General features: G+C 34.0%; 48 protein-coding genes and 4 pseudogenes (2 of these 52 cut by a window edge). 18 read left to right on the forward strand and 34 right to left on the reverse strand.

The window, feature by feature from the left end; genetic code table 11:
- The 5 genes and pseudogenes from OK414_RS12740 to OK414_RS12760 all read right to left on the reverse strand — a co-directional run.
- Positions 1-805 carry the 5' portion of an iron-containing alcohol dehydrogenase gene (locus OK414_RS12740; protein ID WP_263045776.1) on the reverse strand. It extends 362 nt beyond the left edge of the window, so the window shows 805 of its 1167 coding nt (coding positions 1-805); it begins with the start codon at positions 803-805; its stop codon lies off the left edge, out of view.
- Positions 806-913: 108 nt separating this feature from the next.
- Positions 914-1417, reverse strand: a complete 504-nt coding sequence (locus tag OK414_RS12745) for a hypothetical protein (protein ID WP_263045777.1) — start codon at positions 1415-1417, stop codon at positions 914-916.
- A gap of 78 nt (positions 1418-1495) precedes the next feature.
- Positions 1496-1678: pseudogene (locus OK414_RS12750) on the reverse strand (6-phosphogluconate dehydrogenase (decarboxylating)); the annotation flags it as partial.
- Between the two features lie 578 nt (positions 1679-2256).
- Positions 2257-3108, reverse strand: coding sequence for a YitT family protein (locus tag OK414_RS12755; RefSeq protein WP_263045897.1), 852 nt, complete (start codon positions 3106-3108; stop codon positions 2257-2259).
- A gap of 211 nt (positions 3109-3319) precedes the next feature.
- A pseudogene (locus OK414_RS12760) lies at positions 3320-3684 on the reverse strand (winged helix-turn-helix transcriptional regulator).
- 222 nt (positions 3685-3906) lie between these two features.
- Here OK414_RS12760 and hxlA point away from each other — a divergent pair.
- The 3 genes from hxlA (at position 3907) to OK414_RS12775 (ending at position 5973) form a co-directional block, all read left to right on the forward strand.
- On the forward strand, positions 3907-4554 hold the full coding sequence (gene hxlA, locus OK414_RS12765; RefSeq protein ID WP_016766128.1) for a 3-hexulose-6-phosphate synthase: 648 nt from the start codon (positions 3907-3909) through the stop codon (positions 4552-4554).
- Between the two features lie 7 nt (positions 4555-4561).
- On the forward strand, positions 4562-5119 hold the full coding sequence (hxlB, locus tag OK414_RS12770) for a 6-phospho-3-hexuloisomerase (protein ID WP_034655759.1): 558 nt from the start codon (positions 4562-4564) through the stop codon (positions 5117-5119).
- 137 nt (positions 5120-5256) lie between these two features.
- Positions 5257-5973 (forward strand): 3-ketoacyl-ACP reductase, encoded by a 717-nt coding sequence (locus OK414_RS12775; protein ID WP_263045778.1) that lies wholly within the window; start codon positions 5257-5259, stop codon positions 5971-5973.
- A 126-nt stretch (positions 5974-6099) separates the two neighbouring features.
- Here OK414_RS12775 and OK414_RS12780 read toward each other — a convergent pair.
- Positions 6100-6189 (reverse strand): annotated as a pseudogene (locus OK414_RS12780) (IS3 family transposase); the annotation flags it as partial.
- 597 nt (positions 6190-6786) lie between these two features.
- On the opposite strand from OK414_RS12780, the gene OK414_RS12785 reads away from it, so the two are divergent.
- Entirely contained in the window at positions 6787-7149 is a 363-nt protein-coding gene (locus OK414_RS12785) for a winged helix-turn-helix transcriptional regulator (protein ID WP_034655752.1), read from the forward strand.
- A gap of 767 nt (positions 7150-7916) precedes the next feature.
- Here OK414_RS12785 and OK414_RS12790 read toward each other — a convergent pair.
- From OK414_RS12790 to OK414_RS12825, 8 genes are all read right to left on the reverse strand, one after another.
- Positions 7917-9404: a glycoside hydrolase family 1 protein gene (locus OK414_RS12790; protein WP_263045779.1), complete on the reverse strand. Its 1488-nt coding sequence runs from the start codon at positions 9402-9404 to the stop codon at positions 7917-7919.
- Positions 9405-9407: 3 nt separating this feature from the next.
- Positions 9408-10265 carry a BglG family transcription antiterminator LicT gene (licT, locus tag OK414_RS12795; RefSeq protein ID WP_263045780.1) on the reverse strand — a complete coding sequence of 286 codons (858 nt, stop codon included), beginning with the start codon at positions 10263-10265 and terminating at the stop codon, positions 9408-9410.
- A 38-nt stretch (positions 10266-10303) separates the two neighbouring features.
- A complete protein-coding gene (locus tag OK414_RS12800) occupies positions 10304-12187 on the reverse strand; it encodes a beta-glucoside-specific PTS transporter subunit IIABC (protein WP_263045781.1) in 1884 nt (627 codons plus the stop codon).
- Between the two features lie 651 nt (positions 12188-12838).
- Positions 12839-13306, reverse strand: coding sequence for a pyridoxamine 5'-phosphate oxidase family protein (locus OK414_RS12805; RefSeq protein WP_263045782.1), 468 nt, complete (start codon positions 13304-13306; stop codon positions 12839-12841).
- A gap of 178 nt (positions 13307-13484) precedes the next feature.
- Entirely contained in the window at positions 13485-13709 is a 225-nt protein-coding gene (locus tag OK414_RS12810) for a non-oxidative hydroxyarylic acid decarboxylases subunit D (protein WP_097825029.1), read from the reverse strand.
- Positions 13709-15136: a non-oxidative hydroxyarylic acid decarboxylases subunit C gene (locus tag OK414_RS12815; RefSeq protein ID WP_263045783.1), complete on the reverse strand. Its 1428-nt coding sequence runs from the start codon at positions 15134-15136 to the stop codon at positions 13709-13711. The genes OK414_RS12810 and OK414_RS12815 overlap by 1 nt, the downstream gene beginning before the upstream one ends.
- A gap of 277 nt (positions 15137-15413) precedes the next feature.
- Complete coding sequence (locus OK414_RS12820; RefSeq protein WP_263045784.1) at positions 15414-15770, reverse strand: hypothetical protein; 357 nt, start codon at positions 15768-15770, stop codon at positions 15414-15416.
- Positions 15771-16008: 238 nt separating this feature from the next.
- Positions 16009-16596 carry a non-oxidative hydroxyarylic acid decarboxylases subunit B gene (locus OK414_RS12825; protein ID WP_263045785.1) on the reverse strand — a complete coding sequence of 196 codons (588 nt, stop codon included), beginning with the start codon at positions 16594-16596 and terminating at the stop codon, positions 16009-16011.
- Positions 16597-16736: 140 nt separating this feature from the next.
- Here OK414_RS12825 and OK414_RS12830 point away from each other — a divergent pair, with 140 nt between their 5' ends.
- From OK414_RS12830 to OK414_RS12840, 3 genes and pseudogenes are all read left to right on the forward strand, one after another.
- A complete protein-coding gene (locus OK414_RS12830) occupies positions 16737-17612 on the forward strand; it encodes a LysR family transcriptional regulator (RefSeq protein ID WP_263045786.1) in 876 nt (291 codons plus the stop codon).
- A gap of 327 nt (positions 17613-17939) precedes the next feature.
- Positions 17940-19403 (forward strand): aldehyde dehydrogenase family protein, encoded by a 1464-nt coding sequence (locus OK414_RS12835; protein ID WP_404932072.1) that lies wholly within the window; start codon positions 17940-17942, stop codon positions 19401-19403.
- 68 nt (positions 19404-19471) lie between these two features.
- Positions 19472-20560 (forward strand): annotated as a pseudogene (locus OK414_RS12840) (NAD(P)-dependent alcohol dehydrogenase).
- Between the two features lie 598 nt (positions 20561-21158).
- Here OK414_RS12840 and OK414_RS12845 read toward each other — a convergent pair.
- The 13 genes from OK414_RS12845 to OK414_RS12905 all read right to left on the reverse strand — a co-directional run bounded on the left by OK414_RS12845 (position 21159) and on the right by OK414_RS12905 (position 37456).
- Positions 21159-21857: an alpha/beta fold hydrolase gene (locus OK414_RS12845; protein WP_263045787.1), complete on the reverse strand. Its 699-nt coding sequence runs from the start codon at positions 21855-21857 to the stop codon at positions 21159-21161.
- A gap of 550 nt (positions 21858-22407) precedes the next feature.
- A complete protein-coding gene (locus tag OK414_RS12850) occupies positions 22408-23037 on the reverse strand; it encodes a DsbA family protein (RefSeq protein WP_263045788.1) in 630 nt (209 codons plus the stop codon).
- A gap of 14 nt (positions 23038-23051) precedes the next feature.
- Positions 23052-23690 (reverse strand): FMN-dependent NADH-azoreductase, encoded by a 639-nt coding sequence (locus OK414_RS12855; RefSeq protein WP_263045789.1) that lies wholly within the window; start codon positions 23688-23690, stop codon positions 23052-23054.
- Positions 23691-24527: 837 nt separating this feature from the next.
- Positions 24528-24959, reverse strand: coding sequence for a YfmQ family protein (locus OK414_RS12860; RefSeq protein WP_263045790.1), 432 nt, complete (start codon positions 24957-24959; stop codon positions 24528-24530).
- A 113-nt stretch (positions 24960-25072) separates the two neighbouring features.
- Entirely contained in the window at positions 25073-26548 is a 1476-nt protein-coding gene (locus OK414_RS12865; protein ID WP_263045791.1) for an aminotransferase class I/II-fold pyridoxal phosphate-dependent enzyme, read from the reverse strand.
- Positions 26549-26588: 40 nt separating this feature from the next.
- On the reverse strand, positions 26589-27332 hold the full coding sequence (gene hemQ / locus OK414_RS12870; RefSeq protein WP_263045792.1) for a hydrogen peroxide-dependent heme synthase: 744 nt from the start codon (positions 27330-27332) through the stop codon (positions 26589-26591).
- Positions 27333-27339: 7 nt separating this feature from the next.
- Positions 27340-28635: an aminotransferase class I/II-fold pyridoxal phosphate-dependent enzyme gene (locus OK414_RS12875; protein ID WP_263045793.1), complete on the reverse strand. Its 1296-nt coding sequence runs from the start codon at positions 28633-28635 to the stop codon at positions 27340-27342.
- Between the two features lie 31 nt (positions 28636-28666).
- Positions 28667-29779, reverse strand: coding sequence for a histidinol-phosphate transaminase (gene hisC, locus OK414_RS12880; protein ID WP_263045794.1), 1113 nt, complete (start codon positions 29777-29779; stop codon positions 28667-28669).
- A 568-nt stretch (positions 29780-30347) separates the two neighbouring features.
- Entirely contained in the window at positions 30348-31787 is a 1440-nt protein-coding gene (locus OK414_RS12885; protein WP_263045795.1) for a PLP-dependent aminotransferase family protein, read from the reverse strand.
- A gap of 52 nt (positions 31788-31839) precedes the next feature.
- Complete coding sequence (locus OK414_RS12890) at positions 31840-32646, reverse strand: uroporphyrinogen-III synthase (protein WP_263045796.1); 807 nt, start codon at positions 32644-32646, stop codon at positions 31840-31842.
- A 254-nt stretch (positions 32647-32900) separates the two neighbouring features.
- Entirely contained in the window at positions 32901-34613 is a 1713-nt protein-coding gene (cysI, locus tag OK414_RS12895; protein WP_263045797.1) for an assimilatory sulfite reductase (NADPH) hemoprotein subunit, read from the reverse strand.
- A 417-nt stretch (positions 34614-35030) separates the two neighbouring features.
- A complete protein-coding gene (locus tag OK414_RS12900; protein ID WP_263045798.1) occupies positions 35031-36491 on the reverse strand; it encodes a sodium/proline symporter in 1461 nt (486 codons plus the stop codon).
- Between the two features lie 89 nt (positions 36492-36580).
- On the reverse strand, positions 36581-37456 hold the full coding sequence (locus OK414_RS12905; protein WP_263045799.1) for a LysR family transcriptional regulator: 876 nt from the start codon (positions 37454-37456) through the stop codon (positions 36581-36583).
- Positions 37457-37585: 129 nt separating this feature from the next.
- On the opposite strand from OK414_RS12905, the gene OK414_RS12910 reads away from it, so the two are divergent.
- Positions 37586-38281, forward strand: a complete 696-nt coding sequence (locus tag OK414_RS12910) for an L-2-amino-thiazoline-4-carboxylic acid hydrolase (RefSeq protein ID WP_263045800.1) — start codon at positions 37586-37588, stop codon at positions 38279-38281.
- 5 nt (positions 38282-38286) lie between these two features.
- Positions 38287-39498: a Zn-dependent hydrolase gene (locus OK414_RS12915; protein ID WP_263045801.1), complete on the forward strand. Its 1212-nt coding sequence runs from the start codon at positions 38287-38289 to the stop codon at positions 39496-39498.
- A gap of 385 nt (positions 39499-39883) precedes the next feature.
- Here the strand turns inward: OK414_RS12915 and OK414_RS12920 are convergent, their stop codons facing one another.
- Positions 39884-40840, reverse strand: coding sequence for a carbon-nitrogen hydrolase family protein (locus tag OK414_RS12920; protein WP_263045802.1), 957 nt, complete (start codon positions 40838-40840; stop codon positions 39884-39886).
- Positions 40841-41023: 183 nt separating this feature from the next.
- Here OK414_RS12920 and OK414_RS12925 point away from each other — a divergent pair, with 183 nt between their 5' ends.
- Positions 41024-42457: a PLP-dependent aminotransferase family protein gene (locus tag OK414_RS12925; protein WP_263045803.1), complete on the forward strand. Its 1434-nt coding sequence runs from the start codon at positions 41024-41026 to the stop codon at positions 42455-42457.
- Positions 42458-42644: 187 nt separating this feature from the next.
- Here OK414_RS12925 and OK414_RS12930 read toward each other — a convergent pair whose 3' ends face one another.
- Positions 42645-42842 (reverse strand): IDEAL domain-containing protein, encoded by a 198-nt coding sequence (locus OK414_RS12930; RefSeq protein ID WP_263045804.1) that lies wholly within the window; start codon positions 42840-42842, stop codon positions 42645-42647.
- 761 nt (positions 42843-43603) lie between these two features.
- On the opposite strand from OK414_RS12930, the gene OK414_RS12935 reads away from it, so the two are divergent.
- The 4 genes from OK414_RS12935 to OK414_RS12950 all read left to right on the forward strand — a co-directional run bounded on the left by OK414_RS12935 (position 43604) and on the right by OK414_RS12950 (position 46242).
- Positions 43604-43786 carry a hypothetical protein gene (locus OK414_RS12935; protein ID WP_263045805.1) on the forward strand — a complete coding sequence of 61 codons (183 nt, stop codon included), beginning with the start codon at positions 43604-43606 and terminating at the stop codon, positions 43784-43786.
- Between the two features lie 83 nt (positions 43787-43869).
- Complete coding sequence (locus tag OK414_RS12940) at positions 43870-44208, forward strand: VOC family protein (RefSeq protein WP_263045806.1); 339 nt, start codon at positions 43870-43872, stop codon at positions 44206-44208.
- A 406-nt stretch (positions 44209-44614) separates the two neighbouring features.
- Positions 44615-45469, forward strand: coding sequence for a hypothetical protein (locus OK414_RS12945; RefSeq protein WP_263045807.1), 855 nt, complete (start codon positions 44615-44617; stop codon positions 45467-45469).
- Between the two features lie 14 nt (positions 45470-45483).
- Entirely contained in the window at positions 45484-46242 is a 759-nt protein-coding gene (locus OK414_RS12950) for a hypothetical protein (protein ID WP_263045808.1), read from the forward strand.
- 889 nt (positions 46243-47131) lie between these two features.
- On the opposite strand, the gene aspA is transcribed toward OK414_RS12950, so the two are convergent.
- The 4 genes from aspA to OK414_RS12970 all read right to left on the reverse strand — a co-directional run bounded on the left by aspA (position 47132) and on the right by OK414_RS12970 (position 51910).
- Positions 47132-48574, reverse strand: a complete 1443-nt coding sequence (aspA, locus tag OK414_RS12955) for an aspartate ammonia-lyase (RefSeq protein ID WP_263045809.1) — start codon at positions 48572-48574, stop codon at positions 47132-47134.
- A 35-nt stretch (positions 48575-48609) separates the two neighbouring features.
- Entirely contained in the window at positions 48610-49881 is a 1272-nt protein-coding gene (locus OK414_RS12960; RefSeq protein WP_071277120.1) for a cation:dicarboxylate symporter family transporter, read from the reverse strand.
- 351 nt (positions 49882-50232) lie between these two features.
- Positions 50233-51108 (reverse strand): LysR family transcriptional regulator, encoded by an 876-nt coding sequence (locus OK414_RS12965; protein ID WP_071275960.1) that lies wholly within the window; start codon positions 51106-51108, stop codon positions 50233-50235.
- Between the two features lie 97 nt (positions 51109-51205).
- Complete coding sequence (locus OK414_RS12970; protein WP_071275958.1) at positions 51206-51910, reverse strand: aspartate/glutamate racemase family protein; 705 nt, start codon at positions 51908-51910, stop codon at positions 51206-51208.
- Between the two features lie 890 nt (positions 51911-52800).
- On the opposite strand from OK414_RS12970, the gene OK414_RS12975 reads away from it, so the two are divergent.
- Together OK414_RS12975 and OK414_RS12980 are read left to right on the forward strand one after the other, a co-directional pair.
- Positions 52801-53385, forward strand: a complete 585-nt coding sequence (locus OK414_RS12975) for a YitT family protein (RefSeq protein ID WP_080743222.1) — start codon at positions 52801-52803, stop codon at positions 53383-53385.
- Positions 53386-53920: 535 nt separating this feature from the next.
- Positions 53921-55270, forward strand: coding sequence for an NAD(P)/FAD-dependent oxidoreductase (locus OK414_RS12980; protein WP_263045810.1), 1350 nt, complete (start codon positions 53921-53923; stop codon positions 55268-55270).
- A 497-nt stretch (positions 55271-55767) separates the two neighbouring features.
- On the opposite strand, the gene OK414_RS12985 is transcribed toward OK414_RS12980, so the two are convergent.
- Positions 55768-56547, reverse strand: coding sequence for a hypothetical protein (locus OK414_RS12985; RefSeq protein WP_034651821.1), 780 nt, complete (start codon positions 56545-56547; stop codon positions 55768-55770).
- A gap of 267 nt (positions 56548-56814) precedes the next feature.
- Here OK414_RS12985 and OK414_RS12990 point away from each other — a divergent pair, with 267 nt between their 5' ends.
- The gene (locus OK414_RS12990; RefSeq protein ID WP_034651818.1) at positions 56815-57138 is read left to right on the forward strand and encodes an ArsR/SmtB family transcription factor; all 324 of its coding nucleotides are present in this window, start codon (positions 56815-56817) and stop codon (positions 57136-57138) included.
- A 20-nt stretch (positions 57139-57158) separates the two neighbouring features.
- Positions 57159-57671: the 5' portion of a TIGR03571 family LLM class oxidoreductase gene (locus tag OK414_RS12995; RefSeq protein WP_034651815.1), read on the forward strand. Its footprint extends 453 nt past the window's final position; 513 of the gene's 966 nt are visible here — the first part of the coding sequence; its start codon is at positions 57159-57161; its stop codon lies off the right edge, out of view.

A 57671-nucleotide genomic window follows, 5' to 3' on the forward strand; every position in this document is an offset into this window, starting at 1 on the left:
AAATGGCTCCGCTCTTATGGGCTAAGCTGTGGACAATTCCTAAAAATCCGTTGGAAAAGGCCATGCCGGCTATGGCCTGGGCATAATGCATTTCTGCCCTTGCCTGTTTGTCACCTACTGCGGATTTTTCAATATTTTCTACCACTTGCCTAATCGACTGCATAGCCAGCGGATCAGTAAAAGAGTTGTGCAGGGTGGATACATATGCCTCAATCCCATGTGTCAAGGCATCCATCCCCGTATAGGCTACAATCGAAGCAGGCATGGAATACGTCAGTTCAGGATCAACGATTGCAATGTCAGGCGTGATTTCATATCCAAAAACCGGATACTTCACGCCCTTATCATAGTCCGTAATAACGGAGAATGGAGATACATCACTGCCTGTTCCGCTAGTAGTTGAAATGGCAATAAAGCGAGCTTTTTTACGTAATGTTGGCAGTACATTTGGAGCTTTGATTTGGTCAAACGGCAGTTCGGGATTTTCATAAAAAATCCACATCAGCTTAGCCGCATCAAGCGGAGATCCGCCGCCGGCAGCAATGATCCAATCCGGCTGGAATTCTTCCATCTTCTTGCCGCCGTTTTGAGCGGTTGTAATAGATGGATCGTTTTCAACACCTTCGATTAGTTGGGTCTCAATGCCTGCCTTTCGTAAATAAGTTTGGATTTTATCGAGATAACCGGATTTTTTAATCGATTGACCGCCAATAACAATCGTCGCTTTTTTCCCTTCAAGGTTTTTTAAAACTTCTAGGGATCCTTCACCAAAATAAACATCTCTCGGAATAGTAAATCGATTCATATGTGTAAATTCTCCTTTTCTGTGGTGAAATTAGCAACTTTAAGGTTCCTTTATTCATTTTTTGAAAATAGAGTACGTCATAAGTGTTTCCCATCATCTTAAATGTTACTAGTGAAAATACTCAGGTTCTCTCTTAACAATGGCCCTTACTATATCTTCTGCTTCGATTTCGAGTAATTTCTCCAAGAACCTTATGGTTCCTAATACTACTTGAATATCCCCCTCTGTTTGAACGTCTTCCATTTTTTTTTGAACAATCAGTTCATTTATAACTTGTTTGAAAGCCTGAGTCTTTATAAGCCATTCTCCAATCAGTTCCTTTGTTGCGTCTTTCTCACCTGCATTTTTCACTGCAAATAAACTTTCCATTTTTGTTTCTACGAGCGTTAAGGAACCAAAATCGGAATCCATACGGATACGAAAATAATTCTTTCTACTGTCATAATATCTTTCTTCTTTTAATAGAAAATACTCTATCCCTACTGTGATTTGAAAAAAGGGTTCTGTCTCTGTAGGATAATGTAGACCTCTTACATCAACACTTTTTACAATGTCTAAATAGGTCTCCAAACCATATTGGGTACTAATGATTTTTGCATCCATTACGTTCATGGTTTCACTCCCTTTTTCACCTTGCGGATTCTTTTAATATTTAATCATCTTGTTTACTAAAATCCATCTCATATTAACTTAATCGCTTTTTTCAACTGCATGTCCACCGAACTCGTTCCGAAGGGCAGCAACCACTTTCCCTGTAAAGGTGTCATGATCTAAAGAACGGTAGCGCATCAAAAGAGACATAGCGATCACGGGAGTGGCTGCCTGCAGATCCAAGGCCGTTTCCACTGTCCACTTTCCTTCTCCTGAATAATGCTGTATAACTTCCACCTAAAAACTGTATTTTATATCGTTACAGTTTATAAAGATTAGATTTATCTTAAATCCGATTTTATTTTCAAAATACAAAGGAGAATTCTTCAATCCCCCTATTAAATAAAAGGCCTAATGTATATGTGCCTTTTCATCTTAACAATTGCCGCTTAAAAAAGATTGGTTGCGGCATTGATGTTAGTATAATATCTACAACAAATAATTAAAAGTACGCACTTTTTTGTTATATAATGTTTAAAAATTCACTTAGTATACTTTTATATACTATATGGTGTTGTTAGATTTTCAGTTAGAGGATTTAAAATAAAAAGATCTTCGTTATTTACGAGGATCTTTCAAAATTTCCTTAGAGTCATTATTTTAAAAATAGTTTTATCGACTCATGATAAATAAAGGAATATCCTTGGGGTCACGACTCGTTGTAATGTTTTTGCTCACTGCTGACTCTTTGCCCTTTCGTTTGCACAGGCATTTATCAAACCTTTGTGAATTGGTTTATAATGGGGATATACACAAGTATCAACATGAGGCTAACTAATATAAGCAAATATTAAGCTTTATTATTTAGAAGGATTTGCTTTCGGTAGTATAAGCGACCTATCTATACCAGATGTTTCACAAACATAGGACGCCTCCATAATAGCTGATGGATCTGTTGCTAAAACGACACTTTTTAATTTAGAAAAAAGAAACCTGTTTGTAATACAATAAATAACCCTCTTTTTTTTTCCTAAAAAACCGCCTTCTCCATATAAAAATGTGATGCTGATATTTAAATGATTGATAATACTATCTCCAACTTCATCAGGTTTTTCTGAAATGATCATGACAGATTTTCCATGATTTAATCCATCTAAAACATAATTAATCATTTTCGTCACTATATAAAAAACTGCCAGAGAAAGCATGGCCTGTTCTAATGTATAGACAACCGCCGCAATCGTAAATATAAAAGCATTTACGACTAATAAAAATGAGGCAATCGGAAATTGATAGTGTTGGTTAAACCAAATCGCCAGCATTTCAGTGCCATCTATTGCACCGCCAAATTTTACAACGATTCCTATCCCAACTCCCAGGATTACCCCACCGTATAGAACAATTAATACTTCAGATTGAGTAATAGGAGGAATCGATTTAAATAGTACTAAACCAACGGTAGTAATGATATTTGCATATAGAGTTCTAATGACAAAGGTTTTACCCACTTCTTTAGCTGTAAAAATTAAGATAGGAATATTTAAGCCCAAAAATACAAAATAAATTGGGATTCCCCATAAAGCATTGGCCATAATCGATAAGGCTGTTACACCACCATCTACTAGCCCGTTTGGTGCTAACATCGTTTCTAATCCCATAGCAACGATTGACGCTCCAAAAGTTAAAAAAACATACTCAACAAATTTTTTCATCATCTCACCTCAAAATATGTATTATTCTTGATTCCTTACTATAAAACAGTTCAGCTATAATCCTTTACAACACAGGAATATTATTTACCTTTTTCCAGATTGTACTCCTTTATTTCCCTTATGCACTGGATCATTGCAAATAAAAAGACCACAGGTCTTGACTTATTAAAAGTCTACTTGTGGTTTTAATCCCCTCTTTTTAGAACGATTGCTATTTAATAGACGCACTTTTATTGGCAGGAGTATCCATTACATTCTCCATATAGTTTTTACCCCATTTATACATGGAATCGAGTATTGGCATTAAGCTTTTTCCTTGTTCGGTCAATGAATATTCTACTTTTGGTGGAACAATAGGATAGACTTTTCGTTCAACAATGAGGTCTTCTTCTAGCTCGCGTAATTGGTTAACAAGCATTCGTTGAGTAATGCCCGGCATAAGAGCCTTCAGCTCACCAAATCGCTTCGTTCCCTCTTTTCCTAAATGCCACAAAATCAGCATTTTCCATTTACTGCCAATAACATAAAGCGTTAATTCTTTTCACAATTAAACATTTTGTCCTTCATACGTGACATTTGTTTCACCTCCACTTCTATATAGAATAACCCATAGTATACTTTTTAACACTATGTAAAAATAAAGTGCGTACTTTCACACTTTCAATATACGCATTATACTAACATGGTACCATCGTTAACAAGAGCATTGGTTACAGTTGCCAGGAGAAATGAAAGTGAGCAATGGGCATTATTACTACTGTGCAACAAACTTAAAAAATTATGAGGAGTGAAACATAGATGGAATTACAATTAGCATTAGATTTAGTCAACATTCCAGAAGCAATCGAATTGGTAAAAGAAGTAGAGGAGCATATTGATATCGTAGAAATCGGAACACCGGTTGTGATCAACGAAGGTCTCCATGCTGTAAAGGCAGTAAAAGAAGCATTCCCTAACTTAAAAGTATTAGCAGACCTGAAAATTATGGATGCTGCTGGATATGAAGTGATGAAAGCTTCCGAAGCAGGTGCTGATATCATCACTATTCTTGGAACGGCTGAAGATATGTCGATTAAAGGTGCTGTAGAAGAAGCGAAAAAACAAGGTAAAAAAGTCCTTGTCGATATGATTGCGGTAAAAGACCTTACTGGACGTGCTAAAGAAGTGGATGCTATGGGCGTGGATTATATTTGTGTTCACACGGGCTACGATCTTCAAGCAGTCGGAAAAAATTCTTTTGAAGATCTACAAACCATCAAAAGTGTGGTTAAAAACGCTAAAACGGCCATCGCAGGCGGCATTAAGTTAGAAACACTTCCAGAAGTCATTAAAGTAAATCCAGACCTTGTCATTGTAGGCGGTGGGATTACTGGACAAGCTGATAAAAAAGCTGCTGCTGCCAAAATGCAACAAATGATCAAAGAACAAACGGTTACAGCAGGTTAATCCTAAGATGCAGACGACTCAATATTTAGCAGAAATCTTAAAAGAGCTTAATCATTCAGCTGACTTAATCGCAGATGAAGAAGCTGAAAAACTCGTCAATGGGATACTTGAATCGAAAAAGGTTTTTGTCGCCGGTGCAGGCAGATCAGGCTTCATGGCCAAATCCTTCGCCATGCGGATGATGCATATGGGAATTGATTCTTATGTAATCGGTGAAACGGTAACTCCCAACTTTGAAAAAGAGGATATCTTAATCATCGGATCCGGATCCGGTGAAACAAAAAGCTTAGTCTCCATGGCTGAAAAAGCAAAAAGCATTGGTGGTAAAATTGCAACTGTCACGATATTCCCTGATTCCACTATTGGACAGTTAGCAGATGTCACCATTAAATTGCCTGGATCACCGAAAGACCAATCAAAGGGTGATTATAAAACCATCCAACCAATGGGCTCACTATTTGAGCAGACCCTTTTACTTTTTTATGATGCCGTCATCTTGAGATTCATGGAGAAAAAGGGATTAGATACTAATAAGATGTATGGAAAACATGCCAATCTTGAATAAAACATAGTCCTAAGAATGTAATAACCAAAAGACCGCAGACATTCTAAAGAAACTTTGCGGTCTTTTGGTTAGTCTTTAAAACATCATTTTGTTATTATTAACAATTATTCTAAAATTTTTTAATAAGGAATGATATCATGATTTCACTAAAAGGAAAAACTGCTTTAATTACTGGGGCAGGCAGAGGAATCGGTCGTGCTACTGCGATTGCTTTAGCAAAAGAAGGAGTTCATCTAGGATTGATTGGATTAACGATGTCAAATCTTGAAAAGGTAACTGCAGAACTGGAGCAATATGATGTGAACGTTTCAGCAGCAACAGCAGATGTAGCCGATCTTGAAGCAGTCCATCATGCTGTTGAACACATCAAATCAGACCTAGGTTTTATTGATATTTTAATCAACAATGCAGGTATAGCTAAATTTGGCGGTTTTCTTGATTTAACTCCTGAAGAATGGGAAAAAATCATCCGAGTAAACTTGATGGGTGTATATAATGTAACAAGAGCCGTTTTACCTGATATGATTGAAAGAAAATCAGGAGATATTGTGAATATCTCCTCAACTGCGGGTCAAAAAGGAGCACCTGTTACAAGTGCTTACAGCGCTTCTAAATTTGCTGTTTTAGGACTAACAGAATCACTCATGCTAGAGGTAAGAAAGCATAATATCCGTGTAACGGCTTTAACACCAAGTACAGTTGCAACTGATTTGGCAATTGAAGCCAATCTTATCAGTGGAAATCCTGAAAATGTTATGCAATCAGAAGATTTAGCAGAGCTGCTTGTAGCCGGGTTAAAGCTTCATCCAAGAGTCCTAGTAAAGACTTCAGGATTATGGTCAACTAATCCTTAATTTGAGAAGCGATCGACTCTTCTTGTCTATATTGGGTAAGAAGCAGGAACCTAGTTGTACAGTGTAGCCTTTGTAAAGGATATTTTCCAAAAAATATTAGGTAGCCTGAAGAAGATGATCTCTGTATTATACAGGGGCCATCTTTTTTAGGTTCCATTGATATCTGTTATGGTTATAGTAAGTAATGTAATTGTCTATTTTACGTTTTAGTTCATCTAAAAACTCAATTAAGGAAAAGAGAATAGAATTATATCCATTTTCTAAAACTTATATATTTAGATGATGGTAATTTATAATAAATTCCAAACCATCTAAATATATACCAATAATACTACTTGTTCTATAAGCGCTTCCCACGTAATGAAAAAGTTTACAAAGCTCCTAAAAAGACGCCTATAGATGAATTCTCTCGAAAACGATTAAGTATAACAAATTATGTTTTGTTAGAGAAAGAAGAACAGGGAAATAGCCGAATAGTTAAGGAAGCTTATGAATCACAAGGTATATTTACACTGAGTGATTTTACAGTAGACAAGAAAGAAAACCTTATTTATCCAGAATCTCAAAGTGATATTCATTTAAATTAGTGGGAAGCTGAGAAGATACTAGAATATTTTCTCCTTTTAATATGATTTTATATTGTGCTAATAGGCTGTCATTATACCGGTGTAAATGTTTCCTTTCGAAAAGCTATTTACTCACTAGCACGTTTCTTAGTATACTGAGTATGTTAATTAATTAAGAGTACATACTTTCACTACATATAGTGATAAAAAGTATACTATTGGGTAAAATAAGGGGGAGGTGAAGTAAATGCCAAATTTAGGAGAGAAAACATTTAACTGTGAAAAAGAATTGACACTTTCAATAATTGGTGGTAAATGGAAAATGTTAATTTTATGGCATCTAGGTAAAGAAGGAACTAAACGATTTGGTGAATTAAAATCCCTTATGCCAGGTATTACCCAACGAATGCTTGTTAATCAATTACGCGAACTTGAAGATCATTTAATAGTACATCGAAAAGTTTATCCTGTAGTTCCACCTAAAGTTGAATATTCATTGACTGAGCATGGAAAAAGTCTTATACCGATTTTAGATGCTATGTATGAATGGGGTAAAGGTTATATTGTGAATGTATTGGAAGAGGAAACTGAAGACAAATCAGCCACTTAGTAGAAAAAAGTTTCTTTTCATGATTTAAGACAATAATAACTTACCACGGTTAGCCATTATTAATCGTGGTTTTTCCCCATCTATTTAAAGAGTAGAAACTATAATTCCTTATAGAAATAGTATTAAAAAGCCTTGAACAGTGACGGTTACATACTCGCTGTCCAAGGCCTTTTTACTTGTATAGTCATAGTATTAATTCCCACACTAGCTTACTTCGATATAACTATATGCAAATAAAGTGTGTACTTTTAAAGATGAAATATACGTATTATAATGTTTTAGCAAAGCAATGCGAATCCTCGTTAGCAAGTTGATGGATGGTACAAAAGGAGAGATTCTAATGGAAAATCTCAAAGGGAAACATCGTTGGGGTTGTGAAAGAGGTTTAACATTTACCCATTTAAGTAAAAGTAAAATTTGCTAAATAAACAAAATGCACTTGTGAAAACGGGGTAATGATAATCCTTGTATTTAGTTGATTAGAACTAGTTCAAGAAATTGGTGTATTCATTTTCACTAAATAGAAAGTATATATAATCATTCGGTGTTAGTATGTTTGTTATACGATAAATCTAATTAAAAATACAATATAAACATATTTTATTTAAAACTATAAATGTACAAACTGCATTATAAAAATAATAGTTTATACATTTACTCTAAATGACGACAAATAGCGCCTTTTTCACTACTTTTGCTAAAATGTTTTGCAAAGATAAATGAGAAAAACATAAAGAGGAAGTGGAGATTCTCCACTTCCTCTTTACTTAGCGAACTAAATGTTCTTTTTCTTTATATATTATTCCATTTTTCTTAATCACATCTTTGTACCAATAAAAACTTTTCTTTGGGATTCTATTTAGTGTTCCATTTCCATCGTTATCTTGGTCTACGTAAATAAAACCATATCTTTTTTCCATCTCAGATGATGAATAGCTAATTAAATCAATGATTCCCCAGCTTGTGTAACCCATTAACTCCACTCCATCTTCAATGGCTTCTAGCATTTGTTCTAAGTGTTGCTCATGATAATTTATACGGTAATCATCTTGAATATCACCATTTTCGTCAATCTTATCATAAGCTCCGAGCCCATTTTCAACAATAAATAGTGGTATCTGATATCGATCATATAAATCATTTAAAGCAATACGCAACCCAATTGGGTCAATTTGCCAACCCCATTCACTGACTTCTAGATAAGGGTTTTTTACACCTCCTATTGTATTTCCACTAACTGTTTCCATTCCTTCACTGTTTTCAGTAGCTACAAGGGAGTTGTAATAACTAAAAGAGATAAAATCCACAGTGTGCACCTTTAGTAATTCATCGTCTCCCTCTTGCTTATCAATCTTAACTTTCTTCTCTTTGAATAAGCGACTGATAAATCGTGGATATTCACCACGTACTTGAACATCTGTAAAGAAATGATTGTACTGATTGTTTTTAGAAGCTTTAAGGACGTCTTTAGGATTACAAGAATATGGATACGTCATTAGCTTGGTCAACATACAACCTACTTGTGAGCCTGGAATGATTTCGTGACAATATTTCACGGCTAAAGCACTAGCAATAAATTGATGATGTAACGCTTGATATACCGTCTGTTCTACATTCTCAAAACGTTCGGATACAATTCCACCACTTGTAAATGGATGACGGACAATACTATCAATCTCATTAAAAGTAAGCCAATATTTCACCTTTTTTTTATATCTAGTAAAAACAACTTTACTAAATTCCACAAAGTAATCAGCTACTATTCGATTTGACCAGCCCCCATATTTATTAACTAAGTATAGTGGCATTTCATAATGAGATAAGGTAACTAATGGCTCTATACCATTTTTATGCATTTCATCGAATAAACGGTCGTAAAATTCTAAGCCCGCCTCCTTGGGTTGTTCTTCATCACCATTAGGAAAAATACGAGTCCAAGCAATGGATACACGTAATGTTTTTAATCCCATTTCTTTAAAAAGTGCCATGTCTTCACGATAACGATTATAAAAGTCAATTCCTCTGCGCTTTGGGTATTCCTCAGTGCTCTTTGAACTCATCGCGTTTTGTATTTGTTCTTCATCTACTTTATTATGCTTTTTGTAATCTGATTTACTGACTCCTTTTTTGAAAACAGCAACATCAGCAGTTGATAAACCCTTTCCATCAACATTCCATGCTCCTTCTGCTTGGTTTGCTGCTATTGCTCCTCCCCATAAGAAACCTTCTGGAAACTTTCTAATATTGTTAGACATGCTTTATCCCCCTATTGGTTTTTCGTTAGTTCTCGATACAACTCTATTAATGTGAATAATTAAATACATTTTTTCGTCGTTAGAAATCGTGTATTCAAAATTGGTACGAATATATTTTTGAATTTTTTCAACACACTTGACTTCCTGTGGGTACTTTCGGTTAATTTGATCAAGTAGATCATTATCACCTGTGCTTAACATCTTATTATCAAGTAAACGTTCTACAAAAAATTGCAGGTGTGTAAGAAACCTAGAAAAATTGATAGTATCCGTAGGAATATCAACCTTATAGTGAAATTTAATAATGTTTAGAATGTCCTTAACCGTATTTGTCATTAGTAATATGTGGTTTGAATTATCTTCATTTTGCTGTGCATTTACTAGATGGAAAGCAATATTCGCTGCTTCTTCTTCAGGTAATTGAAGTCCGATTTGCCTTTCTATTAACTCTAGCGCATGCAAACCAATACTAAATTCTTCTGGATAAAATTTTTTCACTTCCCAAAGGAGCCGATTTTGTATAGTCAAATTCTCTTTAAAGCGCTTTGTAGCCATAAAAAGGTGATCTGTTAAAGAAATATAAAGATGCTCATTTAAGTGCTTAGATAACCGAACTTTTGCGTATGAGATAATTTCATCCGTTAAGATCAAGTATTCTTTTGGGGTTTCTTTCATTATCTCTACTAAATCATTCGATGTACTTTTATTTTCCGGCACGTATATTTTTTCTGCTTCTGCCTCATTAATAATATGTCCAGGCCTATTTTTAAAGCCAATACCTTTCCCCATAACAATGACTTCTTTTTCATCATCTCTTTTTGCCAGAACCACACTGGTATTCAGCACTTTAACAATTTTCATTACAGTCTCACCTTCCTGATTACATTAAAAATCTATCTTCATAAAATAGTTAATAGTGGCTGCTGTTTACCAGAAACAAGCTCTACCTTTTCTTCCTGTGAAAGAATTTCCAGATAGTCAGCTGAATTTGTAATCACAACCGGAGTTGTTGTATCATAACCAGCTTTTTGAATGTTTTTTAAATCAAAATCAATCAATAGTTGGCCTTTTTTTATATGGTCCCCACCTTGTACGTGAGAAGTAAAATATTGACCATTTAAGTTCACCGTATCAATTCCAATATGAATGAGAACTTCTACACCAAGGACAGATTTTAGACCAATTGCATGTTTTGTATGGAAAACCATTTCAACCGTTCCATCAAATGGAGCTACTACTTTACCTTCAATAGGTTTGATAGCCATTCCCTTTCCCATTACCTCTTCTGAAAACACCTTGTCTTGTACATGTTTTAAAGGGATTACGTCTCCTTTGATTGGTGAGTAAATCACTTTTCTATTCACTGTACTTTGTGTTTTTCCCTCGTCTAAATTCTTATCTTTTTGTTTATCCTCTTTTACATTTACATCATCAAAACCAATTAGGTACACCATTGCAAACGTAATCACTATAGAAATTATTGCCCCAATAACAGCATACGTAAAGTTTGATGTTCCTTTTTCGATGAAAATAGGCATTGTTGCAATTCCTGGTGAAACCATAACAAAAGCTTTTAATTTTACAATCCCCACGATAATACCTGATATTCCTGCCCCAATCATACAAGCGAATAAAGTTTTCTTAAGCTTTAAATGAACTCCATATAAAGCAGGCTCAGTTATACCAAATAGTGCTGAAATTCCACCAGATAGTGCAATTTGTTTTAATTTAGGGTCTTTTGTTTTAAATGATACTGCCAATGATCCTGCACCTTGTGCCATATTTGATACAAGCATAGCTACACCAATAAGGGAATCGTATCCTGGTGAGGCCAAGGAAGCAATGACAACTGGATAGAAGACCTTTTGCATCCCAAACATAATAATAAATGGTAAGAATACTGCTAGAAGAGCGACAGCTGCCCAACCTGCTGTTTGGTGGATCCATAACACTCCTGCTGCTAATCCTGCCCCAAGGTACATCCCAAGAGGTCCTAATACTATTAATGAAATTGGAGCAACAATAATTATGGTGATTAATGGTGCTAAAAATATTTTTACTGGTCCCGGCGATACCTTCTCAGCGAGTTTTTCTACATAAGACATAAGCCAAACGACAAGAATGATAGGAATAACGGAAGCTCCGTATGAAACAGCTTTTACTGGTATTCCAGCGAATAATACAGATTCTCCACTATTAAATAGTGTCGTTAGATTTGGGTGCAATAGCACTCCTGCTAAGGTAATTGAAACCATTGGATTTGTACCAAATTTTTGAGAACTCGTATAAGCCAATAACATTGGCAAAAAGAAAAAAGCAGCGTCCGAAATGATTTTTAACAACAGATATGTTTGACTATCTTCTTTCATAAGGTTGAGCATTGGTAGTAGAACTAAGAGAGCCTTCAACATCCCTGCCCCCGCAATAGCAGGAATAATTGGAGCAAATATACCAGTAATTAAGTTTGCGAACCGATTGAAATACCCTTTTAAACTGTTATCTTTCATTGTTTCAATATTTGAATCTGATTTTGGTACAATGTCAATAAGCTTAGCAAATTCCTTGTAGACATATCCAACATTACTTCCAATTATAATTTGATACTGTCCTGATGTACTTGCTACTTTGATAACCCCTTCAAGATCGCTAATTTCTTCAGAATTTGCTAAAGAAGGATTTTTTAGGGTTAATCTTAATCTTGTCATACAATGAATAGCATCTTGAACGTTGTCCTTTCCGCCAACATGTTTGAGTATCGACTGAGCTAAAGTTTTATAATTCATTTCTACCTCCACCTTCTTCCAGTAATAGACAACAAAAAAAGACCTGGATTAAGTGAAATTCACGTACTAATGAATTCCACCTAATCTAGGTCTTGCCTGCCGAACAGTAACACGCCTTGATAGATAGATTTAATTATTTTATTAATCGATTTAATGAAAACGCTTTAACTAGTTAATAAGATTATAATAAATTATTACTTTAGAAAAATCAATCTTTTTTTTGAAAGTGTTAATCTAAATTCAATTTATGTAAGTAAGGTGTTAACTTTAAAAGTATAAATTAATACTCTACTATTACTTTATTTTAAATAAGATTTAAAATTACCCATAAAAATGATTAGTTTAACTGTTTACTTTTAGTGCTGACAAATATGAGAGTTTTCTACAAATGCTTACACTTCAAAATCATACAGTATGAATACTCCTTTAATAGTTATTTCTTATGTGTGATTTTCGAGTTTCTAAAAGGTATACCTTTTAGAAACCATTAGAAAATGCATAGAAAATAGATTCAATAGTTTTTCACTAGCACTAAAAGAGATAATTTGAATAAAAATTTTTAGGATTAATTTACTTTTAGTTCATTTTAAATGTGAGTATCTTTCTTTTGATTTGCTTTTCATCGTAAAACAAGTCTTTTTTGTTTAATGATCAGCTCTCTCTAAGTATATCTTCAAGAGTCTTATGCCATCGTTCAACCACTTCTTTATCATTTTTTAGCTCAATTTTAATGCCAGAAGTAATATCTGCGTACTTTGCTACGTCTTCACGTGATGAAACAACCCTTGCAGAAAATCGTTCTCTTGGATAACAGGCAGTAGGCATCTCTTTTAATCTTTTTAAAGAAAATCGAATATAATGAGCTTTTCCTTTATAAATGAGCACCAATGTTGCTTTACTAGTGCGAATGATATTGTTGGTAGTCGAAGTATTCGGCCATAAACCAATTCTTAGTTCCTTGCGATTTATAGCAACGATTTCTCCCACACTAATCATTGCAGTATGTGGCCAGCCATCTTCTCCCACTGTTAATAACATCATTGCTTCATGCTGTTTGTGCATAAGATCTTGTCCATTTAACAATTCATACACTACATTTGACATTTCTACGCTCTTCATTTTTTCACCTTTTTCTTTAGTAACTAATTGTTCTATTTATATACGAATACTTTAAAACTTTCATTATTCTTCATGTTTAACTTTATTTATTGAAATTTTAATTGATAAGCATTTTAGACTCTTTTATAGATTCAAAAAGACCCCTATTTAATTCGTCAATAGGGATCTTTTTCAATAATTATTTTTTCAACTCAGGAATTGGAGGAATTTGATCCAATTCTTTGAATTCAGCAGGATTTAGCTTAAAACGTTTATCATATTTTTCTGGGTCAGTTACATTAGAACCTTCTGTATTTCTCCATGACAAAGTACAAGTCTCACAAATATATACTTCCCAAGCGTCATCCACTGGAGCTTTTGTTAATAGACTTACTTTTTCAGATTCACATCTAGGACATTTCATTATTTATTTCCTCCTTCTTTAACTAAATCGCGAAGAATTTTTGACCATTCCCCTGCTTTTTCTGGAACAGCTAGTAATTCGGTATCTCGAGCAAAGTCAGGTGCAACTGGAGTTGTAGCATCAATAATTAATTTTGTATGCATACCAGCAGGCTCAGAAGACGGATCGAGTGGCATACCAGGTGCATATGGAACCTTGAAAACATCTTTATCTGGACGAACTCGTGTTGTTAAAGCCCACATAACTTGTTCTAAGTTAAATGGATCAACAAATTCGTCTACGATGATTACAATCTTTGTATAAGGCATTCCATGAGGAGTAGATAATAATCTCATAGCAACTGCCTTTCCATATCCACCAAAACGAGATTTCGTCGAAACGATGGTTCCAATACCATGTGTATACATTGCATTTACAGCTTCAACTTCTGGGAAATCACGTTTTAATTGTTTATATAATGGTAGGCTTGTATTTAATGCCATTAAGTAGTCAATTTCAGTCCATGGCATTCCTAAGTATAAATTTTCAAAGATAGGGTTTTGGCGATGAGTAATTTTAGTGATTTTAACAATTGGTTGTAAGCGAGCACCTGAATAACTACCTGGGAACTCACCGAACGGTCCTTCAATTTCTCTTTCACGAGGCATGATATAACCTTCTAATACAATTTCACTGCGTGATGGGATATCTAAATTACCATTTTCACTTTTTGTTAATTCAATCGGCTCACCTTTTAGAGCTCCAGCAAAATCATATTCAGATTGAGCATATTCAATTGGCGTACTAGCCATAAAACTTAATACAGGATCGTTACCTAAGCAAATAGCAATTGGTAGTGGTTCATTCTTTTCTTCAGCATGTTTCAAATGAACGGCAATGTCGTGGAATGGAAGTGGTTGAATACCTACTTTATCTTTACCTTTAACTTGAATACGATACGTACCAGCATTTTGTTCTTCATAACTCTCTGGCTTATTTGGATCTTTACTTACAATTAAAGCTTTTGAAAGGTAAAAACCAGCATCAAATTCATTAATACGGAACAATGGTAAAACATCAAATAAATTAATATCATCTTCGATGACAACTTCTTTAACCGGCGCCTCTTTCTTATCAACCCAAACTGGTTTGATTGGATATCGATCCCAGATTTTTTCTAATTCAAAGAATTGGTCTTTAACTGGCGTGTCCTTTGGCATATTAAGCATTAAAGCATGATTCTGCCATGAACCGTGAACATTCATCACAACGGGTGTTTTGTACCCTTTTACTTTCTCTACAAGAACCGCGGGTGCACTCTCCATATCTGGAGCAGATCTTCCAATCGCACTTAAATCTGGTTCAGGCATAACCTCTTCTTTAATACGGACTAATTGATTCTCTGATTCAAGTAAATCTAAAAATTCTCTTAAATCTCTGTAAGCCATTAAGTATTCCTCCTACGTTGCATTATCTAATTTAATTTGCTTGTTTGCCTTACAACTACGAGTATACTCTCCTATTTTTAATATTGGAAATATCTATTATGTATTTATTATATACCTTAAAGGTATAATATTAGATGCTACAGTTTAATGAGAAATACACTTTCTTGTTTTATAAAGGTGATTGAAGAAAGAAAACAGTATAAAATTGTTAGAAACTTTTTTATACTGCTCTTATTAGGAATTTAATAAAAAAGGCAACTTATAAAAGCTGCCTTTTTTAATCATTATGGTTTCTTTTCCTTAAATTCTCCTCATACTCTTGTTTCTCAAAAAACTCTTGAAGCTTTTTGACAAGTCCTCCATGTCCAAATCGAAGAGAATGATGCTGATTTCGATTCATTTTACAGCTAGCAACAAAGGTCAAAAATTCAACAATACAACGCCTTCTAGATAATATATCTAGTGTATTAGATTTATAAAACCATAAGTCAATAGTGTTATAAATTCCTTTGTTAATGCCATAAAGGGATTGACACCATTTAAAGAATTCAGAATCCGGTAAATGAATTTTATTAGAATTTATCGTAATAACATACTTAGCTCCATCCCATTTTTGAGAATCTGACTTTAGCATATCTTTTATCCTCCAAAATTTGTTTGTCTCTTATTTTTAGAAAAGCTTCCATTCTAGTATATGACCATATAAATTATCTTCAAAATTAAGCAGATTCCTTCTTAGAATTCCTCCCGTTCTTTCTGTATTTCTCACCTTTCTACATTATCCTTCTCTTTAGTTAATTATTTAATGGACATATTTATATACAGATAAAAAAGGCTAGTCTCTTTGTTCAACGACTAACCTTTTCCATATATTAATTTAAGATTTTTTTATTTTTCCCTTTTTTTATGCCATCCCATCTTTTTGCTTCTGGTAGATGAATGTCGAACTGATCTAATGCTCTGTATATAATGTGGTTAATTAAATCATCAATGCTTTCAGGATGATTATAAAAAGCAGGCATCGGAGGGAAAATGATTGTTCCCATACGTGATAACGCCAACATATTTTCAAGGTGAATATCATTAAGAGGTGTCTCGCGTGTCAACAATAACAGTTTTTTCCGTTCTTTTAAAATTACATCAGCTGCACGTGTCACAAGGTTATCTGCTAATCCCATACGAATAGAAGCTAATGTTTTCATACTACAAGGAGCGACAATCATGCCATCCACTTGGAAAGATCCACTAGAAATTTTGGCTCCTAAATCTTTATAAGAATATGTGTAGTCGGCTAATTCTTCTACTTCCTTCGCTGTATAAGGGGTTTCTACTTGAATTGTTGCAGCTGCCCATGAGGACATCACTAAATGAGTTTCTATTTCCGTCTCTTTAAGAAGTTCTAAAAGGCGAATACCAAAAATAGCCCCCGTTGCTCCCGACATTCCTATGATTATTTTCATTTGTATTTCTCCTTTTTTCTATTATCGTTAGTCTAATGTTACCTCTAGAAATGATTATACTCTTCAGTGTATTATATTGATAATATCTATATTGTTTATATATAATACCTTAAAGGTATAATTATTTCTGGAGGGTAACCATGGACATTAGGCAGTTACGCTATTTTATAGCTATTGCAGAACAAGGAACTATTTCTAAAGCAGCAGAACATTTACATATGGCACAACCACCACTTAGTCGACAATTAAAAATGATGGAAGATGAATTAGGTGTTGTCTTATTTGATAGAAATAAAAAGAAAAAAGTAACCCTAACTGCTCAAGGAGAATTGTTTCTGAAAAAAGCAAAAAAATTATTACATGAAATGGAAGAAGCAATACTAGAAGTTAAAGAATTCAGTGAGGAAATAAGTGGAACACTCTCAGTGGGATCCACGATTTATTGTGCCCCTATTTTACTTTCTAATTTGAAGGAATTTCGGCAGAAATACTCACATATCAAATTTAACATTTGGGAAGGCGACTCTACTCATTTGATGAACTTATTGAAGAATCGTCAGATTGATATTGCTATTACAGGAGGACCCCTTTCTCAAAAAGATATCGAGATGAAAAAGTTGGATGTTGACCCATGTGTATTAGTTGTACCTAATGATTACACAATAGATGAAGAAATTATAAGCATCCATAAGATTTCTGAGATTCCTCTGTTACTATTACGTCCTACAGAAGGAGCTGGGTTATTTGATCAAATTATTAACGCGTTCCAGGAGTTGAATTTAACTCCAAATATCCTATGCGAGTGTCATGATTCTGCTATGTTGTTAAATCTGGTAGAAATGGGATTCGGAGCAACGATATTACCATTATCTATGGGAAACCAAAAATTAACCAAAGAGTTTAAAATCCTTTCAATTCAAGATAATCCATGGATATCAGAACCTGCCTTAGTTTGGAGGGCGAATAGCTACTTATCAGCTTCTACAAGAGAATTTTTACAATTTTTTAACCGTTAGTTTCCAATCTGCTTTTTATCAAACATATCATTCACATCCTAAAAATATTTTTAAACTATAAAACCTGAGTATAAAAGGCAAAGTATATGTATACTTTGTCTTTTATAAACTACACCTATCATAAAACCCTCTTATAAGAGTAACCACGAGAAATAAAACCCTACATTTCACAATGCATTCCAAGATTCGCTGGGTTATATGTTGTTTTAATATTATACCTATTAAGTATTAAACTTATATAAAACAAGTATTAGCTTGTATAAAAAATGAGAAATAAAATAGTAATGACATGCTTTTTTTATTCTAAAAGAAAATGGGGTATATCACATGAACAACATATTTATTAAACCAGTTAATCAATTTATTGGAGGTAGTTGGGAAGTTGGTTCGTCTAAAAAGAAAGGTACCATTCATAATCCCTTTAATAATGAGCTACTAGCTGAAGTAACATTAGCAAATGAAATAGATGTAAATGAAGCGTACGAAATTGCGAAAGAAGCTCAAAAATCATGGTTAAAAGTTTCCTCAACTGAGAAAGTGACTATTTTAAAGAAAGCAGCTACTTATTTAGAAAGAAATAAAGAAGAAATTATTAATATCTTGATTAAAGAAGCAGGTAGCTCTTTTATTAAAGCAACTATTGAATTTGAAGCTGCTTTAAATATATTGAAAGAGTCATTCAATTATCCAAGCAAAATGGAGGAAACTATAGAGTTACCTTCCCATACCAAACATAAAGAAAATTTGGTCTATAGAGACCCTGTTGGTGTAGTAGGAGTAATTAGTTCATTTAATTTCCCACTTCATTTATCAATGCGCTCTATTGTACCTGCCATAGCGATGGGAAATACAGTTGTACATAAACCCGATTTACAAACAGCTATTTCTGGTGGCGTAATTATTGCCAAAATGTTTGAAGAAGCAGGATTACCAGCCGGTGTATTCAATTTAATTGTTACAGATATTAAGGAAATTGGAGATTCTTTTATTGAACATCCCATTCCAAAAATTATCTCTTTTACGGGATCTACTGGAGTAGGTAAACACATTGGATCGATTGCCGGTCAACATTTAAAGAAAGTCGCTTTAGAATTGGGTGGTAATAATCCTTTTATCGTCTTGGAAGACGCTAATATTGAAGAAGCAGTGAATGCAGCTGTATTTGGAAAGTTCCTTCACCAAGGACAAGTTTGCATGATTATTAATCGGATGTTAGTTCATCGTAGCCTTTATAAAGAATTTGTTGCGAGATTTGTAGAAAGAGTGTCTAAATTACCTTTTGGAAATCCTGAAGATCCTTCTGTTATTATTGGTCCACTCATTAATGAAAAGCAAGTTCAAAAGGTAGAGGATTTGGTTCAAATAGCTAAACAAGAAGGAGCTACTCCAGTTCTAGAAGGAACTATAGAGGGAAATGTAGTTACTCCATTTGTCTTTGCTGATGTAACAAATGATATGAAAATTGCTCAAAGTGAGATATTTGGTCCAATCGCTACTATTATTCCTTTTGATAATGAGGAAGAAGTGATTAAATTTGCAAATGATACAGCTTATGGTCTAAGCGCTGGAATTTTCACAAAAGACATTGAGAAAGGTCGTAAAATGGCAAGACAAATTGAAAGTGGCATGGCTCATGTAAATGATCAAAGTGTAAATGATGAGAGCATGGTACCTTTTGGAGGGATAAAATCTTCTGGTTTAGGACGATATGGAGGACGTTGGGCGCTTGAAGAGTTTACAAATACCAAATGGATATCTATACAGAACAATCCAAGAAATTATCCGTTTTAAATATAATAAATGAATCAAGAATCTTTGCCTTTCACTTTAAATATTTTGAATAAGGAGTATAGTTTTCTATGAAAATTAAGGCAGCTGTAACACATAAGCAAGGAGAGAATTTTAAGATTGAACATGTGGATTTAGCTCCTCCAAAAGAAAATGAGGTATTAGTGAAGATTGTGGCTACAGGTGTATGTCATACAGATGCAGTTGCTCGTGATGCAGCCCTTGCACCCCTTCCAGCTGTATTAGGTCACGAAGGATCAGGAATTATTGAAAGTGTGGGTCAAAGTGTTACAACTTAAAAAAAAGGTGATCATGTTGTAATTTCATTTTCACATTGTGGACATTGTGAAAACTGTTTAACTGGCCATCCAACTGTATGTGAAACATTTAATGAACTAAACTTTGGAGGTAAAGCAACTGATTACACCCATCGATTAAGTCAAAATGGTGAAAAATTATCTACTTTTTTTGGACAATCCTCATTTAGTACATATGCAATTGCACATGAACGTAATGTTGTGAAAGTAGATAAAGATGTAGATATTACACTCCTTGGACCTTTAGGGTGTGGTATTCAAACTGGAGCAGGTACAGTATTGAATCGTATCCGCCCAGAATTTGGGTCAACAATTGCAATATACGGCGCTGGCGCTGTAGGTTTAAGTGCAATTATGGCAGCAAAAATTGCGGGATGTAAGTATATCATAGCAGTAGACATACACGATAGTCGCTTGGATTTTGCAAAGGAGTTAGGAGCTACACATATATTCAATGGGTCAAAAATAGATACTGTAGAAGAAATTAAAGCCTTAACGAACGGTGGAACGAAATATGCAGTAGAGACCACTGGAGTGCCATCTGTAGTTCGCCAAAGTTTACAAGGTTTGCGGCCATTAGGTACAGTTGCTATTTTAGGAGTCACTCCTAAAATGAATATTGATGTGCATAACGATTTAATGGTTGAAGGTAAAACTATGATGGGTGTTATTGAAGGCGATGTAGTGCCACGTGTATTCATCCCTCATTTGGTTAACTATTATAAAGCAGGTCAATTTCCTTTTGATAAATTAGTGAAATTTTATGACTTCGAACAAATTAACAAAGCATTTGAAGATTCTAAAAAAGGAATAACGATTAAACCAATCATTCGCATTCAGTGAGATTGAAATTCCTTTTATAGCTTCTATAAGAAAAAGTCAAACAACGCTCCCCTTAATATTAAGGGGCGTTATTTGACTTTTTCTTTATTTCTGCACATAATTACGTACTGAATAACTATCTAAGCCTTAGAATTTTTCCTCTAGTTATGTGTAATAAGGCGAAAGCTGCGCTGAAACCTCTAGACTCCTCATAATTGGAGAACATTCCTCTAAAACGCCAGTTTATGAAACTAATCCAAATAATTGATGGATAAAAAATTGGGATTTTGAACATTTCTCACCTTTGGTGAGTTTGCCTCTTTTTAATCAAAAGTAAGAGACTTTTCATAAATAGTGAAGTTGTTCATAACTTAGGATTTAAGGAAAGAGAGCAATGTTAGATCTACTTATTGCTCATTAGATAGTCCTAAACCTGAATTCACAATCGAGCAAATAAAAACCTAGATTTGGTATCTTTCAAGGTGGAATTTATGCGAACTTGATATTAATAATACTGATAGAGAATAAAAAAGGCTTAATACTACTAGAATATATCTTTAGGCATTAGTACCTTTTTAATATTTGAGTTCAAATAATATTCTCTTTATTAACCATTAATTTAATTCAATAAATGCTTAACTAATTCTTCTGGGTAAGATAAAAAAGGAGAATGGTCTGCATCCATACTGATAATTTTTTCAAAATCTAATTGCCTATGCATTTTTCTTTGAAAATCGATATGAATTGCATGATCTTTTGTTGTTTCAACATATATACGCGGCACCTTATCATACTTTTCTTTAGTCAGCTTCATTTCTTGTGTAAATGGTAACAAAGGTTGTGGGCGAACTTTTGCTTTTGCTTTAATTGCATCGTGTTCAGAACATTCATTAAAAAATGTATTGATAATATGTTCGTCAATTAAAGTAGAGGTTTTCTTACCTTTATCTACAATCATTTTAGGCCCTTCTTTTCCTTCAGTTAGGTTTCCTAAGCATTGTCCATTTTGAGGAACGAATGCGCATAAATAAATAAGCCTTTCAATTTTATCAGAGCAATATTCTGCTGTTTGAGTGATTACGGCTCCTCCCATACTATGACCCACTAAAATAACGGGACCTTTTGCTTGCACTACTGTCTCAAAAACTTTATCTGTGTAACTTTTTAACGTCACCTCCTGGGGAGATGTTTGATCATTTCCACTTCCAGGCAAATCGATTGTTATTACCGTATGCCCCTCCTTTTCTAATAAAGGAACCACTTTGTCCCAAATCCATCTTCCTTGCCATGCGCCATGGACTAATACATAAGTACTCAAATTATTTTCACTCCAATTCAAAATCAATAATATTGTGTATAGCATTAATTAAATTTATCTTTTCTCAATTGCTTTCTAAAGTCCATATATACTAAGGTTTCACTAAAGAATATAAATAAAAATTGATGTTTTTTTGAACTAGCAATTGAAGCGTAACGTATCTTTTATTAGTGACCATATATCTAAAAATCTTCAAATTCATATTAATACTTACCGTTTTAGGTTAATGAATTAATGGGAAAAATTTATGTAAAAATCCCCTATAGTGACTATTACTTTCTCTTGAAGACAACTTAACGTTAGAAATATAGCCAGTGGATGAACTTTGTGAGCAAAACGAATTGTATTTACGACTATTTAGGAAAGTCCTTGACCTTTCTTTCCTGAATTGATCCTTTACGGAGCAGCTGCTACCTCCTCAATTCGTGTCTTAAAAGGCAAGTCATGAGAAACAAAAATTAGATAAATAATAATTAATTTTCAAAAAGAGCACTCTTTATGCAATATAGAACTATCTAAATAAAGAGTGCTTTTATGTCATCCTGTTATTTTATGAATAGATATCTTGAAGACGAGCTTCGATTTTATCAGCCGTCATAGCACCTCCCCCAATGGGGATATAATTTTCTCCTCGTTTTAAAAGTAAAGTAGGGTAGCTATGAATGCCTAGCTCCTGAACTTTTTTAAAGTCATTATAGACATCCTGAAGAATTTCTTCTTTTTCAAATTGTTCTACAACTAATTCAGGATTAAGGTTATAAGCAATAGCTATGTCTCGATAAGTTTCAGGAGCACTTAAACTCTTGCCATCATAATAAAATGCATGTTGTATAGCTGAAGTAAATTCTAAACTACGCTCTGGTGCCAATGACCTTAATGTAGAAAAGCCGATTGCTGCAGCTTCTGAATCTAGCACAAAATTACCTTCTGACAATAAAGACTCGTAGGAAAATCCAAATTCTGCACCAGTAAGTTCACTAATTCTTTTATTTGCCTGTGGAATATGTGGAAAAGATTTTATTGATAGCTTTTTATCGTCTACAAATAAACCTCCTGATAAAACATTCAATGAAAGTTCAGGGTGTTTTTTATAAAAAGTATTAATGCTTTTCGAGAATCCGTAACACCAACCACAGTATGCATCCCACACATATATAAGAGTATCTTGTTTTTTATTCATTACATAGTACCTCTTTAAAAGTTCTGTGCTAACTCTGTAGCACGAGCAATTGCATTTTCTTTAATTTCTTGTGCTCTTTCAGGAGCCTTATTATGTCCCTCAACGAAGAGTCCTTCAAAAGAAGGAACGCCAAAGAAATTCATCATTACTTGAAGATGGCGATGTCCCATCTCAAGTTCTGCAGCTGGATCTTCGGAGTAAAAACCGCCTCGTGCTTGGATGTGCACTGCCTTTTTGTCTGTCAGCAATCCTACTGGTTGCCCGTTTTCTGTATATCTAAAAGATTTACCTGCTACAGAAACTGCATCCAAGTAAGCTTTCATAACTGGAGGATACGAGAAATTCCAGAAAGGGGTAACGAATATATATTTATCTGCTGAGATAAATTGATCACTTAACTCACCAAGACGTCCTACTTTTGCTTGTTCTTCTTGTGGTAGTTGTTCAAATCCTGAACCAGATTGAAGTTTCCCCCATCCACTAAACACATCTGCATCAATGTGTGGAATTTTCTCTTTATATAGATTAATATGAATAACCTCATCATGTGGATTTGTTTCTTTATATGTTTCAATGAATGCTCTTCCTACTGCCATGCTATAGGATTGAGACTCATCATAAGGATGCGCAGTAATGTAAAGGATTTTTGCCATAAATAAATACTTCCTTTCAAATTAGATAAAATTCAATTGATTTTTTCAACATTACAAAGTAACAAGTAAATACTTATTCAGTATATAGAGTAATAAGTGTAGAAAGGAGCTCCTCTTTACAAAAGATGTAAATCATCAGTTGTAACTAAACTTGTTACAACGATTGTATGTAACCATTATAGTTACATCATATTATTAAGTCAACTATAAAAATTAAACGATATAATTGATAAAAATGTTTATGTAACAACGCGTACATAGTGCTTGCATAAACGCTTCAATACTAACGAAATAGATACTGATTAATAAACCGAGTCGTGATTATTTAGATACTTAGTAGCTACTTCAGAAAATCATCGGCTCATTAAAAAGCGAGTAGGCTCTATGATGGGACTCAAGTCATTTATTAGATACTGTGTACTATAGAAGTCATACATAAAACAGATTCACTAGAGCATGATTTATACCCAAAAACAAAAAAATCATCCATACGAAAAGCGAATTTAAATCCTAATAAATAAAAATAATGGTGCAAGAATGTTGAAAAGCAAGTTTAGTTTAGTAGAGTAACAAAAAAACAAAGAAAAAAAGAAGAGGAGTTTATCCACTTCTTTTTTCTTAAAGAACTACCTGTTCTGAACATCCCCTCTAATTATTAGCTTTTGTCTAACAATTGGAGTGCAGCTCAAAATGGGTGACTTTTTACTATAAAATGCATCTGCAACTACATAGTAACTTATTTTCCCTAAGAAAATACTACATTTTAAATAACTAACATACTTGAATAGAATGAGAATTAGGTTGATGCCTAACTAAATCAGAAGCAATCTTTTTAAGTTAAGACACAGCTTCTTGTTGAAGAGGATCAGAAAGTAAACTATATGCTTCTATTCTCTTCTTATATTGCTTAACAACGTCTACACGGTCCTTATAAGTATAAACAGACAATTTAACATTGCTTTTACCTCTTTTAGCATCAATAACATATGGGTTTTTAGTGTTTTCAGGATGTAAAAAGTGTTGTTGGTTGCCTGAATGTACATAATATTTCTCTAAAAAAGTTGCTTCATTGAAATTAGCAATAAATTTATCTTTCTCTTCACCCTCTAATATTTTCCCGTTCTTTTTAATACTCACATGAGAGGGAGTAAGTTTAGAGTGTAGTTCAAATCTTCCGAGAAACCACTTAACTACTGGGGTTGGCATAGTTGTTATTAATAATTTTAAAGCACTTACAACAATTATTGAAAGTACTACAATCCATGTCATCTTCATTCATCTCCGTTAATTACATTCTAAATATTATTACATGACTTATTTTCTGGTAAGTTTCTCATTTAGCTTTATAAACTCTAGAGAACCTAAAAAGGTTGACGTTAATCTTATTTAAGAGCCCGATGCTCTTTTAAAACACGTATAGACTTTAAGTTAAGGTCTTCAGCACCTTGTACAGGAAGACCGGCTTCTATATTTTTTTTAGTATATAGCACATTCTCCTCTGTAATGATTTCACCAGGGATAAAAATCGGTATACCTGGTGGGTAAACCATCACAAATTCAGCAATAATTCTTCCAATTGATTCTTCAAAGGGAACCACTTCTGTTTCCGCATAGAAAGCATCCCTAGGTGTTAAAGCAAGTAATGGAATTTCTGGCAATAGAACATCAGTATTTATATCGGTATCTGATTGATGCTTAAACTCTCTCGAAAGTTCTTTTAAAGCATGGACAAGTCTTAAGACATCCTCTTCCTTGTCACCTGGTGTGATAATGCAAAGAATGTTATAAAGATCAGACAGTTCCACTTCTATATTAAACTTCTCACGAAGCCATTTCTCTACAGCATACCCTGTAACACCCAATTCTTTCACTGAAATAACAAGTTTTGTTGGATCTATGGCAAAGGTTGCAGATGTACCTAAAATTTCACTTCTTGCGCAATAAAGGTGCTCTATTCTATTAATTTGATTACGGGTTTTTTCTGCCATACGAATAGTATCTTCTAGTAATGCTTGTCCTTCTGTTACTAAGGATTTTCTTGCTGTATCTAGTGAAGCAAGTAATATATAAGAAGTAGAAGTTGTTGTCAACATACTTAAAATAGCTTGTATACGTTCTGTCGAAACAAGTGTCCCCTGTACATTTAATATAGAACTTTGTGTCATTGACCCTCCTAGCTTATGCACGCTGGTAGCTGCCATATCAGCCCCTGCTTGCATCGCAGAAGGAGGCAATTCATTATGAAAATGAATATGCACACCATGTGCTTCGTCTACAAGTACAGGAATATTATAGGAATGAGTAATTTCTACAATCTTTCTCAAATCCCCCGCGATTCCAAAGTACGTAGGATTAATAACAAGTACAGCTTTAGCATCTGGATGTTGTTTTAATGCTTTTTCAATAGATTCAGGCGGGACCCCATGTGAAATACCAAGGTCGGGATCTACCTGAGGGTGAATAAATATAGGTGTAGCACCTGAAAGTACAATTCCACTCATAATAGATTTGTGTACGTTACGAGGCACAATAATTTTATCGCCAGGCCCACATACAGACATAATCATTGCCATAATCACACCACTTGTACCTTGGATAGAAAAGAATGTATGATCTGCACCGAATGCTTCAGCCGCCAAATTCTGTGCCTGTTTAATAATTCCCCTTGGCTGATGTAAATCATCCAACGGAGCAATATTAATTAAATCGATAGAAAGTGCATTTTCACCGATAAATTCCTTGAATTCAGGGTCCATTCCATTTCCTTTTTTATGACCTGGAATATGGAATTGGATTGGATTTTTTTTTGCATGTTCTAGTAGTGCTGTAAATAATGGAGTTTGAAATTGAGAATACAATCTTTAATACACCTCTTAGTTTATCTAATGTTGTTTTTAATTATATGTGCAATAGACGTGTAATTTTTTCTTTAGAAAGTGTTTGTCCCACAAAAAAAGAACCAAATTCACCGTAACGGGCACTTACTTCATCAAACCGCATTTCATATATTAATTTTTTGAACTGAAGAACGTCATCAGCAAATAACGCTACTCCCCATTCAAAATCATCAAAACCAACCGAACCTAAAATAATTTGTTTGACTTTTCCAGCATAACTTCGCCCAATCATACTATGACTTCGCATCATCTGATTACGTTCTTCTATCGGTAGTACATACCAATTATCGTTCTCTTGACGACGTTTATTCATGGGGTAGAAGCATATATATTTAGTGTCAGGTAAGATAGGATATAACCGTGCCTGAATATTAGGATTCTCGTATGGATTTTCACCTTTAGCTAAATAATTACTTAGCTCTACTACAGATACATAAGAAGTAGCTGGTACCATATGCTCAGCTAATTTAGTCTTATTCAAAGAATTTTCAATATCATTAAGTTCTTCCATATTTGATCGAAGGAACATCAACATGATATCTGCTTTATGGCCAGTAACCTGGAATACACCAAAGCTACCTTCTTTTTTATGTTGAGTGATATGCCATTTTTCTCTCACCTTTATAAATTCATCAAGAGCAACTTGTCGTTCGTCAATAGGTAGTAATTTCCATGTTTTCCAATTTAATTTATAAAAAACTTGCAGACAATACCAGCCATCTAAAGTTTGAACTGACTGACTCATAATTGTCTCACTCCTTAGCTAAATCTTTAGCGCCTTTATATATTAGATTAAATAGCTCCTCTATTTCGTGTTCTTCTACACAAGAGAAAGCAACTCTTAAATCTGTTGAACTTATCGCAACAGTGCCTACCCCATATTGGTTTAATAAGTGCATTCTAAGCGCCTCTGCATTTATATTTTTAAGCTGTAAACACATGAAGTAACCAGAATTAAACGGATAATAAGACCAGTAATCATTATATTTTTTTTGACTCAATACTTCTTTTACTTTTTTAGCTCTTCGTTCCATCAATTGAAATTTCTGCTGTTTCTCTTTTTCAAATTCATGTGACTGCAGAGACTGTAAGATAACAGTTTGGGATAAATGAGAACTACTTGAAATAGTTCCCCGTATAAGCCCTACTGTTTTTTGCGCCAATGCATCTAGAATGCCAGAACTAGGGGAGGCATACGTAATGAAACCAACTCTTAGTCCCCAGACATAATTTTCTTTTGTTGCTCCATCCACCTTGATAGGCAAAATGTTTTGATGTAGACCAGCCAATTGACCAAATAAAGATTCTTTAATAGAGTTTTCATAAAATAATCCGAAGTAGGCATCATCTAAAATAGCAACAATACTAATCCCTGATTCAGCTGCTTCATTTAGAACAGCAATAATTTCTTCAGCTTCCTTGGCGTCTGGTGTATAACCTGTAGGGTTGTTAGGGAAATTTAAAAGTACAATAGCTTTACCTTTTGATTTTTGATTTAATAAGATTTCTTTAAAAGATGAAGTATTGAATCGTCTCTCCTTATTAAACAGTTGATAAGTTAATAAATTCGCCCCTCTTCGAACATGAAAGATTGATTGATAATTCCCCCAGTATTTATCCGGTACGATTACAGAATCCCCTGGATTTGCAAATAAATCCGCCGCAATACTAAGACCATGAGTCAAAGCGTTTGTGACAATTGGAAGTCCAAAATTTTGATGATGTAAAGATGGATTATCCAGTAGTAATTTTTCATTCCATAACTCTCTCAATATTTGCTTTCCAGCTGGGGGAGCATATGGATAGATATCTTCAGGAGCATATCCTATAAAATGATCTTGTATATGTTGAAAATGCATAGGTTCATGTTCTTCAGTTGCAATCCCAATCGTGGCATTAAATCGATAAGCTCGCTTGCTTGCTTCAGCACTTTGACTCAAAATACCTTTCTGGTTATATAAGTTTTTACCTAAGCCTGACAGCATGTCATAAATAAAAGGATTTTCACTTTTTATTACGTTGTTTAGGTTTTTAGCAATATCGTGCATGAAAACTTCCCCCTTACAAATAAAATTATTATTAACACGTCTCTTGTAAAACTGAAGCCATTGCTTTAAGTAAAATATCATTTTCTTTTGGCTTACCTACTGAAATTCTGATATATTCCTTCAGTCCCCATGTGTCTCCGTACCGAACGATAATTCCTTTAGAAAGAAGTTCTTCGTAAACGTCTTTTGCTTTTGGTCCAACCCTAACAAGTACGAAATTACTCATGCTCTCTGTATAAGATAATCCAAGTTTAGGAAAGCCTTCATACAATTGTAAGCGCCCTAGTGTGTTGGCTTCTTGGGAGGCTTCAACATGCTTATCATCATTTATGGCTGCTGTGGCAGCTGCTTGAGCTAAAGTATTAACGTTAAAGGGTTCTTTTACTTTTAGAATATTTTGGACAATAGCTTCTGGCGCAAGTCCAAAACCAATTCGAACGCCTGCAAGACCATATATCTTAGAAAAAGTTTGTAATACAATAATTGGATAGCCTAATTTAACATATTCAATTCCATCTGTGTAATCATCAGCTGTCGCGTAGTGACTATATGCTCCATCAAATACAACTAATACGTGCTTTGGTAAAGAATCTAGTAATATGTGTAAATGATTTTTTGATAAGTAAGTACCTGTTGGATTATTTGGAGAACAAAGATAAACAATTTTTGTTCGTTGAGTCACAGCTGAAAGAATGGATTCAACATTATATTGGTAGTGTTCTCCCAAAGGGACACCCACAACTTTAGCTCCCATTAAGTAGGCACCAAAGTCATACTCACTAAAAGAAGGAGAAGGAACAATGATTTCATCGTCTAAGTTCAAGAACGTTTCAGAAATCAAAGTAATTAATTCGTCAGCTCCATTTGTCACAATAATTTGCTCTGGTGATAGATTAGAACGAACAGCAATTTGCCTCTTAAGATCTGTAGCATTCGCGTCTGGGTAACGGTTAATTCCTGTTAGGCTTACTAAAATAGCTTCAAGTGCTTTAGGAGACGGACCTAAAGGATTTTCATTAGAGGCTACTTTAATTACTTGGTCTAGCCCTAACTCTTCTTGTACTTCCCAAATAGGTTTGCCTGGCGAATATGGCTGAATGTGTTCTAATACTTTACGTGCTTGGATAGTTTGATGAATGGACATTTTTAAAGCTCCTTCTAGAAAATTTACTCATTTTAAATTCATAAATAAGTGACAATTCACTTCGTTTTTAAATAAAATTATCTTTAAACTAATTTTAATGTGAAGTAATTCACATAATTTTGAAAGATATACTTTGGAACATACTTAACATAAGTGTGAGCGCAAGTTAAATAAAGCTCTCGCTAGAGTGATATAAGCTAAATAAACAGGCTTTACTATCACTCGATATAATCTATAGTTCCCTTTATTTCAATTCAGTTAGACTCCTGTAAATTACTTTGGGAAGGAGCGATAGTAATTAAACATTTATGGCCTTTCTTTTTATAATAAAGAATATAAATGAAAAAGAACCATCCAATTATGAGTTAATTTAACCAACCACTTTTTCAAAATCCCTTTTCAAAATTAATATTTTCGAGAAAAAAAATGACTCATGAATTTATCATGAATCATTTTGGCCTTTATATAATTTCTACGTGGCATATTTATTGGCTTGATTAATACTTTACATAAAAATATTATTGAATCAAGCCAGTGTTCATCTGAAAAATAACATGCTTAAGAAAATTTATGTGTTAGTTACGCTTTTTAATGCATCTGCAAATCTAAGAATACCTTCTCTAATTGATTCAACTTTTTCTCGTCCAAAAGTGAAGCGTACATATCCCTTTTGGGAACCAAAAATAGTCCCTGGAACAAAAGCTATGCCTTTCTTTAGCGATTCTTCGAGCAGACGCCCTTCATGGATTGGCTTATTTATTTTACACCACATATGGATCCCACCATTTGGCATATAAAATTCCATTTCATCACTTAAAAGTTCATGAAGACTTTTAGCTAGTTCATCTCTTTGAAGTTTAAGGTTTTTTCTAATAGTAAGAATATGCTCGGAAAAATATGATGAACTTAAAAATTGGTTTGCAACCCATTGTGGAAAAACACTGTGTCCAAAATCAACTTGTTGCTTAGCATCAGCGAGTCTTTGAATCACTGACTGAGGACCTATAATCCAACCAATTCTTAGCCCTGAGGCAACAATTTTGGATAAAGAACTAATATAAAGAACATTTCCATTAGAGTCCATTGACTTCAATGTTTGATTCACTTCTCCATCAAAAGTGGTCAACGTATAAGGGTCATCCTCAACAATAGGAATACCTAATTCAGATGACAGTTCTAATATTTTTTTACGACGAGGTGTAGAAAGAACCGTCCCTGTTGGGTTTTGATAATCAGGATTTAAGAAAATCATTCGAATGCGATGCTTTTTATGCAATGATATAAGATCATTAGGATTCACTCCGTCCTTATCTACAGGTAATAAAAAAGTTCGAAGCCCTGCGGATTGAAAAATAGGAAGAGAAAAGCAATAAGACGGATCCTCAATTGCCACAGCATCCCCTGGCTTTAATAAGCACTGAACAATAAGGTGAAGTGCTTGTTGTGCACCCGAAGTAATAAGAATAGAAGAAGAATTTGTATCTATATTTTTATACTGTTTTACATGTTGAGAAATCGTTTCCCTTAAAAGTTCATTCCCCTGAGGATGGTCATATCCTAAATTCTCTATGAATGGTTGTCGAGAAAGAATTTCACGAAATTGAATAGTTGGAAATAAATGAGATGCTAACTCACCACTTGCCAAATTAATAAAATTATCTTTTTGTGTTTCTGTACGAATTTTTTGAACTAACGGGAGATTAGGTAAAAATGAACCATCTTCTACATATCTTCCCCAATTTGGAATTCGTTTGTGAGAAATTCCCCAAATGTTTGTACTTATACGTGTTCCACTACCTTTTTTTCGCTCAACAATGCCTAAAGAGTGTAAGTATTCATACGCTGATATAATAGTACTTCTATTTACTCCTAATTCACTCGCAAGTGCTCGCTCTGATGGTAACGTACTATCCGGAGAGAAGATTCCTGTAGCAATTCCATGTTCTATATAATGAGCAATTTGTTTATAAATAGGTTTTTTATCTGAACGATCTGGTTTCCAATCCATTTTTACTTCATCCTTACTTTTAGTTCTCTAGTAAATCCCTACTATATAATAATTAGTTTGCATAAAACCGAGACAGTTCTATAATCATAGCACCCATTCTTTCCTTTTCTGGAACAATTATTCTTTGAATCCCTTCTTCCTTTAATGCCTCAGCTGTTACTTTCCCCACTGCAACAGCTACAACTTGTTCCTTAAATGCTTGCTGAATTTCTTGGTGATAATCATGTTCTTTAGCAAAATCAAAAAGAGATCGAACTTGAATAGCTGTGGTAAAGCAAACTGCATCTATTTCATTGTTGATTAATTCATTACATAGTTTCTTTACAATTTCTGAATTAGGAGCAATATGTTGATACGGTAAAACTTTAAATACATGGGCTCCCCTATCTTCAAGAAACTTAATTAATCTAGGCGCCTTCTCACCGTGAAGTTGTACCATGACTTTTTTTCCTTTAAAATCGAACTTCTCTAAAGAGTGTAGTAAGCTTTGAGTGGTACCATCCTCATCTGTTGCAACTGGATTAATGTCCATTTTTTTTAGGGTAGATAATGTTTTGTAGCCCCTCGTTGCTACATTAGCATGACGAATCATTCTAAGAAACTCAGTTTGAATACCCAACTCTTCAGTTGTAGTTAAAAGTGTCTCTACTCCAATTCCTGTCGTGAAAATGGTCCAATCTACTCCGGCACTTATAACCTGTTGTAATTCTACTTCTAATTCCTTTTTTGCTAAAAATACAGTTCCTTGAAGAGATCTTATAATAGGAGTTCCACCTTGCTTTTCAATTAACATACTTATTTCTTCTGTTTTACGCGACGCTCCAATAGCTACGTGTTTAGCTGATAATTTCTTTGTCACCTGTTTTCCTCATCTCATTTCAAATTCTCTGTCTTTAATATTTACTTTATACTGTCTTATTCTCTAAAATTATTTAGCCTTTTATTTCTATATTAAAGACTTTATAAGAAAAATAACCATCCAATTTTACTTTTAATAAGCCATCCACTTAATATATGTCATTAGTTAGTAATTTCACGAACATACCAAATCCCTCTTAAATAAGGTGAAACTATAAAGAAGAGACAGGATTAGATTCCTGTCTCTCCTTTATTTTACATATGAAAATTAGCACCATCTGTAGTTGCCTTGACAATGCCTGCACGAATAACGAAGTCCCCAAAGTGCTCTTCCTCATTACGCTCCTTTGCGTAATGAGAAAGAAGTATACGTAATTCGTTTAAAATCTCTTCTTCTCCAATATTTTCACGATAGATTTTACTTAGACGACTACCGTCAAAGGCTGCACCGAGATACATATTGTATTTGCCTGGTGCTTTACCGATAAACCCTATTTCACCTAATGCATGACGGGCACATCCATTCGGGCACCCAGTCATACGAATCGTAATTTCTTCATTGCGCAAGCCATTTTCATCAACAATAACCTCGATTTTATCGAGAAGAGTTGGTAAATAGCGTTCGGCTTCTGCCATTGCCAAACCACAGGTTGGGAGTGCTACGCATGCTAAGGAACTACGACGAAGTGCTGTAAAATACTTACCGTCTGTTAAACCATATTGTTCAATCAACTCGTTAATTTCTTTCTTGTTTGATACATTAGCAATGACTAGATTTTGATTAGCAGTTAAGCGAAAATCCCCGGTATGGACCTTAGCAATTTCCCGCAAACCAGTCATTAGTTTATAGTCTTCAAAATCCCCAATACGACCACCCTCAACAAACAGAGTGAAATTCCATTTTTCTTGTATACCTTTTGTCCATCCATAACGATCACCGTTACTATCAAATTTATACGGCCTTACCTTATCTAATGACCAGCCAAGGCGATTTTCTAACTCATTCTTAACGGTTTCTAATCCGAGGCGGTCGACTGTATATTTGAATCGGGCATTTTTTCGTTCAGAACGATTACCATAGTCACGCTGAATTGTAATGACTTTCTCTGCTACATCATAGATTTGTTCTGGCTTACAAAAACCTATTAATTTTGCAAGTTGAGGGTATGTTTCAGTGTCACCATGGGACATTCCCATACCACCACCAATAGCTATATTAAAACCTACTAGTTTCTCGTTTTCAACAATGGCAATAAGTCCAATATCTTGTGAGAAAACATCAATATCATTAGACGGTGGAACCGCAATACCAATCTTAAATTTTCTCGGTAAATAAAGTGGACCATACATTGGTTCTACTTCTTCTAACTCAGGTGTACCAGCAACTCTTTCCTCATCAAGCCAAATCTCATGGTACGCTCTAGTACGAGGTAGTAACTTATCACTTAATTGTTTAGCCCATTCATAAACTTCAGCATGAATTTCAGATTGATAAGGATTTGGATTACACATTACATTTCTATTTACATCACCACAGGCTGCAATAGTATCCATAAGAACTGAATCAATTTCTTGAATCGTTTTTTTCATATTCCATTTTAGAATCCCATGCATTTGAAATGCTTGGCGTGTTGATAATTTTAAGGTTCCATTGCCATACTTTTGTGCAAGTTCATCTAAGACCAGCCACTGTTTTGGTGTCGCCACGCCGCCTGGTCTTCGGACACGTATCATAAATTGATATGCCGGTTCAAGTTTCTGTTTTTGACGTTCATTGCGTAAATCTCTGTCATCCTGTAGATAGCTTCCATGGAATTTCATCAAACGATTGTCATCATCTGAAATCCCTGCGCTAAGTGGTTCTAGCATTGATTGTGCTAGAGAGCCACGCAAATAGTTACTCTCTCTTTTGATACGTTCTACATCACTTGGTGGGCCATTTGGCGCTTTTAATATTTGATTCACCATATTGAAAACTCCCTTCCATTTAAGTAGCCTGTCAATCACGTAGTGACGTTTTCTTTGTTTAGTTTCAATATACCCCTCTCTTTAAATAATAAAAGAAAAGGAATAAAATGGACCATCCAATAAGGAGATGTTTTTACCAACCACTTAAAATGAAGTTCTAAAAATAGTGAACTCCTTACAGGGAAATTAACTGATTAAGTTTTTAGCTTTGGTTCAAGTATCATTGACAAAGACAGAAAACCTGCATGGTCCATTCAGCTCAAAACAACCGATATATAAATTCAACTTTGTTTTGGCCATCCCTCTCTTTGTTGTTAGTGAGAAAAGTTGTCTGAAAGATAAATTTTAATTCTGAAAAAATAAAAATAAGGGATTTAAGAATGGTGTTAAGTCACCATTCTTAAATCCCTATTTTCGTTATTTTACTAATTTAGATTTGATCTGTACTTCTTTTTCTGTATCAGGATAAATTAGAGAGAACACAATGCCAACAATTAAGCAAATAAAGAATGTTGCAGCTTTTGCAGATACCATTGCTTCAAGTGGTGAAAGTGACCAACCAATTGCACTAACAAATCCTATAATAATCGTTGCGATAACACCAATACCTGAAACACGCTTCCAGAAGAAAATTAATAAGATAATAACTGAAAAAGTATTTCCAATACCCGCCCATGCAAAGGATACAAGACTATAAATAACAGAGCCGGATTTAAGCGAAATAATGACACCAACGATACCACTAATAACGGCTACAAGGCGTGAAAGGTGAACTAATTTTCTACTTGAGATATTCCAACGTAGTGTTTTGTGAATTATATCCTCACTAATGGAAGTAGTAATAACTAATAATTGTGATGAAGCAGTAGACATAATTGCAGCTAAAATGCCCGCAACGATTATCCCTGCAATCCATGGTGGTAAAATTTCGAATACCATGTGAGGTAAAATCATCTCTGGATCATCAATTGTTCCTTGTTTGTATAAAGTTGAAGCAAAAATTGCAGATGAAAAGGCACCTACGTAGACAATCAGCGTCCAGATAATCGCCATGTTTCGACCTGTAACACGTTCTTTTTCAGTGGTAATTGCCATAAAACGAGAGCTTAATTGAGGCTGACCACCTAACCAGCCAAAGAACCATGAGAGATTTGTAAATAGCATAGCTCCTAAGGCAACTCCATTTAAACCACCAACCCAGCTATCTGCACCATGTCCCATATTAGCAAGCTCAGTTGAAATACTTAATCCTTGATTTTTAATCTCCATGAAAGCTGCAATTGGCACGATAATGAATGAAGCAAGCATTAAAAAGCTTTGAATAGTATCTGTCCATACGACAGACATAAATCCACCCATGCAAGAGTATGCAATAATAATTGCAGCAATAATAATTGTTCCCCATGTGATATTAAAACCAGAAAACGAATAAATGGTTTTTCCCATACCTGAAAATTGGGCAGCTAAATAACAAACAAAGAATAATACCAAAACACCAGAAGCTAACCAACGAATAATATCTGCATGTTTAGGGAATTTAACAGCAATATAGTCTGTCAAACTATTCACCTTATATTTTTGCTGTTCTGTCATAAAACGTTTTGATAAAAATAACCATGAAGCAATAACTCCTAAAAACATTCCAGATAAAATCCAAATACCCGATAAGCCAGCTACATAAATAAATCCAATTGCTCCTAAAAACATATAAGCTGATTCTCCGGTAGCACGCTCAGAAAATGCAAGCGCCCAGCCAGGAAGCTTGTTTCCTCCTAGAAAATAATCACTGTGCGACAAATCCTTCTTGCTAAAATAAATACCTATTGCAAGCATAGCAATTAAGTATATAGCAATCTCAATATATACAACAGTTTGCATAACATTTTTCCTCCATATAATCAAAATAAACAATACCAATTGGTTTTATCAGATATTATGTCGGAAATTTTTATTTGTCAATAGTTATTTTACAAATGTGAAGCGAAATATTTAGCTATTTCTACAAATTTTAAAGCACCTGGAGAAAGGTGAATATTACGTTTGTGAGCAATTCCAACGCGTCTAACATATGATTCATAAAAATTTTTTTGAACGAGGTTATTAGGTGCATGAATCAATAAAGAAGTCGGCATAATCGAAATACCTAAGTTTTCATTTACCATCGTCAAAATTACCTGATCAACAGATAATTCATAAACAATATTGGGAAAAATCTTACTTTGAGATAAAATACGTGAAACATCACGATCAATTGTACGTTTTGGCATAATCCATCGTTCATCTTTTAATTGTTCTAGGTAAAGTTTATCCTCACTTGCTAACCTATGTTCTTTTGCCATAATACAAACGAGTTCATCACTAAAAACAAAATCAAATATAAGATTTTTTAAAGATGGGTCTACTAAGAAACCAACATCCACAACTCCATTATTTATCCACTCCTCAATTTGATCATAATCTCCCTCCATCAATCGGATATTTAAGTTAGGATAGTATTGTTCAAAATAAGCTAATATTTTAGGTAATAAAACAAGGGATACACTTGGAAGGGTACCAACGGATAAGGAGCCCCCGATGAGATTCTTTAAATTAGACACTGTGTTCTCTAGATGCTGTTGTTCTTGTAAGATTTTTGAGATATGTTCATAAACTATTTTACCTTCATTCGTCAAAACGATATTATTTCGATTGCGGACAATAAGAGACAGATCTAATTCTGCTTCTAAATTACTAATAGCATGACTAATAGAGGACTGTGTGAGATTCAACTTTAAACCCGTTTCTGTAAAATTACCTGTATCAATAAGTGTATGAAATGCAATATATTGAGCTAATGTAGCCATAATAAACTCCTTGTATTAATTTTTTTCATATTACTTTACAAAAATATTCATTCGATTTATTTTAGTCTACCCTCTATAATAAAATAAAATCCAAGTAAATCAATACGAATTTTAGGAGAGATAGAGACTATGGAAGAAGAAAAATTAATGATGAAGGCTTTATCTATGGATATTATTACAGCCAAAATGTTCACTGAACTGCATCTCTCTATTACAGAGGAATATGGTGAACATGGACGTGAATTAGTTCAAAAAGGGTTAGAGGTTTTTGGTTTAAAAGATGCTGAGATAATGGCGAAAAAGGCAACGGCAGAAGGTGAAAACCATACTTTCTTTGAATATTTACCACAAATCGTTGAAGGAGAAGAGAAATTTGCTGATTTGACAACATACGCACGTTTTTCAAAAATGTTTGCACAAATTGCAAAACAAGTTGTTGATGAATACGGTGAGCAAGGCGAACAGGTAATTATGCGAGCAGTAGAACGCTTTGGCAAGAAACGTGGTGAAGGTATTGCACAACGTGCTCGTACAAACGGTTTAGAAAATTCTGTTGAAAATTATCTAACGAACTATGATATGGGACGTAGTGATTTATTTGAAATTGATACAACTTACAAAAAGAATGAAGTTGAACAAACATTTACCCAATGTCCATTTGGTCAACAATGGGCGGATGACAATATGGGTAAATACGGTATTCTTTATTGTAAAGTAATAGATCCTTCCATTGCAAAAGGATACAATAAAAATTTTGAAGTTGTACATGATCAATTCGTATTACGTGAGGGTCAATGTCATTTCCAATTTCAAATGAAAGAGTGAGTATAATGATTAATGAAAACCGACTGCTACAGCGTCTTCACGTTTTAAGTCAAATCGGGCGGAATAAAGTAACAGGTGGGATAAATCGTTTCTCCTTTACATCTGAAGAACAACAGGCTATCGAGCTAGTAACATCGTATATGAAAGAAGCCGGAATGACTGTCAACGTTGATGGAGTCGGCAATATTATTGGAACATACGGTGAAAAAAGTGAAACGATTATGCTAGGCTCTCATATTGATACGGTGCCGGAAGGCGGAAAATATGATGGTGCTTTAGGTGTTCTTGCAGCAATCGAAATCGTACAAACGATATATGAACAACAATTACCACTTTCAAAAAAAATTGAAGTTGTAGCCTTTAAAGATGAAGAAGGGACTCGTTTTGGTTTTGGTTTAATCGGTAGTCGGGCGATGGCCGGTCTTTTAACATATGAGGAATTACAGAAAAGAGATGCATCGGATATTTCTATTCAAGAGGCGATGAAACAATTCGAATTATCACCTCTTCCTTTAGAAAAGGTAAAACGTAATGACATTCAAGCATACTTAGAAATGCATATTGAACAAGGTAAAGTACTAGAAAATGAAGAATTACCAGTAGGTGTAGTGGTAGGTATTGCAGCGCCATTATGGATAGAAGTGACGGTTGCAGGCGTGAGTGAGCATGCAGGTGCAACACCAATGCCAATTCGCCAAGATGCTTTAACTGCTGCAAGTGAAATGATTTTAGCAATTGAACAAATGTTAAATGGCACAACCAATTCTGTAGCTACTGTAGGTAAACTGAATGTAGAACCAAATGGTGTAAATGTCATCCCAGGTAGAGTAACCTTTACAATTGATATCCGTGATATTGATGAGCAAAAAATCAGTGCTTTAGAAAGTTCTATTTTAGAACAACTCCAAAAGGTTGCTGAGCGTAGAAATGTTACAGTGACATCGAAAGTTTTACAGCGCGTAAAACCTGCAAAGACAGCGCCTATGCTTCAACAGCAACTTGCAAGTAGTATTGAAAAATACGGTGTACAACCTTATTCATTAATAAGTGGGGCGGGGCATGATGCAATGAATATGGCGAATGTGGCACCAATTGGAATGTTATTCGTTCGTTCAAAAGGTGGGATTAGCCATAATCCGTTAGAGTATAGTTCAGATGAGGATATTGTCATTGCAACGAATATTTTTTATGATACAGTAGTGGAGTTTGCAAAGTAAAACTATATATATTTGCACATAAAAATAAAAAGTCAGAAACCTGTCAACCCTTAGGAGCGATGGGTTACTCATTTTTATAAACAGTTAGCAATAATTAGGTGTTCCATTTGCAGTAATAGAAAATAGTTTTGATAAAAATTCGTAAAGAAGTTATAAAAAACTCATCAAAAATAAGTTTTGATATATAAAAACAAGGGCTTCTTTTTGATGAGTTTCTTCTATTATATATATTGCTTATTTTATTAAGACACAGATTTAAATTTCTCTATTAAATATAAGCTTTTAATTTGGCATTATAAATAACAAGTACCAAAGAAAAAACTATCAGAGAATCTGTTCTTTGATTTAAAAAGACATGTTTAGATAGTGGCATTTTAAAACATTTTTAGTTTTTCCACTTTACGTTTTCTTTCTTCTCCTCGTTCACCACAAGTTGAAAGACATCGGGTCTGGAGTAGTGTCCTACTACGTCAAAATCAAACTGACTGTAGGCAATCTCACGTAAATCAAGATCTGTAATTAACAATTCCTCTTTCCCAAAAACTGGCTCCTTGATATACTCACCTAAAGGACCGACAATAGCGCTTCCCCCTGGACACATTTCATCAGGAGAAGAAGTCAAATCATCATAGCATGCCAAATCAGTGGGATACATATCTTTATTTACATATTGATTACAAGATAACACAAAGCATCTTCCTTCTACTGCAATATGACGAATCGTTGATTGCCATACATCTCGAGAATCTGCTGTAGGGGCAATATAAATTTGAACTCCTTTTGCATACATCGCTGCCCTTGCTAGTGGCATGTAATTCTCCCAACAAATTAATGCTCCTATCTTTCCATAGGGTGTATCAAAAACAGGAAGTGTACTTCCATCTCCCTCCCCCCAGATTAATCTTTCTGAACCTGTCGGTTTTAATTTACGATGTTTGCCAAGTAATGTTCCATCTGGTCCAAAGAATAATACTGAACAATAGAGAGTCCCACCACTAAATTCGTTATCTCTTTCAATTACACCAATGACGAGATAAACACCAGCTTTGCGTGCTGCCTCTCCTAATTTGTCCGTAGTTTCGCTAGGAACTGAAACCGAATTTTCCCAATAGCGAAGCCAATCTTTTCTTCCTTCTGCAGAACGACTTCCAACTGTAGCACCAAATGCTAGTCCCCTTGGATAAGCTGGGATAAAAGCTTCAGGAAATACCACGATATTAGCGCCTTTTTCTCCTGCTTCTAGAGTTAATGAAATAGCTTTTTCTGTACTTGCTTCTCGATCCATAATAACTGAAGCAGCTTGAATAACAGCTACTCGTACATTAGGTTGTTGTGTAGTCATGATAAATCCTCCTCTTTTTAATAAATCCATTTAATATAAATCTTAAATATGATGATAAATAAAAAGGGGTTCTTTGTATGCATCCAATTGGATACATATTGACTAATCCAATTGGATACATATTGACTAATCCAATTTTTAAAAATATAATCTGAATTAATTATTAACATGAGGTGAATAAAAATGGAGTGGAAAGTAGATCGTCAGTCAAATAAGCCTTTGCACCAACAAGTCTTTGATTTCATTGAACAGAAGATTTCTTATGGTGAATTTCCACCAGGAACCTTGTTACCGTCGGAACGTAAATTAGCTGAACGATTAAAGGTTAACCGCATGACCATTGTACATGTCTATGATAAATTGCATGCAGTTGGTTTAGTGGAAAGAAAACGTGGGAGTGGTACACGTGTCAGCACCCATAAATGGGGAGTTTTATCTAAAGGATCTACAAACTGGAGAAGATATGTAGAAGGAAGTACATTTTTACCTACATACCCCTTAATTAAACGTATCCGTGAAACAGCAAAACAGCTAGAAAATGGATTTGATTTAGCAAGTGGTGAATTATCGTCTGATTTATTCCCCTCTCAATTACTGCAATCTTCTCTAGTTGATGAATCCTTTCCAAATGATTTAAGTTATGAGCATCCACAAGGGCACTTAGGTCTACGTGAGACATTATCTGCTTATGTTAAGATTAATTACAATATCAAGACTACTAGTTCTTCTATTCTTATCACATCAGGTGCTCAACAGGCTTTGTATCTCATTACCCAATGTTTACTAAGTCCTGGTGACGCTGTTGCTATCGAATCTCCTTCTTACTGTTATTCACTTCCATTATTTCAATCAGCTGGGCTACGTATATTTGGCTTACCTGTTGGTCCTAATGGAATTAATCCTCAGGATATAGAGGGTTTATATCATAAACATCAAATTCGCATGGTTTTTCTAAACCCAACATATCAGAATCCAACTGGAACTGTACTCACTGACACACGTCGAAAAGAAGTAATAGAGATTGCCGAAAGGTTAGGAATTCCGATTGTAGAAGATGATCCGTTTGGTTTGCTCTCTTTCAAAGAAGAAAAACATTCTCCCATTAAATCTTTCGATCACAATGGTAATGTATTATATATTGGTTCTCTTTCTAAAGTGGTTGCTTCTAGCCTACGAATTGGTTGGTTAATTGGTCCACAATCGGTTATTAGTCGCTTAGCAGATGCCCGTCAACAAATGGATTTTGGCCTAAGTATCTTCCCTCAGTTAATAGCAAATAAATTTTTACAATCAGCTGATTATACAACTCACCGTAAGGCCCTCACCCAAGAATTAATGGATAGAAGAAATGCAATGATTTCTGCGTTACATGAAATCTTGGGAGAGAAAGTTAACTTTATTGCTCCGAATGGCGGACTTCATATTTGGTGCAAAATAAATCAAAAAATTAGTGATGAAAAGCTTGTAGAGGAAGGCATAAAAAATAATATTCTATTCATGCCTGGAAGTGTGTATGGTTTTACAGATGGATATGTCCGTTTTACGTATGCTCGATTAGAGAAAAAACACATAAAAGGTGCTGTATTAAAATTCGCTGATATTTTATCTCGTATATGATTTTCAACTTAAATAAGTTCTAAAAAATACAAAAAAGGCATTCAAATTTACAACTATTTTTCTTGTAATACATTTTAGTTAGATATTTAAAAGTGATCATGTAGCTTAATCCTTTATAAGAAAAAACCTTTACTAAACATAGTAAAGGTTTTTCTGATTTTCTTCTATTATAAAAATATCTCCTTGATCAAGCTATGGATTTAAGTTTCTCCGTTAAACGTAAAAAAGTCTCTTTATCTTTATTCTTTAAGGATTGATCAATTCCCTCAAGAATCTTACTTCTTTTGAAGTCATTCATCATCTGATCCAAAAACTGTTCAGCCAACATTTCATCACGTAAATTTGGATCAACTCGATCCATTCCGTTAAGTACATTATTTTCCATAAAACGTCAACTCCTTTATCTTTTCTCTTTTGCAAACAGTATTCCCGTTTGCACTCTTTTTATGCAAGGTTGATAGATGAAGTGAGATATAGAATAATATGCATAATTACGCTCCTATCTCCTTCCAGATATGTTCATATGTCTTCAATTAGATAAAAAAAGATAAAAATTAAATCATGAAGATTAATATTTTATTATCTATACTTAGCAACAACAAATAAACATTCCCACCTTTTAATATATATCAATCTATCTTCTCTTTACCTCTAAAGAAATTTTTGAATTTATAATAACTTAAAATAAAATTTATAACAATTTAGCTTAAGAGAGCCTTTATTAACGTAATCTTTATTGAAGATAAAGGATAAATTAATTTTATATAAAGATGTAAATGTATCAACTATTTTATAAAAATTAAAGTTATACTATTTACTCTAAATAACGACAAATATAAACTTTTTCTACAAGTTAGGTAAATGATATAACTATTTTTAATAAAATACATTAACTATTACTCTTGTACATAAAATAAAATTAACTATTATATACAATCTGTATATAAACTTGTTGGTTATTTTAATAGACATATATTATATATAAACTTATTGGTTGTTATTCTTATATGTATATATTTTTTTATGTGGATATGTATTTTAAAACTTATATAAAAGAAACTTGTTAAACAGGAACTCTATAAAAACTGTAGAAGATATTATGGATAATTGATTGTGTAAAAATTTCCAGTTAAAGGTGGGGTGATCGTGGGAAATGAAAAGTTGGTTGAGGTACTTGATAATTTAATTGAAAGGTCGGAAAGATGGTCTAAGGATGCAGAAAAAAGAAAGGATTTAAACAGCTCCATATTTTACGAAGGGCAAACAAAAGCTTTTGAAGAAGTAAAACAAATGGTTAAGAGAGATATAGATAAATATTTACATTCATAGAGTAAACTATTCATCTAATTAATGGTTTTTATAGGATACGACATAAGACTTATTATTGAATGTATTTAAGAAAGGGTGAAAACATGAAAATTCATCACCTCAACCTAACGGTTACAGATGTTCCTGCTACTCAAGAATTTTTGGAAACTTATTTTGGTATGACATGCAGGGCAAACAGGGGTAAAGGTTTTGCTATAATGCATGATGAAGAGGGTTTTGTACTAACTTTAATGAAGGGGAGCGAAGTTAATTATCCAAAGACCTTCCATATTGGATTCCCTCAAGAGAATGAAGAGCAGGTAAATAAAATTAATCAAAGGTTAAAAGAAGATGGGTTTAATGTTGAACCTCCAAAACAATTACATGGTTATACATTTTATGTAGAGGCTCCTGGAGGATTTACAGTTGAGGTACTTTGTTAAATTATTAAAGTCTATCTATCCCATATATTTTTAGTTAACGTAATGGATATTACAGAAATTGAACAGTAAAAAGGCCCTTGCAATCTCATAGGGGCCTCTCCTCTAACAATAACTATTATTTTTTACGAAAAAAGTTGATTTCTAATAAATCATCCAATAGAAAAAATTTGTTGTTGAGATGTTTCGTGCATTTTCAATTAATAGCAAAATATATTTTTATTATTAAATGTGATGTTGCTTAAAAAATTTATATAATAAAGTTACTTTGGCGGGATATTTATCCTGTTTAATATCTCACAAATATAAAAATATTACAATATTCTACAACTTTATATCCATAAGAGGTATAATGTTTAATTTAGACATCTATTCAATCTTTTTAAAAAATTTGTTAAAGGAGAAAAACATGGAAGACAAAAATCTGACAAATAGTGAATTAATTCCCGTAGATCAAGGAAAAAATAAAATTGGTTTAGCAAATTTCGGAACAGAATTACTAGCTAATGCCGCAACTTCTGGTGTTATGAGTCAATTGATACAATTAAGTACAAAAGGTGCAGGTGACCTTGGATTATTCTTAAGTCTAGGTATTCCTTCGTTAGGGGTTGCTTCTACACTGTTCGATTCATTTCAATCAAAGAAAAATATACAAGTTTTAGAACTAGAACTAGAAAAACTTAAAAGAACAGTAGAAGTTATTGATGAAAAGATGGAAAAACATAAATTAACCGAACTGATAAATATTTCTGGTGCAAATTTAAACTTGAAAATGTATGAATTTTTAAAAAATGCATTTACAGAGGCTGTAAATGCGAAAACAGAAAAAATAAGGGAATTCTGTGGATCATTCCTTACCTTCGTTGGAGGGTTCGATTACGATGGAAAAGATATAGATTTTAGAAGGTTATATATGTATCTGGATTATATTAAACAACTTGATGAATTAGATTTTAATTTATTAAAAATATATTTATTGGTTATTCAAAACTTTAAAGAATCTCAAAATGAAAAGGTTGCTACAGAACTACAGAAAACTAAAAGTTTATTGTTAGAGGATTCGGCAGTAACAACTCTCGAGATTAAATTATCTATTAATAAATTAGCCAGATTTGGTTTATTTGACAACGAAACTTCACTACACCCTTACGAGAACCCAGACATTAAAAATAATATGATTAATCAGATTCAACAAGTGAATTCTTTAGAAGATCCCAGTCCACTTCTCGAAGACTTCTGCAAACACGTTTTTACATTTATTTAAGGGGGTAGCTTTTTATGGATGCAGATATTGAAGTATTTCACTACGATCCTAATTTTATGTTTCCAATGCATGGCACATCTATTGGTAGAGCTAAACTAATCTTTTGTAATATAAAAAGAGACGAATATACATATGATAAGACGATTTTTATCATTCAAAATGGTCAAGCAAGCATAACTCAATGGATAGAGAATGCATGTAGTAACATCCAAAATAGAATCCTATCTACATTAAATCTTTGTATACAAAAAGAGTTCAAGATTTATATGGTCAATTATAAATTTGATGAAGGTGAAAAGGGAGATTTTAAAGATTTATCTTTTATTACTTTTCCTGAGAGTTTGGATAACGCAACTTTTGAAAAGGATATAAATTTTAGTGACCTAGGACTCGAGAGAGAACAGATAATCGATGCATTAAATGATTTTATTTTAGATGTATATACGCCATATCAATTATTAAATGCCAAAACTCACTCCCATGACTCTGGCACTTTTTCATCTAAATTTTATATAAAATCGAATTTATTGTTTATATTATATAAAACTGTAAAAAATAAAGACTACAAAGATAGGCTATTTAAAGCAAAGATTAATTCCGTTTGTGAGGGTTTAGTAAAGACTCTTGATAATTCTAAAGAAAATTTAACTCAGGGATATATTCTTTCCATAATTAGAAAACTGAAAAATTCAGCTCCTGAAAACTCTGACTGTTATCAGGAAATTGAAAGATTACTACCATCTGTACTGGAAGAATTTAAAAACTTTAAGTGAAACATTCAGATATAATTAATTTTCCTTTTCTGTAAGTATATAGATTAACATTCAAGAAGAAAAGAAGCCTTTATATATTAGAACAAAGGCTTCTTTTTGACAAGTTTCTTCCCGAATGAACTTTTCACTGACTATGAGCTTTGGATCGTCCAAAAGATATACCTTTAATTAATGCATCATCGATTCCCTCATGTTGTCGCTTACGAATTCAGTCCCGTTCTTTTCGAGTCATCCAAGAAAAAATTCAAAGAACTAAATCCGCGAATAAGGTTACTTAAATGGTTTTATACTGAGTTGTATCAAGCAACGGCATATCCAGTATAATAACTTTCGCCCCATTCTCTTTTGTGTTTGCATTCTACTCTTGTAAGACTTCTTCATTGCAACCAAAAAGATTTAGTGACTGATACTGTTTTGGATTGAAATCTTTTCTGCATTTTTATCCAGAAAAATATTAAAAGGCGAAATATCTGCTTCTCCCGAGAACTGAAGTTGATAATTTTCATTTTGATTTCGACTACTCACACGTATGTATCTAGCTCTCCTAATTTTCATCTGTATTCCTCTCATTTAACCAAGAGCGTTCGTAAAAGTATATAGATTTTAGAAGACGTTCGTAATTTATTTTTAAACTTAAATGAACAATAAAAATGATAAATTTCTTATATAAAACAAAAGTCCGCAAAAGTATACTTTTACGGACAAAATAATTCTGTTTTAAAATGTTAAGGAAATAAAGCCAAAGATTTTTTATGAGTTATTAAAATCAATTTAGCGTAAGCAGGAATGAAAAAAGTAAACTTTATTGATCTTAGAAAAGCTATAAGTGTTTGTACTCAAAAAAAGGAGGCCTTTTAAAAAAGGCTTCCTTTACTTCGGAGATGTTTATTTAACTTCTGTCAAAAAGAGAATTGCCAGCGATTCCTGGGTTTGTCATTTCATATGGATTCAAAATTAATTCAAGTTCCTCCTCAGTCAATACATCATATTGTAAACATAACTCTCGTACTGATTTTCCATTTAAGATAGCTTCCCTAGCAATACGTGCTGCTACCTCATATCCGATATGTGGATTTACGGCTGTAATAATTCCTACACTTTTTTCTACGTACTCTTTTAAGCGTTCCTCATTTGCCTCAATTCCTTTTAGGCGATGTTCTGTAAAAACATGAAATGCATTATTCATAATGCTAATTGACTGGAGTAAATTAAACACGAGAACAGGCTCCATTACATTTAGTTCAAGCTGTCCTGCTTCAGAAGCTAAACAGATTGTATGATCGTTACCGATTACTTGGAAAGCCACTTGATTAATCATTTCAGGCATGACTGGATTTACTTTTCCAGGCATAATAGATGATCCAGGTTGACGAGCTGGTAATAGAAGTTCAGCTAATCCAGCACGAGGACCAGAAGCCATTAATCGAATGTCATTTGCAATTTTAGACATATTAATCATGCAGACTTTTAAAGTGGCAGAAACCTCTGTATAGGCATCTGTATTTTGAGTAGCATCAACAAGGTGATTAGCACCTCGTAATGGTAGCTCACTAATATGGGCTAGATGTCTCACAACATTTTGTATATATTGAGGATCTGCATTCAAACCAGTTCCTACGGCTGTGGCTCCCATATTTACTTCATATAAGTGTTCACGTGTTTGTTCAATCCGTTTTATATCACGCTCTAAAACACGACTATAGGCTTCAAACTCTTGCCCAAGCCTGATTGGAACAGCATCTTGTAAGTGAGTACGCCCCATTTTTATAATATGGTCAAATTGTTGGGCTTTTTTTTGAAATACAGATTGCATATCGTTCATCGTTTTTACTAGCTTTTCTAATAAATTGAGTGTTGCTATATGAATCGCAGTCGGGAATACATCATTTGTAGATTGCGACATATTCACGTGACTATTTGGACTTAGGTGCACATAGGATCCTTTTTCGTGTCCAAGTAACTCAAGAGCTCGATTAGCAATCATTTCATTTATATTCATATTCATTGAAGTCCCTGCTCCACCTTGGATAGGATCAACAATGAATTCATCGTTTCTTTTTCCATCAATGATTTCATCCGAAGCTTTGATAATTACATTCCCTAGTCCTTCATATAAACGTTTCACGTCCATATTAGCAAGAGCTGCAGCTTTCTTTACGATGGCTAAAGCTTTAATAAGCTCTTCATGGACTCTGTAACCTGTTATTGGAAAATTCTCAACCGCACGTAGTGTTTGTATTCCATAGTATGCTTCATTAGGAACCTCTTTTGTACCTAAAAAATCTTTTTCAATTCGTACATTTTGTTGTTCTTTTACTTCAGTATTCACCATGATGTTTCCTCCTATTTATTAGTCATTACCACTAATTATGCGACATCAGATTGTTTTATAGATGCTGTATAACGTTCTGCCTTTTCTTGATCAAACTCGCCTTCCCATTTGGACATAACGATAGTAGCTAATGCATTTCCTATTACATTTACAGATGTACGAAGCATATCTAAAATACGATCGATCCCTGCAATGAAGGCCATACCTTCTAATGGAAGACCCATTGAGCTGAGTGTTGTTAACACTACCACAAACGAAGCACCTGTAACGCCTGCCATTCCCTTAGACGTCAACATCAATACGAGTAAAAGTGTAATCTGCTCTACAATAGATAAATGAATGCCGTACATTTGAGCAATAAAGACTGCAGCAATTGCTTGATAAATAGACGATCCATCAAGGTTAAAGGTGTAACCTGTAGGAATAACGAAGGAAGTAACAGCCTTTGGACATCCGAACTTCTCCATTTTAGCCATCAATCCTGGTAATACAGATTCTGAGCTTGCAGTTGTGAACGCTAAAATTAGCTCATCTTTTAAAATTTTCATAAGGGTAAATATGTTTGTACCAGCAAATTTCGCAATAATCCCTAGTACAACAAATACAAAGAAAAACATTGTAGCATATATAACTAATACCAGTTTCCCTAAAGGTATTAATGAACCAATTCCAAACTTTGCTACGTTGACACCAATTAATGCAAATACACCAAATGGAGCAAACTTCATAACTAAGTTTGTCATCCAGAACATGGCTTCTAATACACCATCAAAGAAACTCAATACAGGCTTTCCTTTTTCTCCGATAACTGCAACAGCTACTCCAAACAGTACAGAAAAAAAGACTATAGCAAGTAGATCACCCTCTGCCATTGATTGAAAGATGTTACTTGGTATGATATGAACAAATTTATCAGCAATACTACCACTTTCACTTGCCTTAGCTGTTGCCTCGTATGTCGAGATATTACCTTTTTCCAGGTTCCCCATATCGATCCCAGTACCTGGATGAAATATATTTGCAGCAAGTAAACCAATAGCTAATGCAATTGTAGTAACGATTTCAAAATAAAGAATCGTTTTCCCACCTAGTTTTCCTAATTTTTTAATATCGCCTACACCTGCTATTGATACGACAAGGGCGGATACAACAATTGGAATAACAATCATTTTAATTAAATGAAGAAAGATATCACCCATTGGTTGAAGAATAGACATTGCTGTTTCATTACCATAGAAAACTGCACCTACGATAATACCTAAAGCAAGCCCAATAAATATCTGTGTAGCTAATCCAAACTTTCTCATAAATGAAACCCCTTTCATTTTTCCTTTTCTTGATGAAGCAAGGACTTTCACCATAAAACTTATCACTTAACTTATCGTTTAACTAGCAACAATAATTTCCACTATTGGTATAACTATTGGCCAACCCCTTCTTTTAGTGATGATAATGATTATGATGAAAATTAGATAATTTTTAAGTTAATAATCGTAATTTTCTTTAAATTTAATTATCCAATGTAATCATTATAAATTCCTTTTAGTAAGTTGAGTTATAGAAGAAAGCTATAAGGCTATAGAAGATATTAATGGCATTTAGATAAAGCAATAATCTTCTACACAAAAAAACACTAAACCCATTGAGTATTAACGGGTTTAGTGTTGTTCAAACATTTTATCTTTTAAGAAATCCATGAAAACAGATGTAGGTTTGCCTTTTAAATAAATGAAATCAATGCTAATATTTGTTTTCACGGGAGGAGTCATTTCTACTCGGAATAACTCTTCATTTTCTAATTCCTTTTTGACACAATGCTCAGGTAAAAAGCAGATGCCTACGCCTTGGAGTACAAGATTCTTGGCTGTTTCCATATTATCCACTTCTAAATATACATTTGGATTTAATCCCTTATTTAAGAATAAGCGATGAATGGCAAGCCAATCTATGGATTCATAATCGAAAAAGATAAGTGGCTGCTTACTGACATCTTCAACTGTTACACTCTCTTCTTTTAAAAAAACATGGTTCTTAGGAACAAAAAGACTGATCGGATCATTATAAAGTCGAATTGATTCTACTTGAGGATGGGTTTCTGTTCGTACAATACCGAAGTCCACCTCTTTATTAATGACCTTGTGTAAAATGTCCTTAGAATGACCTGTTAAAATCTTTATTCGAACATCTTTAAATTCTGAAATGAATGCTGGCAAAATATCCGGAAGAATATTATTAGAGATTGACAACGCACTTCCAATCACTAATTCATAAGGGACATTTACTTGTTGTAAACCGTACTTTGCTTCCTGATAAGACTGAAGAATTTTTTGTGCGTGTGGGAAAAAATATTCCCCTTTTTCAGTTAAAGAAATCTTATTTCCATTTCGATGAAAAAGCTTTATGTTAATTTCACGTTCTAGTGACTGAATCCGTGCTGTTACAGAGGGTTGAGTTAAATAAAGAGCTTCTGCTGCTTTATTGAAACTACCTAGTTGACACACATAGATGAAAGCCTCAATATTTTCAATATTCATCTTTAAACGCTCCTTATTTTCGTTCACCATTATTTTTATTTACTATAACACTTTCCTATACAGTATTTAAGAGACAACAAGGGAACAATTTCAAATATTACACTAATTGAATACTCTTATCTGTTTCGCTAGCTGTTTTAATGATGGTTTTAGCTAAAATTTCTGTTGGATCAATAACAACCATTTCTTCGGATGATTTGAGTACAAGAGGAATTTCCGTACAACCTGCTATAATAGCTTCCGCGCCTGCTTCTATTAATTTGTTAGCTACTGTGGAAAGGCTCAGAAACCCTTTTGCTGATTTTCCACCTTTAATAGCATAAATCCCTTCCATTACTTCTTTTTGCATGACCTTATCTGGCTCCATGACCTCTATATCATAGTTCTGGCAACTATGTTGATACAACTTTGTACTAATGGTTCCATCTGTAGCCAACAATCCTACTTTTTCAAAATGATTCTCTTGTAAAAATTTTGCTGTTTCGACAGGCATATGCAAGATTGGAATACGAACAGATTTTTTTACTGATTCAAAGAAGAAATGAGCTGTATTGCATGCCATTACTAAGAAATCTGCACCTGCTTTCTCTAAACGTTGTGCTGACTGTATCATGTATGGAGAAGGGTCTACACCCTTCCCTAAAATAGCTGTTGTTCGATCAGGTATTTGAGAATAGTTGTCAGCAATAATATGGATATGATCTTGATCCTTTGTTGCGGGTGTATATGAGATAACTTTCTTCATTAAATCCACGGTTGCTAACGGACCCATCCCACCTATAATTCCTACTACTTTTTGCATCATCTTCACCACTTTTAAAATTATTTTAAAATGAAAATTTAATAAGCTTTTGCTCTTTGGAGTTAATTTGTTTGAACTATTTTTCTTTATTATAGGTTTTGTTTTATGGGATAGATTATAGAAATACTCTATACAGTAATAGAAACTTTATATTAACTAACAAGAAGAGTGGGACATTCCTTAATAAATTAAAAAACTGTACTCTAATCGTTAGGTTATTTCTAACGATTAGAGTACAGTTCAATTTAAATATGTTACAAGATGTTGCAGTAATTATTATTGATAACAATATAAAAAGCAACCTCTGCAGTGGACGGGAGGTTGCTCAAAAATAGGGTTACGTTGAAATTTGTAAAAAATAGTCTGACTTTTAATATATCATATTTGTATACAAAATCAATTAATTGAACCGTTCTGCATATGAATAAAAGGTGCACTTTTTATTCATTCTTCCACTAATCGCTTACTGAAAAAAACGTTGGTCTATCAAAGATGTATAAAAAGCTGCATATTCTATAAAAGTGACTCTGTTAGAACCCTTACTCCCATAAGGGTTCTTTTTTGTGATGTGTACCGGAAAGAGTGATTATGTTAACTAAGGTTGTATATCATATACAGCTTAAAAACAGAAAAAGTCTACCTCTTCCCAGTCAAAAGAGGTAGACTTTTTCTGTTTCATGAATGGTAATCAATAGTTAGCTGACATTGCAGAACGTCTTGAGTAGTTTGCTCAAATGATAAAAAATATTCAATTTAAGCAATTACCTAATAAAGAATGAAAACATATAAGGTAGCCAAAAAGCTCTTAGAATAATTTTTTCTAAGAGATTTATCGATAAAAAAACATTCATGAGAGCTAGCTAAAGCTTATACATATAGTAAGAGATAATTTGACTAAAAAGGTGATTATTATTTTTCGAAAAATACCGGTTGTTCTTGTCGGAAGCTTATTATTAAGTATAGGAATTAATGGATTTTTAGTTCCTCATTATTTGTTGGATGGAGGGACAATTGGAATTGCTCTTATCCTTCACTATTATTTCGAATTTCCCACAGGTGTAACGATGATTATTTTGGGCTTCCCATTATGTTGGTTTGCTTGGGTTTATGAAAGAACTTATTTTTATAATAGTTTTTATGGGTTAATTATTTCTTCTTTATTGATTGATTGGCTAGAGCCTATTAAAGACCAGTTTCAACTTTCTGTTTTTCCTAGTGTGATCTTTGGAGGAGTATGTATTGGAACGGGGATTGGTCTTATGCTTCGATACGAGACAAGCACTGGAGGAACAGATTTACTAGCCCAACTACTATCAAAAGCTTTTTCTTTGAACATAGGAATCGTCATTTTAATTATAGATGGTTTTATCATAACAGCAGGTCTTCCTTTATTAGGACCTAAAACGTTTCTTTTTTCATGTTCGACAATTTTTATAGGTGGAATGACGACTTCGTTACTTACTAAAAAAGAATAATTTGGATTATAAAATGAGTATCTTCTATCCTCCGTTTTTTGCCCCTTCTTGATCTTTATAAATTTAAAAGGCCCTTACAACAACTTTGAGATTAACTAAAGGGTTTTTTTTATGGTTGGTTCCTAGAGAGGACATTATGGTAACTAGAGATACTTGTTTTATAACATATGATTTATGTAAATTTAAATTTTAATAAAGTTGACATAAACTATATATTTCATGCAAACTAGTAAAGGCAACCAGAAAAGGGGGGATTATTTGAAAGTAAGAAACTGGGATACTCGTACAAGTTTTCATCATGGGGATTCCACTCGCACAAGCCATTAAAATCAGCTTAATCTATATTTCTGGTGACCTTATAGAGGCTCTTTTAGCCTCATATCTCGTATACAAACTTCGAAAATCGCCAGTACTATATCATGTCATTTTTAAAAAGCGCAAGTCATAATAGTGCCTTGCTTCTTACAAAAAGATAGGTTCAAAGACAGTTATATTTGTAAGGAATAGTTATAGTGAAAGTAAGGAGAATTAAAATATGTATGATATCACAATTGTTGGCTCAGGTGTAAGCAGTATCTTTTTGGCTTACACCTTGTTACAAAGCGATCAAAAGATTTTAATCCTCGAAAAAGGAAAACCATTGGAACAAAGAGATTGTGCATCAGATCACGGTGAACCATGTCATTGTGACTTATGTGAAAAATATTTTGGCTTTGCCGGCTTAGGAAAGTCCGAAGGGAAATTTAATTATACGAGTAACTTCGGCGGAGAGTTGGCACAAAAGATAGGGAAAGAACATGCCATGCAAGCGATGGGAGAAGTGGATGACATTCTCTGCTTGTTTGGAGGTAAAGAAATTGCAAAGTATTCTACAGTAGATGCCCATCTTGCAAAGAAAGCTCAATCATGTGGATTACAGATGTTAACAACAGAAGTGAGACACTTAGGCACTTCTCTTTCAACACAAATTTTTCAGAGAATGTATGACATGCTGTCTCGCAAGATTGAAATTCGATTTGAGGTAGATATCACAGAGATAAAAAAAGAGGCGCATTCTTTTATAATTACTACAAATCAGGGAATGGTATACTCTCATAAAATCGTAATTGCGACAGGTCGTTCCGGTACAGAATGGTTACAAAGACAATGTTCTATGCTAGGTGTCAAACAAGGGACAACCCGATTAGATTTAGGCGTGCGAGTGGAGATGAAAGAGCAGCAGCTTCGTTCTATCTTGCAAGATACCTTTGAGACCAAACTTTCTTATACACATGAAGATCTTGTGTCTACCACATATTGTATGAATCCACGAGGAAGAATTGTGCGTAAACATCAAGAAGGATTTGTTATGCCCGATGGTCAAAACTTTCGGGAGAAAGCGAACGGCACTTCTAATCTAAATTTCACTTTATTCACTTCCCGTTACTTCTCTACTCTTGTGGATGCCAATGCGCATGCACAAAAAGTGATTGGAAGCATTAATGACAACAGAGAGCGCATTATTGTGCAACGTTTAGGAGATTTACGGGCAGGTCAGCCGACAACAGTGAAACAGATGGAGGTCAATCGTATTTTTCCTACCCTGCAAGCAGAGTGTGGAGATCTCACTGCACACGTCCCTTCCCTATATATACATATTTTGCAGGAATTTCTACAGTGCCTAGAAGCATTTATCGGCGAAACAATTGATGAGGATACACTACTCTACGGGATGGACGGGAAGTTTTATTCTCCTATCATAGAAACAACTACACATTTTGAAACAAATGTATCTGGTTTGTATCTCGTTGGAGATTGTTCAGGTATTACAAACTCTTTATCACAGGCGTCGGCAAGTGGAATCTATGTAGGACACCACCTATGTGATAGTGGTAGTCACAGGTAAACAGAATGGGTATTAAAAAACTGTTGGGTTCTGTGCTTATTCTTTATAGGCAGGGTCTTAAGGAACCTACCCTAATATTGATTTAGTCTAGAAAAAGCAAATTTATAGCATTAAGTCATTATTTATATAAAACAGCCTACATTCTAAGTGTTTAATACAAAGAATTTAGGCTGTTTCTTAAAAATCGTAAATATTTAATGATTACTTTCACTAGGAATAAAATTAACTTCAAGGTACATAAATTTAATGAGTTAATATTAAGTGTTTTATCATTTATAGTTATCAGCGACAAATGGTTCGTTTCCTTTCTTATCATATACCATTCTATCTTCTGCTTCTATTTTAAGAAATTGTTTTATTCATGATAACCTAACGAAAAAATTAGAAGCATTTAACGCTAACATGTTTTTAATAAGATAAATAGAATTAAGAATACAAAAATAATGTATTTTACTTATAACAGTGAATAGATAAACTATATTATAAAAATCGTAGTTTTACCATTTATACTTATTAACGACAAATATTCTCTGTCTCCACTGCAATTTGATCCAACTAAAAATCGTATAAATCATAACCCTGTTGAAACCATGTGCTCCCATGTCTAATAACTCAGCTAAATGATCAGCATAATATCTGATGACTTCAGCCGTTACCCTTTCAAAAGATAAATAATAAAATAATATGTTTTCCTCTTCATAGTAACTCACTTCAAATAGGTTGGTTTCAGAATATATGTGGCCAAAGGATGCATTTTCTTGCAAACTTCTTTTCCAATAATATATTCTATACTTTTCAACTACTCCTCCAAGCTGACTTCTTATTAACCCCAGTTGATCCAAGATATGTTGCATCCAAAGTGCCCTAGTATGGTCAACTATTCGAATATGAGGAGGACACACAGTTTTATGTTGCAGTGATGATATGTCAATTAGCCTTTCTATTCTAATATCTTTCCAGGCATCACAATCCAAAAAAAGAATACTTTTTGAACATTGCATGTCTTCCTGCCCTGTTCCAGCACATAATTTATGTTGAATCTCATCATTTTCCTCTATAAATTCCTGTGCACTTCTACACTTGTTAATCCATTTTACAATATCATCCTGAAAGGGTTTATTAGCTCCCCTCTTTGACTCAATAAAGACTGCTTCAAAACGTTGTTTACAAGGATCCCAAAATGAAGCAACAGAATCCATAGATATTGTATCGTCATCTATAACATCATCTTCATCAGAAGTTTCTTCACCTCTCCTTTTAAAGTCTTGATTTTTCAAAGCTAACAACCCGAACCATTTAAAAAATGGACAAAATAATCTTCATCTCTCCGCCACCAGTTCTCTAGGCTAATTTGTGTAGTTCCTTTAAAGCCGTTTCCTAGCCTTGCCTAAAGCATAAAATTTGATTTTGTGTATAAAGGAAAATAATATAGATATATCGAGAATTATCAATATCCTTTTGTCCGATTTGTTTGTACGCATTCAAGGCAAAATAGATTTTAATAAGATTAGAAAGGGCGGACACCGTTGAATCGGGAATCAAATATGATAAATGACGAACAGGCAGTTGAAATTTTCAAGGCTCTGTCAAATCAAATCAGAGTAAATATTCTGCAAATGTTGAAAGAACCGGATAATAATTTTTCCCCGCAGGCCCATGTCATCAAAGAAAAGGGCTTTGATGGCGGGGTTTGTGTTAGTGATATTCGTAGCAAAGTAGGACTATCACAGTCTACTACCTCCCAGTATTTGTCTATCCTATTACAAAGCGGGATGGTGGAAATGAAACGAATCGGACAATGGACTTATTATCGACGCAATGAGGAAACCATTAAACAGCTTGAAAAATATATAGGCTTAAAAATATAACCTTTTAAGGAGGACCAAGAGTGAGTTTTCAAAATCATCGTGCCTATAACAGCATGTACCAGAAAGACAAAATGACACTCGGATTTATCCTCCCGACTGCCAGGATGTCTAAAGATCCGATTATGGAGAATCAGCTGGAGCTTGCCCGTAAAATTGAGGAATATGGCTTTGCTTCATTATGGCTCCGTGATATTACGATGCAGAATTTGAATATTGATGATAACGGCCAAAAGTACGATTTATGGATTTATTTGACGTATCTTGCTGCCTATACAAAACACATTGCGTTAGTGACAGGAAGTGTAGTTCTCCCTTTGCGCCACCCTGTCAGGGTAGCCAAGGAAGCTGCATCAATTGATCAATTGTTTCCAGGTCGATTGATTATGGGAGTGGCATCAGGGGACAGGGAAAAAGACTTTACAGCTTTAGGGATGTTTAAGCAAGAAAGCGGTTCATTATTCAAAGAAAATTTCGAAATTCTCGACCGGCTGTTAAAAGAGGATCAGCCGACAATCCACAGCCACGCCGGGCTG

The organism is Priestia sp. JV24, from assembly GCF_025910025.1.
In the GTDB taxonomy this organism is placed as follows: Bacteria; Bacillota; Bacilli; order Bacillales; family Bacillaceae_H; genus Priestia; species Priestia megaterium.

Bases quoted from the DNA above. Each gene is read 5' to 3' on its own strand.
- OK414_RS12910 (WP_263045800.1), top strand. From the start codon at position 37,586: ATGGAAGAAGAAAAATTAATGATGAAGGCTTTATCTATGGATATTATT.
- OK414_RS12850 (WP_263045788.1), bottom strand. From the start codon at position 23,037: ATGAATAAAAAACAAGATACTCTTATATATGTGTGGGATGCATACTGT.
- OK414_RS12970 (WP_071275958.1), bottom strand. From the start codon at position 51,910: ATGCAAAAAGTAGTAGGAATTATAGGTGGGATGGGTCCGTTAGCAACC.
- cysI (WP_263045797.1), bottom strand. From the start codon at position 34,613: ATGGTGAATCAAATATTAAAAGCGCCAAATGGCCCACCAAGTGATGTA.
- OK414_RS12930 (WP_263045804.1), bottom strand. From the start codon at position 42,842: ATGGAAAATAATGTACTTAACGGAATGGATCGAGTTGATCCAAATTTA.
- OK414_RS12900 (WP_263045798.1), bottom strand. From the start codon at position 36,491: ATGCAAACTGTTGTATATATTGAGATTGCTATATACTTAATTGCTATG.
- OK414_RS12915 (WP_263045801.1), top strand. From the start codon at position 38,287: ATGATTAATGAAAACCGACTGCTACAGCGTCTTCACGTTTTAAGTCAA.
- OK414_RS12755 (WP_263045897.1), bottom strand. From the start codon at position 3,108: ATGAAAAAATTTGTTGAGTATGTTTTTTTAACTTTTGGAGCGTCAATC.
- OK414_RS12920 (WP_263045802.1), bottom strand. From the start codon at position 40,840: ATGACTACACAACAACCTAATGTACGAGTAGCTGTTATTCAAGCTGCT.
- OK414_RS12905 (WP_263045799.1), bottom strand. From the start codon at position 37,456: ATGGCTACATTAGCTCAATATATTGCATTTCATACACTTATTGATACA.
- OK414_RS12940 (WP_263045806.1), top strand. From the start codon at position 43,870: ATGAAAATTCATCACCTCAACCTAACGGTTACAGATGTTCCTGCTACT.
- OK414_RS12990 (WP_034651818.1), top strand. From the start codon at position 56,815: ATGATAAATGACGAACAGGCAGTTGAAATTTTCAAGGCTCTGTCAAAT.
- OK414_RS12820 (WP_263045784.1), bottom strand. From the start codon at position 15,770: ATGCTAAAGTCAGATTCTCAAAAATGGGATGGAGCTAAGTATGTTATT.
- OK414_RS12860 (WP_263045790.1), bottom strand. From the start codon at position 24,959: ATGACATGGATTGTAGTACTTTCAATAATTGTTGTAAGTGCTTTAAAA.
- aspA (WP_263045809.1), bottom strand. From the start codon at position 48,574: ATGGTGAATACTGAAGTAAAAGAACAACAAAATGTACGAATTGAAAAA.
- OK414_RS12800 (WP_263045781.1), bottom strand. From the start codon at position 12,187: ATGAATTATAAAACTTTAGCTCAGTCGATACTCAAACATGTTGGCGGA.
- OK414_RS12965 (WP_071275960.1), bottom strand. From the start codon at position 51,108: ATGAATATTGAAAATATTGAGGCTTTCATCTATGTGTGTCAACTAGGT.
- hxlB (WP_034655759.1), top strand. From the start codon at position 4,562: ATGCAGACGACTCAATATTTAGCAGAAATCTTAAAAGAGCTTAATCAT.
- OK414_RS12835 (WP_404932072.1), top strand. From the start codon at position 17,940: ATGAACAACATATTTATTAAACCAGTTAATCAATTTATTGGAGGTAGT.
- OK414_RS12815 (WP_263045783.1), bottom strand. From the start codon at position 15,136: ATGGCTTACAGAGATTTAAGAGAATTTTTAGATTTACTTGAATCAGAG.
- OK414_RS12885 (WP_263045795.1), bottom strand. From the start codon at position 31,787: ATGGATTGGAAACCAGATCGTTCAGATAAAAAACCTATTTATAAACAA.
- OK414_RS12830 (WP_263045786.1), top strand. From the start codon at position 16,737: ATGGACATTAGGCAGTTACGCTATTTTATAGCTATTGCAGAACAAGGA.
- OK414_RS12950 (WP_263045808.1), top strand. From the start codon at position 45,484: ATGGATGCAGATATTGAAGTATTTCACTACGATCCTAATTTTATGTTT.
- licT (WP_263045780.1), bottom strand. From the start codon at position 10,265: ATGAAAATTGTTAAAGTGCTGAATACCAGTGTGGTTCTGGCAAAAAGA.
- OK414_RS12925 (WP_263045803.1), top strand. From the start codon at position 41,024: ATGGAGTGGAAAGTAGATCGTCAGTCAAATAAGCCTTTGCACCAACAA.
- OK414_RS12825 (WP_263045785.1), bottom strand. From the start codon at position 16,596: ATGAAAATAATCATAGGAATGTCGGGAGCAACGGGGGCTATTTTTGGT.
- hisC (WP_263045794.1), bottom strand. From the start codon at position 29,779: ATGTCCATTCATCAAACTATCCAAGCACGTAAAGTATTAGAACACATT.
- OK414_RS12775 (WP_263045778.1), top strand. From the start codon at position 5,257: ATGATTTCACTAAAAGGAAAAACTGCTTTAATTACTGGGGCAGGCAGA.
- OK414_RS12980 (WP_263045810.1), top strand. From the start codon at position 53,921: ATGTATGATATCACAATTGTTGGCTCAGGTGTAAGCAGTATCTTTTTG.
- OK414_RS12945 (WP_263045807.1), top strand. From the start codon at position 44,615: ATGGAAGACAAAAATCTGACAAATAGTGAATTAATTCCCGTAGATCAA.
- OK414_RS12875 (WP_263045793.1), bottom strand. From the start codon at position 28,635: ATGCACGATATTGCTAAAAACCTAAACAACGTAATAAAAAGTGAAAAT.
- OK414_RS12805 (WP_263045782.1), bottom strand. From the start codon at position 13,306: ATGAAGAGCGTAGAAATGTCAAATGTAGTGTATGAATTGTTAAATGGA.
- OK414_RS12785 (WP_034655752.1), top strand. From the start codon at position 6,787: ATGCCAAATTTAGGAGAGAAAACATTTAACTGTGAAAAAGAATTGACA.
- OK414_RS12790 (WP_263045779.1), bottom strand. From the start codon at position 9,404: ATGTCTAACAATATTAGAAAGTTTCCAGAAGGTTTCTTATGGGGAGGA.
- hemQ (WP_263045792.1), bottom strand. From the start codon at position 27,332: ATGAGTCAGTCAGTTCAAACTTTAGATGGCTGGTATTGTCTGCAAGTT.
- OK414_RS12810 (WP_097825029.1), bottom strand. From the start codon at position 13,709: ATGAAATGTCCTAGATGTGAATCTGAAAAAGTAAGTCTATTAACAAAA.
- OK414_RS12855 (WP_263045789.1), bottom strand. From the start codon at position 23,690: ATGGCAAAAATCCTTTACATTACTGCGCATCCTTATGATGAGTCTCAA.
- OK414_RS12960 (WP_071277120.1), bottom strand. From the start codon at position 49,881: ATGAGAAAGTTTGGATTAGCTACACAGATATTTATTGGGCTTGCTTTA.
- OK414_RS12745 (WP_263045777.1), bottom strand. From the start codon at position 1,417: ATGAACGTAATGGATGCAAAAATCATTAGTACCCAATATGGTTTGGAG.
- hxlA (WP_016766128.1), top strand. From the start codon at position 3,907: ATGGAATTACAATTAGCATTAGATTTAGTCAACATTCCAGAAGCAATC.